Source organism: Colwellia sp. E2M01, assembly GCF_018860585.1.
Taxonomy (GTDB): Bacteria; Pseudomonadota; Gammaproteobacteria; order Enterobacterales; family Alteromonadaceae; genus Colwellia.
Map to the genome: position 1 here is coordinate 1 of NZ_JAHKPR010000055.1, position 41,203 is coordinate 41,203.

A 41,203-nucleotide genomic window follows, 5' to 3' on the forward strand; every position below is an offset into this window, starting at 1 on the left:
AATCAAATTGGTATAAGCTAACAATTAGTTTATACAAAGAATAACCTGAGTTATGCAAAAATGCGAATATATCACTTAATGAGCTATTATTAATAAAGTGTTATTAACGAAGGTTGTTTTTTTCTGCTAATTCAATATTTCGTTCTATAGTCGATATTGCTTTACGACAGCGACCTAATCGTTGATGTAAAGCTAGAACTTCTTGAGATAGTTTATCGTTATTAGCACTTTTTGTTTTGATACGCTGTTGCTCTCGCTCTGCTACCATATCCATCAATCGTCGTTCGAATTCATGATGCTCAGCTAATTGTTGATAAAGCTGATGACTTGAAAGCAATACCGCTTTTGCTAATTTATTGTATTGTTCACTTTTTTGTACTTGTGTGGCTTTTTGCTTAACTTTTTTTCTCGCGTCAAAGCTTATTTGAGCGGCTTGATGCATTGGTTGATTAGCTTGTATAGCATTCATTAACCCCGATATTTGTTGCTCAATTTTAACGAGAGATAATTTCGCAAACTCGACTTTATTCGCATTGTCAGCACTCGTATTATATAACCGAGAAAACTCAATTAACTTAGCTTTAGTCTCGTTAACGTATTCACAGATTTTATCACTTTGTGTTGTAAATAAATGAGGCGAGAATAAATTATTATTTTCAATCAAGCGATGAGATTTTTGTTTACTGTTTCTTTCATCAGTTGCTTGAGCCTCTATAAATAAATGTTCCAGAAGCGTTGAAAGGCGGTTAATTGCTGCTTCGTATCGGAGGTTAGACATAAAAAATAAATGATAAATGAAAATTTATAAGGACTATACAGGAGTATATATTAAAGCAATACTTGAAAATAATATATTAGTACGCTTTGCTCCTTAATAAATTAGTTAACTTAACGCCTTAAAGTTGATGTCGTAGATTTAAGACTCAATTTTGATTAAAGATGGTGAATCATCTCTATAAATGTTTAAACTGTTTATAAATGAGTTGCAACTATTGACGGTTCAAGCTAATCGCGTTTAATATCATATATATATAAAGATCATAGGATTTGATTAAAACACAAAGTGCTTTTGCTTTGGCCTTTATAAAACAATAAAAAACATCCACCGTTCTCTAGGAAATATTATGCATAACGCCAGTAAATTGACCCAAGCTATACACGTAGCATTATTTTTGGGTCTGGGTTCTACTGGGGCTATTTCAGCCCCAACGTTTTCAGCTGAAGTAGCAGAAGAAGGCTTAGAGAAAATTCATATTACTGGTTCACGTATCACACGAACCGATATAGAAACAGCTAGTCCTATCACTATTATTGATGCCTCAGCAATAGCTTCTTCAGGCGCACTTACAGTTGAGAGCTTATTGCAGCAATTAACTGTTTCGGGGGGGGCTATGATTAATCCTGGCATTAATAATGGCTCAGGAGGCAATACTCGGGTTAATTTACGTGGTTTAGGTGCAGATCGTACGCTTATACTTCTAAATGGTAGACGTATGATTGCTTCTGGTACTGGAGCCGCGGCAAGTGTTGATTTAAATACAATTCCAGTGGCTATGATTGCACGTATTGAAGTACTCAAAGATGGTGCTTCTGCTGTATACGGTACTGATGCTGTTGCCGGTGTGGTTAACGTTATTTTGAAACGTGATTTTGAAGGGTTTGAAATCAATGTTCAAAGTGGTATTTCAGGTCAAAGTGATGCGAAAGAATCAAGTATAGATTTCGCTTTAGGCAATAGCTTTGATAAAGGAAACTTTGTCTTTGGCTTACAATACACTAATAGAGATGATGCAAGTCAAAAAAACCGAGATTATTCTAATTGCCCTATAGATGAAAAGGGAGACCCCGGCAGTATAGAATTATATTGTAGTGGTAGCCCATACTCAGTAGGTGGTCATGTTTGGGGGGACCGGAATCATCAAATACCGAAAACAGGCATAGACCCAGATACTGGCGATCCAATATATGCGATCGGTGACTCAGGTTATTATGGGCATTATGTTCAAAGTACAGCTACCGACGCTGTTGCTGGCGATACTATGTTTGAATACCTAGACGAAAATATCAGTGAAGCTGATGTGAGCGGGTTAGGGGGCACATATCATAATTTCGGTGATACTGATCAATATAACTTTGCTGAAACGAGTTATTTATCTACACCAATGGAGCGGATTAACCTCTCTTTTTCTGGTACATATGATCTTGCTGACAATATCGATTTTTTTAGTGAGGCAACGTATACCAAACGTTGGTCTGAGCAGCAAATGGCTCCTCAACCAATTTGGAATGCTCAGTCGTGGATATACATGCCAAAAAGCGCAGGCAGTCTTGAAGACGGCTATTTTATGACGGATGATTTATTACCTTTTGCACAACCGGGTGAAAAACTAGACTATGGTCGCCGAATGTCAGATACCGGTAGTAGATATTTTACTCAAACAGTTGACACTGTACGTATTGTTGCCGGTTTAGAAGGTATACTTGCAAACGATTGGGCTTGGAATATTGCCTATAATAAAGGAAGAAATGACTCTGTTAATACGTTAGCAAATTTACATAATATTGGATCAATTAATAGTGCAGTACTTGCTGGAAGTTTTGACCCTTTTACGCAATCATCTTGGCAAGGTGACTCTATTACACCATATACTTATACGGAAGTGAATGCAGGGGGAAGTGAAATGGATATAATTTCTGCCTCTTTAAATGGTGATATAGTTAGATTACCTGCCGGTGATTTAGGTTTTGCGACAGGCTATGAACACCGTAAGGAATCAGCCTATTTCACGCCAGATTCATTAACAGCTCAGGGCCTAGCAAATGATCCTAGAGTAGAGTCTACAGCAGGTAGTTATACGGTTGATGAAGCTTACCTCGAATTAGCTATACCTTTACTAGCTAATGTTACTATAGCTAAATCACTTGAGTTAAGTACCGCTATTCGCTATTTCGATTATAGTACTTTTGGTAACGATAACACGTGGAAATTAGGACTTACTTGGAAAATCAATGACAATATAATGTTACGAGGAGTAAGATCTACAGCCTATAGAGCACCAACAGTAGAGGAGCTTTATGGGGGGAAATCACCATCGTTTGATCAAATAAGTCATGCCGCAACAACTCAAACCCAAGCTGAAGTTACTGTAGGTGGTAATCCATTATTAACACCAGAAGAAGCCGATACTACAACTGTAGGTGTAGTTTATGAGCCTAGCTTTGTCGACGGCTTATCATTAACAATAGATTATTATGATATAGCTATTTCTAATGCTATTGACACCGTCGATTCAAATTATGTTGCGAACCAGTGCTTAGACAGTATGGGGGCTAAAATTAATACTACAACCGCTTTATGTCAGTCAGCAGACATAGCTATTGACGGTACAGGTCTTATTTCTTTTAATAATGGTTTTCAGAATATTGGTGGGCAATCAACATCGGGTTATGACATTAATATAGCTTATAACTTTGAGGCAGTTGGTTTAAGTTGGAAAGCAACATTAGACACCTCTATTGTAGATAAATTTGAAAAGTCAGATCAAGATGGTGTTGTGACTGATTTTTCTGGTTTAATTACTGGCGGTGAAGGCTCGTATGCAAAACTTAAAACTAACTTTAACCTATCGGTTGTCGCGGAAAGTTGGAAAGCAGGATATGAGCTACGTTATATTGATGAAATGGACTCATTTTCATGTCTAGCTGCTCCTAGCGAATGTTATGCTCCAATAGTTGAGTCGATTATTTATCATGATGTTACTGCATCTTATTACTTAAGTAATACTGTGACATTATCTGGTGGTATTAATAATCTCCTTGATGAAGAGCCACCGTATTATACTGGCTACAATGACTCTAATACTGATCCGTATACTTATGATGTATTAGGTCGTTACTTTTTCATAAAAGCGAGTATTACCTTCTAATTAACAGTAGAAATTATTTGTAGTCGGCACTTTATTTTGTATATCTATGGTCTGTTCATTTCTCGAAATGACTTTTACAGAAATTACTATGATTCAAAGCTCGTGCCGCGATTAACTTCGTTTTAAATTGAATAAATCTTAACCCTGAAAGATCAATATACCTTAGTTTAGTGCGCTATTTTCTTGGTGTTTAAAATGGGAATCAAAATGCTAATTAAAGTAGGATTTCAAGCAAATTAAGTTGACTTAGTACGAAGATATTAGTAAAACATCACTAAGCAAAATTCTTGTCCCTTAAGTCGCGATTATTTTATTCATCAAAACTTAAGTAATTTTCGCTAATATGAAGAGATTAAATTTTATAAATCTAGTTATGTTGTTATTTTTTCGCCTTGTGTTGGTGGAAATACCAACAACAATAGGTTGATAAAAAAACATAAGACAGTCTTTTAAAGTCTCACCTTGACAGCGAAGCTGTCATTTGGGACTATTGATAGGTTGTATTCATAAAAAGTTATATTTAAAAAAGACAGACTTTTATATTTGCGGTAATCAACGGATTATCAAATTTTTTGTAATTCGAATTATCAAAATTAAAATAGCAATGGTTGGGAACTATGTCCAAAGTAAGTAAGAAAAGCCTCATCGCTACAGCGATGGTTGGCGCACTAGCGCTAGTAGGTAGCAATATAGCTGCTGCTGATGCATTAACAGACCTTCAAAATGCTGAAGCTCAAATCTTCAAACAAGCTGCAAAATCACAAGCTAAAGTGAATAGCATTTACGAACAAACGCAAGATATTATTGCTGAATATCGTAATACTGTTGATGAAGCTGAAGTTTTACGTGGTTATAACGATCATGTACAGCGTATGGTTGATGATCAAGAAGCAAACCTTGCATCATTACAAAAACAAATTGATGGCGTTGATAAAGTAAAGCAAGGTGTTGTACCGTTAATGTACGATATGATTGCATCACTTGAAGAGTTCATTAAATTAGACGTACCAATGAACCTTGAGCGTCGTTTAGAACGTGTTGCTAATCTTAATGTAGTAATGAACGACTCAAATGTAACAACATCTGAGCAATTTCGTTTAGTGCTTGAAGCATATGAGATAGAAGCTGGTTACGGTACCATTTTTGACGCTTACCAAGGTGAGATTGATCTTGGCGGTCGTTCATTAACTGCTGATTTTGTTCACATGGGGCGTGTTGCTTTTGTAGCTCAATCACTTGATGCTAAACACTCATGGTTGTGGAATAACGAAACACGTTCATGGGAAGAGTTAGGTGACGATTACCTTAAACCTGTTACTGATGCTATTCGTATGGCGCGTAAACAACTTCCAATGAACTTAACTAAATTACCAGTATTTGCAGCAGGAGCAGAATAATGAAAAAAGTTATTAATTTTGTATTGCTAGCAGCAACGATGTCAGCTGGTTTTGTAGCAACAACTCAAGCAAACTCATTAGACGATTTATTAAAGCAAGTTAAAGCTGATCGTTCAGCAGGTGCTACACTTGATAAAAAACGTGAAGCTGAATTCTTATCAGACAGAGCGGATAAAGCCGCTTTATTAGCTAAAGCAAAAAAAGAATTAGCAGATGAAAACGCTCGTAATGAACGTTTAACTGATGAATATGCTGCTAATGAAATTAAGTTAGCACAAAAAGAACTTGAATTAGATAACGCAACAGGCACCTTAGGTGAAATGTTCGGTGTTTCACGTGCAGCTGCAGCTGATGCATTTGGTCAAATTAGTACTTCAATTGTAAGTGCTGAGTTCCCAGGACGCGGTGAAGTATTAAACCGTATTGCTAACGCTAAAGAAATCCCAAGCATCGAAGATCTTGAACAGTTATGGTTTGCATTACAAACAGAAATGACTGAATCAGGTAAAATTTCAAAGTTTGATGTTGATGTAACTAACTTAGATGGTACTAAGTCTACAGAAAGTATTACTCGTATCGGTACTTTTAACTTAGTTTCTGAAAACGGCTACTTAACTTACAATGATGAAGTAGGTCAAGTTCAACCATTACCTAAGCAACCAGCAGGTTTTATCACTGAAACAGCTGCAGACTTCTTTGGAACTACAAGTGGCTACACAGGTGTTTTCCTTGACCCTTCACGTGGTGGTATCTTATCTTTAGAAACACGTAAGAAGACTGTTGAAGAATTCTTCCATGAAGGTAAAGAAGTTGGTTACGCAATTACAGTATTATTAATTTTAGGTTGTTTAATTGCACTTGAGCGTTTAATCGTTTTAGGTGGCATGAGCTCTAAAATTAAAGCGCAAGAGAAAAACCTTGATAAACCAAATGAAAACAACCCACTAGGTCGTTTACTTAAAGTTTTTTATGATAACCAATCAGCTGATGCTGAGACATTAGAATTAAAACTTGATGAAGCAATTCTTCGTGAAACACCTCAAGTTGACCGTGGCGTAGGCTTAATCAAAATGTTTGCAGCTATTGCTCCTCTAATGGGTCTATTAGGTACAGTTATCGGTATGATCATGACTTTCCAAACTATTACATTGTTTGGTACTGGTGACCCGAAAATTATGGCAGGTAACATCTCACTTGCACTTGTAACAACTGCTTTAGGTCTGATTTGTGCTTTACCACTTATCTTGGTTCACTCTGTTGTGGCTGGTAAGAGTAAGTCGGTATTACAAAAATTAGATGAGCAAAGCGCTGGTTTAATTGCTGCTATCGCAGAGAAGGGGTCTAAATAATGTTATTCCTGATAGAGCTTTGGGAATCTGTCAGGGGTTTTGTTGCGACAGGTGGTAACGTACTTTACGTTGTTGCCTTCGCACTCTTATTAATGTGGATATTAATGATAGAACGTTTTATGTTCTTATCAAAAGTGTACCCAGCCTTGAGAAACGATATTGTTGCTCGTTGGGATGCACGACAAGATACAACATCTTGGTATGCACATAGAATTAGAGAGACTTGGATCTCCGAAGCAGACGAGTTACTTGAAAAGCGTATGATAACCATTAGAACATTAGTGGCAATGTGTCCTCTTATCGGTTTACTGGGAACAGTAACAGGTATGATCGGCGTATTTGAAGTCATGGCCCAACAAGGCACTAGTAATCCGCGTTTAATGGCCGCCGGTATATCGCAAGCAACAATCCCGACTATGGCGGGAATGGTAGCAGCATTATCAGGTGTGTTTTTTAGTACTAGATTAGACGCTAAAGTTAAACTAGCAAAGGCTAAACTGGTTGACAGTTTACCTCATCACTAGAGAGATATTTTCATGGCACGTAAACGTATTCGTGAATCCGAAGAAGCAGTAATTGATATGACACCGATGCTTGATATCGTATTTATCATGCTGATCTTCTTCATCGTAACCACTTCATTTGTAAAAGAAGCTGGTATTGAAGTAAATAAACCTAAAGCGGCTAACCAGACTACACAGAAAAATGCCAATATCTTTGTTGCAATTAAAGATAATGGTGAGATTTGGTTAGACAAAGGTCGAGTAGACATTGAACGTGTTGGTGCAAGGATTGAAAAATTACTTGCTGAACAACCTACCGATGTTGTAATCATTCAAGCTGACAAAGATGCTAAACATGGTGTTGTTGTTAAAGTAATGGATGCAATTAAAGAGGCTGGTATAGACCGAATTTCTATCGCGGCTGCGAAGGGGTAATATATGGTTCGCTTTTTAGTATCAATACTACTAGGCGTTGTAATTACCTTCGGCTTATTTGTTTTTATGGCTTTTCTTGTTTCTAGCGGTGATAGAAACAAAGAAGAGCAGCAAGAAAATATTATAGTAGAAGTTAATACTACGCCGCCTAAGTCTGCAACAGAACAGCGTCGACGTGTACCGCCGCCGCCACCGCCGCCGCCAAAAGCGCCGCCAAAACAGTCTACACCTGAGCCTGAAACCAATAATAATACTAGTGGTTTAAGTTTTAATATGCCAGGTGTTCAAATGGCTGGTGCATCTACTGGTTTATCTGCTCCTGGAGCAGGTATAGGTAGAGATGGTGATGCAACTCCAATTGTGCGTATTGAGCCTAAGTATCCTATGGATGCTGCTCGTGATGGTAAAGAAGGTTATGTTGTACTATCTTTTTCTATCAACGAAATTGGTGGTGTTGAAGATGTAGAGGTTATTGAAGCTCAACCTAAGCGTGTTTTTGATAAAGAAGCAAGACGCGCTCTTAGGAAGTGGAAATACAAACCGAAAGTTGAAGAAGGTAAAGCCCTTCGTCAAACTGGCTTAACCGTTCGACTTGACTTCAAAATGGGAGGTTAATAGTTATGTTTAATAAATTAGTATTTAAAAACTTATCGTTTAAAAGATTATCAACTTCTCTTGTTGTTGTTACTTCGTTACTTGTTGCACAAGCACCTTTTGCTGATTATGTAAATGCTGCTGAACAAGCTCAGAAAGAAAAACGTAAATCATATCTTCCTAGTCCTAGTACTGGTAAAAAAGTTCAAGAAGCTTTTGAACTTTATAGTGCGGATGATATTGATGGTGCTTTAGTCGTATTACTTGATATTGATGCAGATAAAGAATATGACAAAGCCTATGTTTCTCGTTTTATCGCGGTAATGTATGCTACTAAAGGTGATAATGATCAGAAAACGATTAAATACCTAAAAGCAGCAATTGAACCTGATATTCTTAATGAGTCGGATCATAGTGAATCTTTAAAGTTATTGGGTGATATGCAAATGCAAACCAAAGACTATAAAGGTGCATTAGAAAGCTATTACGCGTGGATGGATTTCTCGGGTAAAGAGGATGGTCAAACTTATATTAAAATAGCTAACGCGTATTACTCGCTTGGTCAATTAGATAAAGTTATTGCTCCTGCAGATAAAGCTATTGTAGCCTTTGGTGACAAGCAAAATCAAAACCCTTATATATTGAAAGTACAATCATATTATGAGCGTAAACAATATAAAGAAACTATTAAGGTTTTAGAGACAGTTGTACAGCTTTTCCCTGAAAGTAAGCAGTGGTGGACTCAACTTCCAATGTTTTACTTGTTGGTTGAAGACTATAATAAAGCAACTGAAACTCTTGATTTAGCTTACAAGCTAGGTTATTTGGATAAAGAAAGTCAAATAACTACTTTAGCAAGCTTATACTCTCAATCTGATGCTCCTTATATGGCTGCTAAATTGTTAGAGAAATATATAGCTTCAGGCTTAGTTAAACGCGATGATAAGAATATTTCATCTTTAGCTAATGCTTGGCACTCTGCGCTAGATATTGATAAAGCAGCAACTTATTATGGTGAAGTAGCCAAAATGACAAGTGATGCTGGAATTTATCGTAAGCAAGGTATGTTATATAAGCAAGATGAGCAATTTACTAAAGCTATCACTGCATTAAATAAAGCTATTGAACTTGGTGCTTCTGATGAAGGTCAAATTCATATGAGTATTGCTGAATCTTACTTTTATTTAGAAAAGTATAAAGAAGCTTACGCTGCTATTCAAAAAGCGGTGAAAGACCCGAAGTCACGCAAATATGCTGAAGGTTGGAAACGCTTTATTATAGATACAGCTAAAAGAAAGAAAGTTACTATTTAGTTAATTACTATTAATTAATTACGTAATACAAAAACCAGCTTAATAGCTGGTTTTTTATTTTTTATAATCATGAAACGAAATTTTTAGTGTGCTTTACAGGTCTATGTAATAGCTGCGGAGAAAAATTCATTAGATAATAACGTGAGTTTATCTTGCTAGACCACTAACGAACAACCTCACAATCATCTCGAAAAGGATATAAGTATGAATATAGTTAAAAAAGCATCAATCTCAGTCATTGCAAGTTTAGTTGCATTAAGCTTATTTATGAGTAGCACTGTAACTGCTGAAACAAACCCATTTGTAAGTCATGAAATAACAACTGTTGTTGCTGTCGATAATAATAAATGCGGTGAAGGCAAGTGTGGCGAAGCTAAAATGAAGTCAAGTTCAGAAGCTAAATGTGGTGAAGGCAAGTGTGGCGAAGCTAAAATGAAGTCAAGTTCAGAAGCTAAATGCGGTGAAGGCAAGTGTGGCGAAGCTAAAATGAAATCAAGCTCAGAAGCTAAATGTGGTGAAGGCAAGTGTGGCGAAAGTAAAATGAAATCAAAAAAATGTGGTGAATAGTTCGCTTATTTGATTGATATACAGTGTTTTTTACTTTTATAGCATTCATTAATCAGAGCTGAAGGTAAATAAAAAATATAAAACTATAATTTTACTATCCATTAGTACACTATTGGGTAGTAAAATATTCTTTTATTTAAAAATGATCAGCTTAAAGAATACCTAATTGTCATATTCAATTTATCTTTTCTCTCTCCTTTACAAAGCACTCATATAAACAGGTATAAGCTGATACTCTTAAAGTGTATAATGACGAAACTATGCTTTTGAACTGGACTTAGCCGTGAATAATAATGATGTTTTACGCAGACTGCGTTATACCTTTAATTTTAATGATAAACAAATGGTCGCTATATTCGCCTCAGCAGGTGAAGTAGTTAGTAGAGAACAAATTAGTCAGTGGTTAAAGAAAGACAATGATGATGATTTTGTCGCACTGTTTGATACTAAGTTAGCTATATTTTTAAATGGCTTTATCAACGAAAAACGCGGGAAAAAATCAGGACCTTCACCGCTACCTGAAAAACGCCTAACTAATAATATCATTCTAACAAAACTTAAAATTGCCTTAAATTTACAAGCAGAACAAATTATTGAGTTATTAAAAGGTGTTAATTTTAATATTGGTAAAGCTGAATTAAGTGCATTTTCTCGTAAAATTGATCATAAACATTATCGTGAATGTAAAGACCAAGTATTACGAAACCTTTTACAAGCAATTGATAATAAATATCATGTTGAAAGAACAAGTAAAGTACATAAAGCAGGGCAAGCTATTGGCGCTGATCGTTCAGCTAAAGTAAATAAAAAAACTTTTACTAAGAAAAAAGCAGAGAAAAAAAACTCATCGTCACCTTGGGTTGAAGGCGCTCGACCTAATGCCAGTAGTATTTACATCAATCCAAAAAAAACGGATGAGCCAAAACGACAGCGACTTAAATTATCTAAATAATAAGTGTTAACTATTACATTAAACGATAGTAAGTTGTGCAATAAAATTGTGCAAATTCGAGACGTTTTATTTAACATTAAATAAGCCTATATACTCGAATAATTATAAGGTAAAATCTCTGCAAAATTTGTTATTAGTGTTATAAAAAAGTATGTATGGATATATTAGTTGTTGATGATACAAAATCAGTACAAAGCATGTTGTCAGAGCTGCTTTGTGAAGAAGGTCATACGGTAGAAACGGCAAATAATGGTCTTGATGGCTTAGGTAAAGCCCAAAAAGGTGACTACGAATTATTTGTTATTGATCATTTAATGCCTTTAATGAATGGTACTCAGTTGATCAAAAATTTAAAAAAAATCCCCGAGCTAGCCAATAAAAAAATAATATTTATTACTACTCAAAGCCATAGCACGGTTCAAAAGCTCCCAGAGTACTCTCTTTTTGATAAAGTTATTGAAAAGCCTTTTAATAAAAATACTTTTCTAAATGTGTTGTCTGATCTGACTGACCCAGTCTTTCAGCGTAAACCCATACAGGTAAATGGTTAATATCAATCTTTTTTATAGTGATTACTTGAGCTGATTAAATAAGTTGTACTAGCTTTACTTTACTTCTAATAGTAAAGCTACCATTTGTTTAAATGTTTATTTACTTTGTGCAATAAGTCGACAAGCTTAATGGTAATGTTATAAAGCCTACAGAGATGCTTTTAGTCCTATAAAAATTACCTTAATTGCTTTATTATTTAAATTATCTATTAATCAATTTTATAGAAAACAGATTAAGGCTCTCATACTCTCTCATGAATGAAATACAACAACAGCAATTACTTGACGCTATACACACCATCCCGGACTACCCTGCAAAAGGTATAATGTTTCGTGATGTTACTAGCTTATTAGAAAAACCAGAAGCTTTTGCACTAACCATAGAATTATTTGTTGAAGCATACAAAAATAAAGGGTTTACTAAAGTTGTTGGTACTGAAGCTCGTGGTTTTCTTTTTGGCGCACCATTAGCGTTAGCACTTAACATTGGCTTTGTACCCGTAAGAAAACCAGGAAAGCTCCCTCGTGATACTTATTCTCAAGCTTATATTCTTGAATATGGGGAAGACGTATTAGAAATTCACCGAGATGCATTGACTGAAAGTGATAAAGTCTTGATTATTGATGACCTTTTAGCTACTGGTGGAACTATTGAAGCAACTACAAAATTAATTCGCCGCTTAGGTGCACAAGTAAATGATGCGGGTTTTGTTATTTCATTACCCGATTTAGGCGGTGAAAAGCGTTTAAGCGCATTAAATATTGAGAGTTATTCTTTGGTACAATATCAAGGTGAATAGTTTGCTTAATAACCAATTAAGAAATTTAACATGAGCTATCAAGTTTTAGCAAGAAAATGGCGGCCTAAAAACTTTCAAGAGTTAATGGGTCAAGAGCACGTTGTGAGTGTGTTAGTTAATGCTTTATCACAAAAGCGTTTACACCATGCCTATCTTTTTACGGGGACACGTGGTGTTGGTAAAACTACGATCGCACGAATCTTTGCTAAGAGCCTTAACTGTGAAGTAGGTATTACTAATACGCCATGTGGTAAGTGTGATGCGTGTGTTGATATTGATCAAGGGCGTTTTGTCGATCTATTAGAAATTGATGCAGCTTCTAAAACTAAAGTTGATGATACGCGTGAAATTCTCGATAATGTTCAATATGCACCAAGCAGAGGACGCTTTAAAGTTTATCTTATCGATGAGGTGCACATGTTATCTCGTCATAGTTTTAATGCTTTGCTTAAAACTCTTGAAGAGCCTCCTGAGCACGTTAAGTTTATTCTAGCGACTACTGATCCTCAAAAATTACCAATAACCGTTTTATCACGCTGCTTGCAGTTTCACCTAAAAGCATTAACGGTGCCACAAATTGAAGATAAACTTGCTGAAATATTGTCGCAAGAAAAAGTCAAACATGAGCCCGGTTGTTTAACTCTATTAGCTAAGGCCGCTCGCGGTAGTATGCGTGATTCATTAAGTTTAACCGATCAAGCGATAGCACAAGGACAAGGCAATATCAGCCTAGTTAATATTCAACAAATGTTAGGCGGTATTGATCAAAACTGGGTTTATCAACTGGTTATTGCGTTACTTAAACAAGACAGCCAAGCATTAATGACACTATCGCAAGAGATAGCTTCATACGCGCCAAGTTATAGCCGCTTATTTGCAGACTTAATTCAGTTGTTTCACCAAATAGCTTTAATGCAAATAGTGGATAAATCATTCGATTTACCGAACGACTTATTAAGTTTATTGAAAAAATTTAGTCAAACTATGTCGCCGGAAGATGTTCAGCTTTATTATCAAATAGCACTTAATGGTCGTAAAGATTTACCCTATGCATCTGACGAGCAAGCTGCTTTTGATATGACTTTATTACGATTATTTGCATTTAAACCAATGCAAAAAGCACAGTTAAGTAAAGCTGAAGAAAACAATTACCTTGAGAAAAATACTGAACAGTTTGATGATTTCAGTTATGAAAATGTTAGTGCTAAGCAAGTCAACGTTAATGCAGATAAGCCATTAAGTGAGCAAAACCTTAGACAAGAAAACGCTATCAGAACTGAAGAGCCTGCTATTGAAAATAACAAGGCTCAAGCACAAGGCGAGGTTACAGCGTCTAACCCAATTGATAATGATATATTTGCTTCTGATGATAAGAGTATAAATGATACCGAACATAGCGAGTCAGATCTACATGCACAAATGTATGCGATTGAACAACAAGCTACTGAGCTTATGGCTAAAGGTAATCAACAAGCGGAGCAAGTAGCAAGGCTAAAAAAATCAGCTGTTGACAGTGTTCAAGATGAAAATAACATTCATCAAGTTGAACAAACGACAGAGACAGTAGCTGTAGGTGAAAAAAGCGTTGAATCAGTGCCTCTAGATGCTATACCTCAAGAAGTACCAACAGTTAATATTGATAGCCCTGTTAGCTCAGTTCTTGCTACTCGAAACATGCTTCGCAGTCGCAAAAAGGCAATGGAAGCGCAAACAAAAAAGTCTAATGACGTAACTATGCGTCAAACAAATAGTACCACCAATAGTAACGAGAATACTGTAACTGAAAGCGCAGTTATTCCTAGTGAGCCTTTAGTAATAGCACCTGAGCCTGAAGTGCCTTTTCATCAAGACAATATAGATCCGACTAAAATAACTAAAGCAAATCAAGTTGATAAGTGGGCGCATATGATTGACTCGATGCAACTTACGGCACGTGTAAGACAGTTAGCGATTCACGCAACAATCAGTGAAGACTCTACTGATGATAATTTGATTTTACAATTAGATCAGGCAACAAGGCATTTAAATACAGAATTTGCTCAACAGCAGTTACAAAGTTATATTTGTGAGTTTTTATCTCGTGATGTTACCGTAACACTTGATGTTGTAGAAGAAACCGTAGCAGATCCTTATCAAATTCAAGTGCAGATAAACGACAAACGTCTTGAATATGCTAAAGCACTAATTAGAGAAGATAATACAGTGATTGCTTTACAAGAATCTTTCCAAGCTACGTTAAATGAAGAAAGTATTTCGCCTCGTTGATTTGCAACGCCGGTTTAACTTACGCTGTTGAATAATACTCTTACATAAAATAATTTTACTTTCGCGAAAATGCTGTTGTATTTCAGGTAAAGTAACCCCATTAATAAATTAAGTAGTTAACACAGAATAATTGGAGAAAATTATGATGAAAGGCGGAATGGGCAACTTAATGAAGCAAGCCCAACAAATGCAGGCCAAAATGGCTAAAGCACAAGAAGAATTAGCACAGATGGAAGTTGTTGGTGAAGCTGGTGCAGGTATGGTGAAAGTTACTATGACAGGTAGTCATAGTGTTCGTCGTGTAGAGCTTGATGAAAGCTTAATGAGCGATGATAAAGACATGATTGAAGACTTACTTGCTGCAGCTGTAAATGATGCGGTACGTCGTGTTGAAGAGCAAAATAAAGATAAAATGGGCTCAGTTACTGGCGGTATGCAATTACCACCAGGTATGAAAATGCCGTTTTAAGTGATAAATATATAAAAAAAGCCAGCTTTATCGCTGGCTTTTTTGTCCTAAATTATGAGCAATTTTCATTTCTATGATTAATTTGTTCACCTGTTATCCATTTCCCATAGAGTTTTCTAATCATTCCCCAATCACTATGCTCTGCCTTGCCTACTCTTAATACAAAGAAGTTCAAACAAGTTGCTGTAAAAGTAATCTCGAAAGATCAACAGACCCTAGTCGGCTGACAAATATTTATGCAATACATAATGTAAATCGCTTTGTTGGAAGGGCTTATTAATAAAGTCTTCTATGCCTATTTCAAGCGCTTGTTCTTTATCTTCTTTACCAACACTTGCACTTAAAATAATAATTGGAATATCTTTAAGTTTATTGTTTCTTTTAATCAATTTTGATGCAGTAAAACCATCCATTACAGGCATTTGTAAGTCCATTAATATGAGCTTAGGTTTATTATTCTCAAGGTAGGTTAGCGCTTCTTGACCGTCATTAACTAAATCACAACTCACCCCTAGTGAGGATAATTGTTTTTTTACAATTATTTGGTTAATTTTATTATCTTCGACTACTAAAATATTGATCCCATGGTCATTAAAGTCTTGCAGCGTAGTTAAATTTTTAGGCTCTGGCACTTCAACCGGCTGAGTTGCTTGCGGTAATTCAAGTGTTACTATAAAAGAGCTGCCTTTACCATATTCACTATTGAGTGTGACATCACCACCCATTAAGTTACTTAACTTTTTAACAATAGATAAACCTAAGCCTGTACCTCCATATTTTCTGGTAGTAGATAACTCTGCTTGTGCAAAGGCATTGAAAATATTTTTTTGTTGTTCAGTTTTGATACCTATGCCTGAATCTGTGACTGTTAAGGTTACAATGCGACTATTATTCTTGGTGTTTTTACAATCACCGCTGATAGTTATCGTGCCTGTATCTGTAAATTTAATCGCATTATTGAGTAAGTTGATTAGTATTTGTTTAAACCTAAAGTCATCTCCTGCAACCCACAAATTAAAATTAGTAGTGAAATTTTTAGTGATATTTATAGACTTTTCAACAGCCTTGTCATTCAACATATCAATAACGGATAAAGATTCTTTTGTCGGATTAAATGCTCTATTTTCAAGGTTTAACTCACCCGTTTGCATTTTTGAAATATCTAAAACATCGTTAACAATACTCAGTAACAAGTTGGAGGAGTGGCCGATTTTATTTAAATAGTCGTTGGCTATTTTGTCACGTGTTTCACGCTGAGCAATTTCTGTAAAGCCAATAATTGCATTTAATGGTGTGCGATATTCATGACTGATATTAGCGAGAAATAAGTTTTTGGCTTTATTGGCGACAACGAGTTCATTATTACTTTTTATTAACTCTGCTGTACTTTGCTTTACTTTGCGGGTGAGTGAGTAATTAAAGGTGATAATAAAAAATACAAACATGACACAGATTAAACCAATTAAGCAGCTTGCAAAGGTAATGATTAAGTTGCCCCAATCGATTAACCCTCGTTCAAATCTTTCAGTGCTCGAGAAGGTAAGTAACCCTTTTTTGTCAAAGAGATCTACTTCGACTGTGTAATTAAATAATTTGTTAGCTTCATGGTTTACATGAGAAAAAACATTATCCTTGGCATAGCTTAATTGATACGTGAAGTTAGTGGCGTCAACCTCTTTATATATGGCTGCAAGTAATACGTCTAATTCAAAAACAGCTTCGACTAGCCCTTTTAATGAAGTCTCTTTATTTTCAGTCCCGTTTTTATAAACAGGGTAATAGACAACTACTCCCGTGTATTTGTCTTGTTGTTGTATCAATGAAAGTAATGGTGTTATAACAATTTTCTTAAGTGCAATTGCTTTTTCAACACTCGCTTTCACAAAAGGATGAGTAGATACATCTAAGCCAATAGCAGCCTTATTTGATTCAAGAGGCTCTATAAATGTTATCGGGATATAACTACTTTGTTGCGGCGCTTTTTTAAAGCCTTGAGCAGTTAATTTTTTAATGTAAGAGTTATTAAAGCCGTCGTTCATTAAAGATAATTCAAAGGCTTCTCTTTTATGAGCTGATATTACCGGTAACCAAGCTAAGGCTCTTATTTCAATATTAGATTGTTCAATGGTATGGGTAAAGCTTTTAAATTCTGCACGTGTCACATTGTCACTAGCTTGCAGTAAAGCATCTAACGATATTAAATGATGCTTTATACTTGTTTGAATTATTTGAAAGCTCTCTATGAAGTGACTTGTTGAGTTAATGAACTCTTGCTCTTTTTCACTGTGTTTATGTGAACTAGACAAGTTAAAAATGAAAGCAATAATACAATATACACAAAGGCTAGTTACAATAGCTGGAGTTTGATGTTTAGCTTCTTTAACGTATTTATTCTTGACTATAAATAACAGGGTAGGGGTAATAAATAGAATACTTAAAAAATCACCAAACCACTTAACGGACCAAATATAACATAGTTGTTCGAACGGGATATCTAAGGTTAACCATAAAGACAGCGCAAGTAATGTACTACTGATAAGTGCAGATAATGGCCCTGTTAAAACTAAAAACTTAATTCTTTCATTGGGTAAATAAATTTTAATAGGAAAGGTAAAGCATCGTAGTACAAATTGTTTACTTATTACTAACTGTAAAATACTGATAATAACTAAGATAGCAATTAAATAACTAGGTATTGGATTGTCTAGCTGTTGCTGGTAAGTGGTAAATAATAAGGATAAAAATACACCAATGAGTACTGCCCGACCATATAAAAGATACAAGCCGAGAACGACACCCGTTACAGGCCAAATTAAACTAGCAAAACCAAACGCAATGGTATAATAAGACCCTAATTTCACTAAAGTAAAATGTACAAGAAATGAAATAAAAACTAAGAAAAGTGTTTTCAAAACGTTGTACTCATTTAGTTTTCCTTTTTACAGTATTTTTTCTATTTTATTTAAAAAATAACAATAATGATAAGCTTATTTATGTACGGCTAGGGTTTCTTATTTATATTGAGAGTATGATCATTTTAATTAATAGTTAACATGGCCATACTAAGTTGCACGTTAAGTTTTATTGTAAAATAAATTCAAGGTTTACTTAAGGTGGTTAGTTATAACTTTTCTTTAAACTCAATAGATTATAGCTAAAAAGTAATGTTTCGCTATATCTAAAGCAATATAAACGTATTTAATAATAAAAATGTAAGACATGCTTTATTAATTTAATAAATATAGTAATAAATGGTGAAAGATATTTAATTAGTTTACTACTATTTGTCTATAAAATTGATTAAAATTAGACTTCAATATTTGAGTACTATCCTCAATCTGTATGCTTATTATTTTTGTTCTTTAGTTTACATTCCTCTTTATTAATAAAATGGAAATCTATGAAATTTAGTCCCTTGGTTCAAGAGTTAATTGATTCATTAAAATGCTTACCAGGTGTAGGTGCTAAATCAGCACAACGTATGGCATTTCAGCTACTTGAACGTAACCGACGTGGTGGCAGTAAACTAGCGAGTACTCTAGCAAAAGCCATGACTGATATCGGTCATTGCCAACAATGTCGTAATTTTACCGAAGAGGAATTGTGTGAAATTTGTTTATCGCCAAAACGTAAAGTTGCTAGTACTTTATGTATTGTTGAAACGCCAGGTGATGTGATTGCAATAGAGCAAACAGGGGAGTTTTCGGGGTTATACTTTGTGTTGATGGGACATCTCTCTCCCATTGATGGTATCGGCCCTGAGGATTTAGGCTTAGATATTTTAGCTAAACAATTTGCTAGCGGTCAGTTTACTGAAGTTATTTTAGCGACTAATCCGACGGTAGAAGGAGAGGCCACAGCACATTTTATCGCTGAACTTGCCCAGCAACACCACGTAAACATTTCAAGAATTGCTCATGGTGTGCCAGTTGGTGGTGAATTAGAGTATGTTGATGGTAATACTTTATCGCATGCGTTATCAGGTAGAAAAAGCTACTTTACTTAGCCGGTTAGATACCCAATGATAATTTATTGGTTCAGTTTTATAGTAATATTTCTATATTAGGATCAGATATTTAGAAATGGTTGTTTAATATTACGAGTTACAAGGTGTGACTCGTTTTTAAAAGTCGTGTAGGTGACTACCCTCCCGTAAACTTAACTTTAAAACCTGCTTTTTCTAATACTTGTTGAATAATATCGCGTTTATCTCCTTGTACCTCTATGGTTTCATCAACAACCGAGCCACCGGTACCACAGGTCTTTTTAAGCTTTGTTGCTAATTCTTTTAGAGCTTTGGAGTCTAGACCTAGGCCACTGATGACGATTACGCCTTTACCTTTTCGCCCTTTAGTCTCTCGTCTAACTCTGGCAAAGCCATCACTGGGGGTAATGTTTTTAGTTTTCTTCTGATCGATACGACCATTGTCTGTAGAGTAAACAAGCGAGTCATCGTTCACTTGAGATGTTTTATCAAGCTCAACAGGGGCCTTACCAAAGGCACTGGCTAAATCACTTAAACTAGATAAACTATTTTTCATAAAACACCTTTCACAATTAATCAATTAAACGTATAAAAAACACCTTAAGCAATATGCTTAAGGTGTTTTATTATAACAAGCTTAAGTTAAGCATTACAGCTTGAACTATAGCTCTGTTTTTTGTTCTGTTTTTATGATGTTTATAATTTACTTTCTAGCTCAGGTATTACATCAAATAAGTCAGCAATAATACCGTAGTCGGCTACTTGGAAAATAGGCGCATCAGGATCTTTATTGATAGCAACAATAACTTTTGAGTCTTTCATGCCGGCAAGGTGTTGAATAGCGCCACTGATCCCTACGGCAATATATAAATCAGGAGCAACAATTTTACCAGTCTGTCCAACTTGCATATCATTAGACACAAAGCCGGCATCCACTGCTGCACGTGATGCACCGATAGCTGCACCTAATTTATCAGCAATACCATCAAGTAATTTGAAGTTCTCAGCACTTTGCATACCTCGGCCACCTGAAATAACCACATTTGCAGCCCCTAGATCAGGACGTTCAGATTCAGTAAATTCATCTTTCAAATGGCTTGAAGTCTCAGTACTAAAGAGGGAGTTTATTTTGATTATGTCTGCATTACCGTCGCTAGCAACCACCTCAAATGTTGTTGCACGCACGGTAATTACTTTTTTTATATCTAGGCTTTGTACTGTAGCAATTGCATTACCCGCATAAATAGGTCGAATAAAGGTATCGCTACTTTCGACACCAATAATGTCAGATATTTGAGTAACATCCAATAAGGCTGCAACTCTTGGCATTATATTTTTCCCCGTTGTTGATGCAGTCGCTAATATATGTTCATAATCAGTCGCTAACTCTGCAATTAATAAACTAATATTCTCAGCTAATTGATGTTCATAAACGAGGTTGTCACAAACTAATACTTTGTTTACGCCATTAATTTTTGCCGCCGGCTCTACAACGTTTTGGCAATTAAAACCGACCACAAGTAGTGTTATGTCAGTACCAATTTTTTGAGCCGCGGCAACAGTTTTAAGGGTTTCTGTTTTTAATGTGCTGTTATCGTGCTCAGCTAAAATTAATATACTCATGAGATCACCTTCGCTTCATTTTTTAACTTATCAATTAATTCATCAATGCTCGCTACGATGATGCCGGCTTGGCGTTGGGGAGGGGATATTACTTTTATTTGTTTGGTGCGCGGCGTTAAATCAACAGCAAACTCAGAAGCGTCTCTTACAACTAAGGGTTTGCGTTTAGCTTTCATAATATTAGGTAAGGAAGCATAACGAGGGGTATTTAAGCGTAAGTCTGTTGTAATTATTGCTGGTAGGCTAAGCGTTAGGGTTTGTAAGCCACCATCAACTTCACGGGTAACATTCACTTTATCATCGTTAACTTCTATTGCTGAAGCAAATGTTCCTTGTGGCATACCTGTTAATGCCGCAAGCATTTGGCCTGTTTGATTGTTATCACTATCAATAGCTTGTTTACCTAAAATAACTAATTGAGGTTGTTCTTCTTCGACTATTTTTTGTAATAATTTAGCGATGTTTATCGAGTCTATATTGCCTGTTAGTGACTCTTCTATTTCTATGTGAATAGCTCTATCTGCTCCTAAGGCTAAAGCACTACGTAATTGCTCCTGACAAGCTTTATCACCGATAGAAACAGCAATAACTTCTGTTGCCTGCCCAACTTCTTTCAGTCGAATGGCTTCTTCAACGGCTATTTCGCAAAAAGGGTTTATTGCCATTTTCGCATTGGTAAGGTCGACATTGCTATTATCGTTTTTTACTCGAACTTTGACGTTATAGTCAATAACACGTTTTATCGGAACTAGTACTTTCATTGTGAAACCTCTGTAGTAGTTAGTTGTTCAGGTGTTATTTGTTAAAAATTTACCTGAATAATAATTCCCTAGTAATAAAGTATTATTTTTAAAAGGTATTTATTTCGCTTTTCTTTTATTTTTTTAGCTGATGTTGTCTATTATTAACTAATATTAAATGTAATTTACTTAAACTTTGATACCTTTTTTATGCTTAATATATTGATTTATATAGATTATCTATTAATCCTCATTTAAAAGGCAGCGGTAATAATTTCGACTATCAAACATGCGTTTTAATATAGACTTAATCTAAAGATAGACCAATATTTGTAGATAATAAATATAAAATACTGGAGGCTTTATGGAACGAGAATCAATGGATTTTGACGTGGTCATTGTTGGCGCTGGTCCTGCCGGTTTATCAACAGCTTGCCGGTTAATGCAACTAGCAAAGCAGAAACAACAAGAGTTAATGGTTTGTGTTGTTGAAAAAGGCTCTGAAGTTGGTGCACATATTCTCTCAGGTGCTGTTTTTGAAACACGCGCACTTGATGAATTATTTCCTGATTGGCAAGCACGTCAAGCACCTTTAAATACTCCTGTTACAAGGGACGATATTTACCTATTAGACAGTGAACGTTCTGCTATGAAATTACCTCATTCTTTTGTGCCTAAAACAATGCACAATGCAGGTAATTATATTGTCAGTATGGGTAATGTATGCCGTTGGTTAGCTGAGCAAGCAGAGGAGCTAGGTGTGGAAATCTTTCCAGGTTTCGCCGCGCAAAGCGTTATTTATAATGATGATGCTAGTGTGGGTGGTGTTATTACCGGTGATATGGGACTTGACGCTCAGGGTAATGAAAAAGGTTCTTTTATGCCAGGTATGGCGTTACGTGCTAAGTATACCGTTTTTGCTGAAGGCTGTCGGGGTCACTTAGGTAAAGAATTAATAACTAAATTTAACCTTGATGCTCATAAATCCCCACAACATTACGGTTTGGGTTTTAAAGAAATTTGGGATATACCTCCAGAAAACCACCAACCTGGATTGGTTGTTCATACCGCGGGTTGGCCATTAGATAAAAACACTAGCGGTGGTGGTTATCTATATCACGCTGAAAACAATCAAGTGTTTGTCGGTTTAATTGTAGATTTAAATTATAGTAATCCACACTTGAGCCCTTTTGATGAGTTTCAACGTTTTAAACATCACCCTAAAATCAGCCAATACCTAACTGATGGAAAACGGCTTTCGTACGGAGCTCGTGCCATGACAAAAGGCGGTTTTCATTCTCTACCTAAAATGACTATGCCAGGGGCATTATTAGTTGGATGTGATGCGGGTACCATTAATTTCGCTAAAATAAAGGGTAATCATACCGCTATGAAGTCCGGTATGTTAGCGGCAGAAACAATAGTAAATGCTTTGTTAGACAATACAGGAACTGCACAGCAGGGTAAGCAAGATTTAACGCAGTATACTCAATTATTTAAAGACTCTTGGTTGTATGCAGAGTTATATAATACTCGTAACTTTGGTCCCGCTATCCATAAATTTGGTACTATGTGGGGCGGTGTTTATAATATGTTAGATCAAAACTTTTTTGCGGGTAAGTTACCCTTTACTATTAAAGACAATACGGAAGACTATACTCAATTAAAGCTTGCTACAGATATGCCTGTTATTAACTATGCTAAACCAGATAATCAATTGAGTTTTGACAAACTTTCATCCGTGTTTTTATCAAACACTAATCATGAAGAAGATCAGCCTTGTCATTTATTACTTAAGGATAAGAGTATACCTATTAGCAAAAATTTAATGCAATATAATGAGCCGGCGCAACGTTACTGTCCTGCAGGTGTTTATGAAGTTGAAAAAACGGAAGCAGGAGATAAGTTTGTTATTAATGCACAAAACTGTATTCATTGTAAAACCTGCGATATTAAAGATCCTAGTCAGAATATTACTTGGGTTACGCCAGAAGGCACAGGTGGACCTAATTATCCTAATATGTAAATAAGCTATAGGTGCTATAAGTAAAAAGCCGAAGCTAGGGTTACCTAGTTTCGGCTTAGCAGTTTAACTTAACTTCATTTGGCTTAACTTGAGTTAAATTATGACTTTGATTTTTAACTATTTACTATTGCGTCGATATGAATTTTTCGTTCTTTGTAAAACATTCTACTCGGACCATATTCTCGTCGAGATCTATCTTTAAATTCACAGACGATAAGTTCTACCCCATGGTAGAGTTTTTCAGTGGCTTCAATAAAAACACCACTTTTATATACTTGAAGTTTATTTTCTACGAGTTCTTTTGCGGTTAATATTTGCCCCATTTGTTTAGCATGATGTTGGTAGCTTGGTACTAACTTCGCTAATAATTCAGGGTTAGCACTTTCTTTAGGTAATTTTTTCAACTTATTTATTGCCGCTAACAGTTCGTCAGTTTTGGTGAACTCTTTTTGATATTTTTCATCTAAGTCGGCAATTTTTTGTTTAAGTAATAGCACTCTGTGTTCAAAGTTAATTAATGTATTACTACCTGCGGTAGCGCCAATGATACCAGCATGAACTGAGGTGCCAACTTTTGTATAGCCGCCAATAAGCTTGCCGTTAGCAAGTTCAGCTTTGCCAACCCATACTCGTCCGCGAACATCTAATATACTATGCATTAATTGGTTTTCGATACGTATATCTTTACCACATTGTATTTGTGCGTATTGGCAGTGTTTTGCATAAATACTGCCTTTGGCGGTAATATTTACACTCATTGTAATATCGGTAATTTTTGTTGTTTCAGTATCGTGTTTACGGCCGATAATGCCACCCGATATTGTAATGTCGCCACCTGCCTTGAGTGTTGCTGACTCAACAAAACCGCCGACAGTAATATCACCAGTGGCGTTTACTGTCATGCCTTCATTTACGTCACCATCAATGAGCACACTACCGGTAAAGTTGATGTTACCTGTGGCAACGCTGACATCTTTAATCTTATATACCTCATCAACTTCCATGCCGTTATTAATTAATTTTGGTAAGCCAACTTTTTCCGAAATTAATACATTGGTGTTTTTGGGGCTTATATTGGTGCCTTCACCTGCGACGAGTTCAATATCATTGCCTGGCGCTGGTGGTAAGGGAGTTGCGGTAACGGTGTAACCTTCTTTACCTTGAGTTAAGGGGATTTTTTTTGCGAGAGGGTCGCCAATATTTACGCAGATAATGTCACCTAAATCGCGCATGTCGACGCTGCCGTCTTCTCTCTTTTTTGGCTTTAAAATTCGAGATTGAGCGCTTTCAACTAAAGGCTTTATTTGTGCATCATCACCATTTACCGCTATTTTTCCTGTAGCTATTTGTAATGTTACAGTGCTATTAGGCGCTTCTTTAGCGGCAAGCTGAGCAAGCTCAATTAAATGTTCTTTACTAAAGCCTTTTTTGACGCCAGCTTCTTGTGCTGCTGTTAAAATTGCTTTTGCGGTGAGGTGTTTGCCTCCTTGTGCTGTTGTGATCTCTGCAGAGGCACCCATTTCATCACTTTCAATGATGATATTTATTGTTGCATCAACACGCTCAAGGATTTGATAGGTTATTTTTCTACCTGTATTATTATCTTGTAGTGGTTTTAAAACATCTTCAAGTTCGGCAACAGCATTTTTAATATTACCGTTATTAATACGAAGCTTTTTAAATTCTGAATGTAGAATTAATTCATGTATACTGGCAGCTGAAATGGTATCGCCACCTTTGATAGGCTCTAAGACTAGATCTATATTGTTTTTATTGTTGCAGATTAGGCTAGCTTTAGTCATTAAGTTTACTCCGCCTAACCGTGAAATACATAATAGATATGTTGCGGCTAAGTGCTTTACTTTCTATATAATACTTGGCTTAAGTATTATAACTTCTTGAGCATATGTAACTTAAAATTGGTTACATATAATGGTTTTGGTGTATTTTAATAAAGCTATCCGTGCCTTCTTTTGAATAATCAATTTTATACTCTACGCCATCAAGGGCTTGAATAAACAATAATGTTTTCTCTTCACCAAATAATTCGGTAGCGGTAATGTCAACAATATCTTGATAAGCTTTTTTTGCACTCGAGCGTTTCTCAGGTATGGTGCCTTTATAAAGGCCTATGCCGCGGTGGCTAACAATTACAACCGATTTTTCGCCATTAAGAATGAGTAAATCAAACTTTTTCACTTTATGAATAACAGTGTTACGGCCACTTGTTATGAAGTTTTTTTCTATCAAAATAGTCTCCTGAAATAATCTATCGTAGCTATTTACAATTAATCCAATATATTAATTTTTATTACATTAAGCAATCATTAACATCTTTAGCTGTGTTAAAATATTTAGTCTAGTTCATAATATTGTTAATGTTTTTTAATATTTACTCACTTTAGTTTAGCTTATTTACCATTAAAAGTAGCTATTACTTTGTTGGAAAGCTTCTTTCAATAATGTAGTTAGGAATTGAAGTTAAATTTTGTTGATAACGGCGCAATAAATCTAAGCCGACAGCTGCAACAAACTGCTGAAATTGCTGCCTTTTGTAGGGTAATAACAAACATACTGTTTGTATGTTATCAATGCTTCCCCAAGCCAACCACACTGTGCCTACAGGTTTTTCTTCGCTTCCCCCATTAGGACCCGCAACACCTGACACGGCAATGGCAAGATCAGCGTTTGACTTTAGCAGAGCGCCTTTGGCCATAGCAACAACAACTGCTTCACTTACTGCGCCATGTTGTGCTAATAAGCTCTGGGGAACATCAAGCATTTTCGTTTTCATTTCATTGCTGTAAGTGACAAACCCTGCTTCAAAATTCATTGACGAACCACTAATTTCGGTTAACTTACTGGCGATTAAGCCGCCGGTGCATGACTCTGCCGTTGTTACTTTTATTTTTTGTTGTTGTAATTGTTCAAGTAAATGTTCGGCAAGAGATTTAGGCTTACCATGAATCTCAGCAACTACATGATCGCCAAGTACTTTAACGAGTTTTTTCTGCCATGGTGCTTTAAGAGTTAAACCTTTTTGGCTATTGGTTGTTAATTTAACCTCAAGTAGTGGCAAACCAGCACGAAAACCTAAGTCTATTTCGCTAGGCCAATCAGGTAATTGTTCATCAATCATTTTTTGTAAGCTTGATTCACCTATACCAAAAACCTGTAACCGAGTTATATCAGAGCTTAAATTCGCTGGTAGATTTTTAGTGATTTGTGGAATGATTTCTTCGCTAAGCATGGTTTTTAATTCATGAGGAACACCTGGTGTGCAGTAAATATCGCAATGCTTATAACGAACAAAAAAGCCAACAGCACTACCATTTTTGTTCGCAATTATGTGGCAGTCACTAGGTAATATAGTTTGCTTTAAATTCGGAGTATTTAATTCAGCACCGCGTCTTTCAGCCCATTGAGTTAGGTGAGTAAGGGCTTGAGGATGTTGTTTTAATTCAACACCTGTTGCAAGCGCTAATGCTTGAGCGGTTAAATCATCAACGGTAGGGCCTAAACCTCCATTAATAATTAAAATATCGCTTGTGCTTGCCATATAAGTTATTTCGCTCACAAGTAGTGCTAACTCATCGGCAACAGTCACTTTACGGGTTACCCCTAAGCCAATATCTTTCAATAAATCGGCTATCATGGCTGAATTACTGTCAACAATATCACCTGTCATTAGTTCATTGCCTGTTAATAAGAGTTGAACCGTTGGAGCTTTGATTGATTTTATTGTATGTGTTGGCATTGCCATTTTCCTAAGCGACTGTATAGGTGCACAAAGTTAAACCTTTTTTGATAAATTTACATCTACTTTATTATCTTAATTTTAGCACTATCAAAGTAATAGGAGGGCTTCTAGATAACTTAAAAGTAAATAAATTTTCCTATTTCTGCTCTTTCGCATTATTATAATCGTTATTTTAGATGTTGTTATCAACTTAGATTTACGTTGATTATTTAGGATGAAATTGTGAATAAGACTAGTTACCCCCGAGATTTACTATTTGGGCGTTGGTATCGAAATGAACAAGACGAGCAAGGCAATGAGACTGTTGAATATGCGCAATTGAGCGCAGATGGTAGTTTTGAATTTACTTTCACCACAAAAAACTCGCAAGGTGAAATTGTTGACGAAATTACTGAATTAGGTGATTGGGGCTTGGTTGGTGATATTCATTTTACTATCACTAAAGATGAATTAATTGCTGAAGAGCTCTTTGCCGCTGACTTAAATAATGCAGATAATTACCACGCCTATAAAGTTTTAACTTTAAACCATCATATTTTTCATTATCAACATAGATTAACTAATGAAGAATATATCATGAGACGGGTTGTTGATAACCTCGGTCATTGTTAGAATACGGGCAAAATTTTATTTACCTTAATTTACGTGCGATATTTAAGCACTATGAAGTATTAGAGACAGTTAATGAAGCGATTAAAAGAAGCAAGTTTAATTACCGCAGTAAAAACTCCTTACACAGATCAAGGAGAGGTTTGTTTAAAAACTTATGATTTCTTAATAGAGCAACAAATTGCTGCTGGTGTAGACGGCATCATTGTTGGTGGTACTACTGGCGAAGGGCACTTGCTTAGCTGGGAAGAACATTTAATGCTGATTGCTCATTGTGTTAACAACTTCTCTGATAAGTTAGTTATTATCGGTAATACAGGCAGCAATAATACTCGAGAGGCAATTAAAGCGACTGAAAATGGTTTTGCTATTGGTATGGATGCTGCTCTGCAAATTAATCCGTATTATGGTCGTACTTCAGATAAAGGTGTTAGCGAGCACTTTAAACGCGTACTTGATATTGGACCTGCTTATATTTACAACGTACCAAGTCGTACAGGTCAAGACATCACCCCAGACATTATTGAGCCTTTAGCTAGCCATGAAAACTTTATTGGCGTAAAGGAATGCGCAGGTAATGATCGTATTGCTTATTATGAAGCAAAAGGTATTGCTTGTTGGTCAGGTAATGATGATGAAAGTTACGTTGCTCGCCACACACATGGATCGCATGGTGTTATTTCTGTAACTTCAAATATTATTCCTGGGTTAATGCGTCAATTAATGGACAAAGAGCCAAAAGGCAGTACCTTAGCTGAAACAGCTAAATTAAATGAAGATTTACAAAACCTGATGAGTTGGCTATTTTGTGAGCCTAACCCTATTGCAATTAACACTGCGCTAATGATGACTAATGCAGTGCCAAAGATATTTCGTTTACCTTATCAAGCGCTCACTTTAGCGCAACGTCAAGAAGGCTTTGAATATTTAAACGCTATTTCACTTAATGATTTAGTGGGTGATAGTGTTGCTGTACTTGATGATAGTGACTTTAACTACTGCATTTAATGTTTAATCATTAAGTAAGCATTAACGATTAAAGCCTCAATTATTGTAATTGAGGCTTTAATGTTTCTGGTAGCTCAAAAAACTTATCTTGCTCACTGTCTATTTCATTTCCTGTTGTTAAAGGGCACTTAAAGCGTAAACTTACCGCGCAGAGTTGCAGGTCTAACAACTCTTCCTCATTAGCTATACCGTGTAATCTATCGCCTACAACGGGCATACCAATACTGGCCGCATGTATGCGTATTTGATGTTTTCTACCACTGTCTATTTTTACTTGTACTAATGAGCGATTCGCTTTTTCATCATAAGCTAAACAAGTAAATGTACTGCGAGCAGGTTTATTGTGTACAACTTGTTCAATAATGTCAGGCTGAGGACGTAAACGGTGATCGCCATGAATAATAATATGATAAATTTTTTCAAGTTGATGTTGCTCAAACATCTTTGATAATGCTTGTGTCGCTTTTTTAGTATGAGCAACAAGTATTAAGCCTGTGGCGGCTCGGTCTAGCCGATGCACGATAAAAGCAGGGCGATCGTTTGGTAAATTTAATTGGGCAAAGCGAGCGATAGTGCAATGATCACTCCATTTAGAGCCTTGTGACAACATACCATAAGGTTTATACCAGACGCTGTAATCAGTTAAATCTGCAATAAGTTGTGCTTGTGGTACTTCTAAATTAAGTACTTCACTATTGTAGTAAAAATGCAGTTCATCCCCGACATTAAGCAGTTTTTTTACCCTACGTAGTCGCTGCGTCTGCTTTTTATTTTTAGCTGGCGTTAACCATAATGCACCTTTGCTGATTGCTTTTTTTAACTCAGCGGTTGAAATAAGCGTAAAAGATTGTTGGGCATAAGCTTGTAGGGCTGAAATCGCCGTTGTTGCTTCAGTGATGGTTATATGCCATTCAAACCTTTGTTTTTTTAGGTGTAAGGATTGATCTTGTGGTGTTGAACTGTTTAAATCTACGGGCATATTAATTAGCGGCTAACGAGAACTTTGTCCTTATTTTACTAGGTTTATTGACTTAGCAAAGCTAAAATATACTTATTTATTGATGTAAGTTTAATTCGTATAAATTTATATCAATAAATAACTACATTTTAATAATCAACTGTAATAACCAAATGAGAGTAACTATGTCACGTGATTTAACACTTTTTCCAGAAGATGAAATTGGTAACACCCTTTGGCAAATGCAAGAAACAGGTGAAGATCTCGCCATTGAACGTGAAATTGAATTTTCTATGCTCTTTTCTAGCAAAGAGTTAGCGATTGAATTTGGTCAGATATTACTGGAAAACAATCAAAAATTATCTTTTACTCCGTATGAAGGTGATGAAGTTTTAACATGGGAAATCACAGCTTATCCATTTATGCTAGCAAGCCATGAAAATATTACGAGTTATCAAGAGTTATTGATTGCCAGTGGCGAGCCGCTACAAGGACAATTCAATGGCGTATTTTTTGTTGGATAGCATTATCTTTGAGCAGAGTTAAACAGAAGGTAACTCTGCTCAAAATTATTTAATTTTATTCGCCTCGGAATATTATGAGCATAGATCTAAAACAATTCGCCGCTTTGCAAAAGGCGAGTAAAGCTTCTTTTTTTGACCAGCAAAAACTAATGAAGCAAGTTATGGCAGGGAAAACGGTTTTATGTAAAACCTGCAATCAACCATTAAAGCTATATACCCCAGCACAAGACCAATTAACGGGTATTCGTTGTGCGAAAAAGTGCACTGATATAGCATTAGATTTTGCTTAAATTAAGTTATTATCAGACAATAATTTAGCTTTAATAACTACTAGTTAACTTTAAAGTCTTATTGGTTACTTAACCTTGCCTCAAAAATTACTTAAGTCACCCTCCCATTATTGGATAATTTAATATTATTTTAATATCCTTCTTTTGAATACTAAAAATTAGATAATAAAAAACCGACTCCTTTCAAATGAAAGTGTCGGTTTTTGTATTTATTGGTTAGTCAAAATAACTAATTAATAACTAAACTATAATCTAACAATATTATTGAGTGTTACCTTGAAGCTGATTGCGTCACGTTCACGAAGAAAGCGCGGAGTTGACGTTAGTCAATGAGCACTTTCGACAAAGAACGTGGCACTATCAGCAATAAGGTTAGCCGATAAAAGCTCGCGCGTTACGGAACATGCGTACCCACGGCGAATCTTCACCCCAGCTATCAGGGTGCCATGAGTTAGCAACCGTTCTAAACACACGTTCAGGATGCGGCATCATAATCGTTACACGACCATCAGTTGTTGTAAGAGACGTAATACCATCTACTGAGCCATTCGGGTTAGCAGGGTAAGTTTCAGTTACTTCACCGTAGTTATTTACATAACGCATCGAAACTGTGCCTGAGTTATTTGCGGCATCGATAGCTTCATCAGACTTAAATTCTGCATGACCTTCACCGTGAGAAACAGCAATTGGCATACGAGAGCCAGCCATACCTTTAAACAGCACAGATGGACTTTCTTGAATTTCAACTAATGAGAAACGTGCTTCAAAACGCTCTGATTTGTTTTGTACAAAGTGAGGCCAATGCTGTGCGCCTGGAATAATTTCTTTTAAGTTAGATAACATCTGACAACCGTTACACACACCTAATGAGAAAGTATCTTCACGTTCAAAGAAAGCTTTAAACATGGCGCGAGCGTTAGCGTTGAATAATATTGATTTTGCCCAACCTTCACCAGCACCTAATACATCACCGTATGAGAAGCCACCACAAGCCACTAAACCGTTAAAGTCAGCTAAATCTGTACGACCTGATAATATATCAGACATATGTACGTCGATTGCGATAAAACCTGCACGGTCAAATGACGCTGCCATTTCTACGTGCGAGTTAACACCTTGCTCACGTAAAATTGCGATGCGCGGGTTTGTGCCATTTGCTGCATCTTTAACAATTAAATCGGCAACAATATCTTCGTTGATATCAAAAGTCAGCTCAGTGTTTAAACCTGGATCTTCAGTATCGAATTTAACATCATGCTCTTGTTGTGCGCATTCTGGGTTATCACGAAGCGACTGCATTCTGAATGTTGTTTGTGCCCAAGTAGTACGGTAATAAGTACGAGAGTTCTCTAATACCACTTCACCGTCGCGGCTAAAGCGAATAGTGTCTTCATTATTTAAGGTACCAATTACTGTAGCTAATTCGGCAATACCGAATTCAGTGAACACTGCGTTTACTGCGTCAAGGTCACTGTTAAGTACTTGAATTACGCCACCTAGTTCTTCATTGAATAAGGTTGCTAAATCATCAGCTGCGCCGTTTGCTTCATTTACACTAACGAGTTTACTGATATCAATATCAACACCGGTGTGACCAGCAAACGCCATTTCAGCAACGGTTGTGAATAAACCACCGTCTGAAATATCGTGATAAGCAACTACTTTTTCAGAGCGTACTAAGGTTTGCATTGCGTTGAAGAAGCCTTTTAACACTTCTGGACTCTCAACATCTGGCGTTTCATTACCTAATTTTTTATAAACTTGTGCGATACATGAACCACCTAAACGTTTCTTACCGTTTGATAAATCAATAGCGATTAAAGACGTTTCGCCTTTATCACTGCGAAGCTCAGGCGTAACCGTTTTACGAATATCTTCAACAACACCAAAGGCGGTGATAACTAATGAAAGCGGCGAGGTTACAGATTTCTCTACACCGTTGTCTTCCCATTGTGTGCGCATCGACATTGAGTCTTTACCAACAGGGATTGTTAAGCCTAATGCAGGACATAATTCTTCACCAATGGCTTTAACAGCTTCATATAAACCAGCATCTTCACCGGGGTGACCTGCTGGTGACATCCAGTTTGCAGATAGTTTAATACGGTTCAAATCACCAATATCTGTACCTGCAATGTTAGTTAACGATTCAGCCACTGCTAAACGAGCAGAAGCGCCAAAGTTAAGTAGTGCTACTGGCGTACGCTCACCTAATGACATCGCTTCACCGTGGTAAGAATCAAGTGCTGATGCGGTAACACCACAATCGGCAACAGGTACTTGCCAAGGGCCAACCATTTGGTCACGGTTAACCATACCGGTAACGCTTCGATCACCAATGGTGATTAAGAAGGTTTTTTCAGCAACGGTTGGTAAGCTTAAAATTCTGTTAGCCGCATCTTCTAAAGCAATAGCGCTAAAATCTAAAATATCACCAACAGCTTTAGCTGATTGTACGTCTTTGATGATTTTAGGGGTTTTACCTAAAAGTACATCAAGTGGTAAATCAATCGGCGTGTTTAATGCTGAATCATCTTTGAAATGTTCATCTGTTACGGTTAGGTGCTCTTCTTCAGTCGCACGACCAACAACGGCATACGGCGCACGTTCACGGGCACAAATTTGTTCAAACCTTGCTAAGTTTTTGTCTGATACTGCAATAACATAACGTTCTTGAGATTCGTTACACCAAATTTCATGAGGCGCCATGCTACGCTCGTCATTTGGTACTTTACGCAGTTCAAATACACCGCCACGGCCGCCATCAGAAACTAATTCTGGGAATGCGTTAGATAAACCACCTGCGCCAACATCATGAATGAAAGCGATAGGGTTTTCTTCACCTAACTGCCAACACTTGTCGATAACTTCCTGACAACGACGTTCCATTTCAGGGTTTTCACGTTGTACTGAAGCAAAGTCTAAGTTTTCAGCTGATTGACCTGAAGCCATTGATGATGCCGCGCCGCCACCTAAACCAATGTTCATCGCCGGACCACCTAAAGCAATTAGGTTAGCGCCAACCACGATTTCACGTTTTTGTACGTGTTCATCGCGAATGTTACCTAAACCACCGGCAAGCATAATTGGTTTGTGGTAACCACGAACTTCAACCCCGTTAAATGAGTTAACTTCTTCTTCATACGTACGGAAGTAACCTAAAATAGCAGGGCGACCAAATTCGTTGTTAAATGCCGCGCCACCTAATGGACCTTCCATCATAATGTCGAATGCTGTAACGATACGACTTGGCTTACCAAAATCAGTTTCCCACGGTTGTACAAATTCAGGGATACGTAAGTTAGATACTGAAAAACCAACTAACCCCGCTTTTGGTTTTGAGCCAATACCCGTTGCGCCTTCATCACGAATCTCACCACCAGAGCCTGTTGCTGCACCTGGGTATGGAGAAATAGCCGTAGGGTGGTTATGGGTTTCAACTTTCATTAATACCTGAATATCTTCATGGTTATAACCATAAACGTTAGTTTCAGGGTTAGGGAAGAAACGACCACCTTTATTACCCACCATTACTGCAGCGTTATCTTTATAAGCACTTAGGACAAAGTCAGGGTTAACTTCGTGGGTGTTACGGATCATTTTAAATAATGATTTTTCTTGCTTAACGCCATCAATAGTCCAGTCAGCGTTAAAAATCTTATGACGACAATGCTCAGAGTTTGCTTGTGCGAACATGTAAAGTTCAATGTCGTGTGGGTTACGACCCAATTTTGTAAAATTTTCAAATAAGTAGTTAACTTCATCTTCAGCAAGGGCTAAGCCTAGTTCAACGTTAGCGTTAACTAACGCTGCTTTACCGCCGCTTTCAATATCAATCGCTGTTAATTTACCCGGCTCGCTGCTAGCAAATAATTGGCTTGCTTGCTCGAAGTCATTGAAGATACTTTCCATCATGCGATCGTGCAATAAGGCGTTTAATTGTACTTCTTGCTCAGTTGTTAATGCTGCGCCATCTTGAATTGAGATGTAGTATGCGATACCACGCTCTAAACGTACTACTTTGTTTAAACCACAGTTATGTGCAATATCTGTTGATTTAGAAGACCAAGGAGAAATAGTACCAGGACGAGGGGTAACTAATAGAAACAAACCTACTGGTTGATGCTCTTCAATCGTTGGGCCGTAAGTTAATAATTTTGATAAAACATCCGCTTCGCTGTCACTTAATTCTGCATTAAGTTGCGCAAAATGAGCAAATTCAGCATAAATATCATTTACTGGGAGTTGTAATTCTTCACATTGAGCTAATAATTTTTGAACTCTAAAATCAGAAAGTGCTGGAGCGCCACGAAGGTTTTTAATTAACGTCGTACTAGGCATCGTCATAGGGTAATCACCAAGGTTGTGTAAGGTTTGGATTGACTTTTTTGACTAATTTTAGAACTAATTTTAGTGCTAAGTTTAGACAGTTTAAGCTAACCGAAAATTTCGCGCGTATTATAATTGAAAATGTGACTTTTGTTAATGGATAAATTTAGCGAAATAAGTTAAAAGTCCGCTAAAAAGTTTCCTTAATTAAAAATAAAAAAATTAACTTAGGGGAATCCTAAAAAGTACTTGGCTAAAACACTAATTCACGACACAATTAACGTTATGAATAAATACTTTTCTTTTATCAATAAATCGCTGTTCTCCAAGAAATCATTAGCTAAAGTGGTTATGATTTCATTGGTTATTTCTATTTCTTCACTGTTAAGTGCTTGTAATAAAGAGAATGAGCCAGCAAGTTTATCTCGCATTTTAGAGCGTGGTTATATCAATGTAGGTACTATTTTTGGACCAACAAATTATCATAGTACTGCTGATGGTTTTGAAGGTTTCGAATATGAACTCGCCAAAAAATATGCAGAGTCACTGAACGTAGAATTGCGTATTATCCCTAGCTACAGCCTTGAAGAATTGTTTATTAAGTTAAATACCGGCGAGGTAGACTTTTTAGCGGCGGGATTGTCAGTGACTAAAAAGCGTCAACAGCGTTTTCGCTTTGCACCGAGTTATCAATCTATCACCCAAAAACTTGTTTTTAAACAAGGTAAAGTAAGACCACGTGAAGTAAAAGACTTAACAGGTAAGTTAATGGTGATGACAGGGTCTAGTTATGTTGAAAACCTTGAACAGCTGAAAACCACCAATAATACGCTAGCTTGGCAAGAAACAACCGAATTTGATAGTGAAGAACTATTAACAAAAGTACTTGCTGATGAAATTGATTATACCATTATTGACAGTCATAGCTTGGCGGTCAATCGTCGATATTATCCAGAAATTAGTATTGGTTTTAGTATTAAAGAGCCTGAAAATTTAGCTTGGATGTTAAGTCAAAATAGTCAGGATGATATTTTAGCGAGCTTAGTAGAATTTTTTGGTAAAGTTCATCACGATGGCACTTTATTAGCTTTAGATGATAAATATTATGGACACATTGAACAATTTAATTATGTTGAAACAAGAACATTTATTAAAGAAGTTAGTGATACTTTACCTAAATACCAGTCGCTTTTTGAAAAATACTCAGAAGATATTGATTGGCGTTTATTAGCGGCAATTAGTTATCAAGAGTCACATTGGAACCCTAAAGCTCGTTCTTATACTGGTGTTCGCGGGATGATGATGTTGACTTTAAATACCGCTAAACAAATGGGTATAAAAAGTCGTTTAGATACCGAACAAAGTATTCAAGGTGGCGCTAAATACTTTAAGCGCATGATCGCTAAGATGCCCGATAGAATTCCTAGTCCCGATAGAATTTGGTTTGCGTTAGCCTCATATAATATTGGCTTTGGCCATTTAAATGACGCCAGAATTATTACCCAACAACAAGGTGGCGACCCTGATCGCTGGGTAGAAGTCAAAACACGTTTACCGCTATTACAACAAAAGAAATATTATAAAAATACCAAATACGGTTATGCACGTGGTGAGGAGCCTGTGCATTATGTTGATAATATTCGTCGCTATTACGATACCTTAACTTGGTTAGATGATAAAGCTCAAGAAGAAGCTATCGCGATAGCTTTAGAAGCTAAACAGCTTGAAGGTGAGTTAGCAGAAGTCGATTTATTGACTATTGATTCAGATGAAGAGTTAATGCAGATTAAAGAGGGGGTTGTTGATAAAGAGGTTTTAACTAACTCTAAATTTGAAGTAGAAGCTAAGTTAAGCGAGTAACATTAAACTCATTAAATGTTATCTTTATTATCCGACTTAAGGCGTTTGTATTTAATTATCTCCCCTAAGCTTTAATTTAAAGCCTCTGTTTAACAACTTCTATTTTGACAGAGGGTGATCGTTACTATTTCAAAATGGACTACATAAAAGTCGGCTATATAAAGGTCAACTGCTTGAATACTTTCGAAGTTACAATATTACGTAAAAATGACCACGAAAAATGCTTTATAAATTATTTATATGTCATAAAAATGTCATTTTAGGTGGTTATAGTAAATAAGATCTTACTATTAATTTTGGAGAAGATGACAATGAAAAGACCTTTAAAAACTAATCAACGTAAAAAATTATTAAACCGTCAACATAATAAAATGAGTTCACGTAGACTTTCTCATTTTAACCAATCTATGTCAGCTGAGAGTGATGTACAGCAGGCGGTTAGTGAGCGTTAATCGCCACATTAACTTTTCTATTAGCCGATAATAATTGCTGTTTCATCAAGTGTAGTTGCTTCTTTATCAATGTATTGAAATTGACTAAAACCAATACGAATAATATCTTCATGATCTAATTGCTGACGCGCTATTTCTCGTCCATTTAACTCTGTTCCGTTAGTACTCTTTAAATCTTCTATGTAAGTAATCAACTGACCTTCAATAAAAGGGTTTGGCCCTGTTATTACACGCGCATGTTGAGAGCTAACAGCACTGTCTTTAATTTGTATGTCGTTTTCTGCAGCACGACCTATAGATAATGTTCCTTCAGATAGTTCCCATTTATTAATGATCACATCTTCAACACTTAAGGCTAGATAAGCCATAAAAACTCCTGAATTATTATTTTTATTAATTTATGTATTAGCTAATTAATTACTATTAGTAAATGATTACTTAACTATATAACCTAACTATATGACTTAACTATATTGATTAAACCTACTGTCAGGTTATCTCTGCTTTTATTTGAAATAGCTTTATTTATCATGTCATTACAAATATTTTCATTCGTAAAAGACTGCGATAAATAACAGCTAATTTCCTGCTCTGTTAAATGATCGTGTAATCCGTCAGTAGATAACATAATCGTATCACTATTATTTATTGTTATTGTTGTAGTATCAACGGATATTTTCTCGCTAACACCAATTGCTTGTGATAATAAGTTTTTAGTATTCGCATTTTTAGCTGTTTCTGCGCTAATAGCTCCTTTATTTACAAGCTCTTGCAGCATAGTATGGTCAACCGTTTGCTGTACTAGTTCGTGCTCTTTTAATAAGTATAAGCGTGAGTCACCGACCCAACCAATATAGCCTCGATTGTTCTCAATAATAACTAATACCCCGGTAGTGCCCATACCTTGTTGAGCAGGGTTTTCTTGTGAGGCTTGAAAAATAGCGATGTTTGCCAGGTTTAATTGCTCAATAATCCAGTTTTGCCAATTACTCGGTTTTACAAAGGTTGACGGCTCAACTGCTTTACTTATTTGGTTTACTAGCATAGCACTAGCAACTTCCCCTGCATTATGACCGCCCATACCATCGGCTATTATCATCCAGGTGAAACCAAGAGCCTCATTAACGCCATACTTGATCGCATCTTCATTGTTACTTCGAATTACGCCTTGATGGCATAAGGCTTTTATGTGATTTGTCATAAGTGTTGCCTGTTAAAGTTGCCTCGGTTAGTTAACCGTGATCTTAAAATCACGTTTTAAAGCATTGACTAAAGCCAGCTTAAATTCACTCATTGATTGATAACGTTTTTCCATGTCTTTATGCATAGATTTATTGATTATACGCTGCGCACTTGGCGGTAACTCTGGATTGTGTTGATTAACGGCAATGGGTTTAGCTTTAGTTATTTGGTAAGCAACAGTGGCAATTGACTCGCCTTCAAAAGGGAGGTGACCTGTGAGTAACTGATAAAAAGTAACACCTAAACTGAAAATATCACTACGGCCATCAACTTTTAACCCTAAAATTTGCTCTGGTGACATGTAATATGGGCTACCCATAATAACGCCAGTACGGGTTTTACTATGATCACTTACATAAGCAATGCCAAAGTCAGTAACGGTGACTTTTAATAAGTCGTCATCATAAATAATATTGCCAGGTTTAATGTCTCTATGTACAACATTTTGATTATGAGCGTAATCTAAGGCGTCAGTTATTTGTATTAATAACTTATAAATTAATGGTACAGGTAAGGTTTGTCCTACTTGGGTAAAAACCGACAGTGGTGCACCAGTAAGCAAATCCATAGCGATATAGCCTAAATTATTTTCTTCACCCACATCGTAAATAGTAACGATATTTGCATGACTTAAACCACCAGCGGTTTGCGCCTCTCTAAAGAATCGCTCTTTGGCTTCGGTAGATTCGTTAGCATCTAAGTCATTTTCTAATTGCAGTGTTTTAATCGCTACATGACGGTTTATTTTAGGATCAACACCTTGATAAACAATACCCATAGCGCCTTTACCTAAAATACCTTCTATTTGATAACGACCAAAGCTCTCAACGTCTAAATCTTGATTAACTGTTTGTTTATTTTTCTTTTCAGAGGCGGTAATAACTAAGGTTTTAGCTAAATCAGCTTGCTCATTGCTGTTTGGCTTTTTGGGGGGATTGTTCGCTTTATTGCTAGCTTTATTGTTGGGCGTCATTTCTTTAACTAAATGCCCCCAACCTGTTACTTCTGGTGCTAATGTGGCAGCAGGAGAGAAGTTTTGTGGGGACTTGTAAAGCTGCTGATTTTTGCTGATAACGGCTTGTTCATTCGTCTTAGTCGTTGTTGCTTTTACCTCATCACTAACTTTACTTGAGGTCTTATTTTTAGCTGGGTTCGTTGTTTTATCTATCGTCGTTAACTGTGCCGATTTTTGTTTATGGGGGGGGATAAAACCATATTCAACAAGCTGAACTTCTTTCTCATAAGCTTTTAATAAGGCCCAAGTGCCAATTATGGCAATAATGACAGGTATTACTTCAAGCCATTGTTGTTGATTAAACATTAGTACTTGTAAGATTAGCAGCGTAATAATATAGATAACAATAGCAATTTTTTGTTGTTTAATCGCTAACGCTTTAATTAACCAAATTAAGACAAAACCAACAACCAATAAAAACCAAAAAACTAGTAGGGTAATAAAACTTTGAGACAAATAATTATTGTCAGCTAGCTTGATAAGCAAAGGCGTTAGGTGGTCATCTACTTTATGCTGATTATTAGTGATGATGATCACTTTGTAATTTTCTTTAAATGATAGCGTCGAAGTAGTGTAAGCTTTTTGCTTACTAATAAACTGCTTGATTGAAGGAATATTATTTTCTTTGGTATGAGTATTATTTACCTCAGCAATTTGCTCATCATTTACTAATAGGTTGTGCTGTGCATATTTATTTAACATCATATTTTGCACATTGTAGGCGTTGCCCGATGTAAATACGTCACCTAAAAAACCGAGTGGAAATGCCAGTGATTTTGAATTACTTATTAAGCTTAATTGCCAGCGTTGTTTAAGTGTTAATTCATTTTTTAGGGTGAGTTGTCGTAATAATTCACTTGGTAAACTGAGATAGGTTTCATTTTCATGTTGCCAAACCAAAGGGTAACTTTGTCGCGTATTAAGTAGGAATGGCGTATAAATAAAGTATTTTGAAACGTGAACTACTGTATTTGGGCTTTGTTCAAATCGAAACCAGTTAAGCACACTCGATAAAAACATTGCAGATGATACTGTTAAGGGCTGTGCAGATAAAAGGTGAGCTGACTCAATAATTATTTTATTTTTGCTTGGTTTTTTAATTAAATATTGACGAAGTTTATTAATAAAGGCTTTGGATTGAACGCCTTGTAAAACAATTTGACTATTAGGATGATAGGCTAATAGTTTAATAAGATCTGTTACCTCATCTTCATCAAAAGAGGCATGTAAGGTTAATATATCTGTTGCTACTAACGAACTAGCTTTATTGACAAATGCACTGTTATTCTTTGAATCATCAGTCGTTATTTTTTCGAGTAAGTTGATATTTAGTTGATTAATACCATTTAACCCACCAACAGAAACGCTGTAATAAAGAACGCCCCAAAAAAGTAATATAAGATAAAACCAACCCGTTTTATAAATGGGCAGAATTCGTTTAATCATGCGTAGTGCTGACCTATAGCTATGTAAGCTGAATAGTGAGCTTTGCTCATATTATATTCAGTGTGTTTATTGTTATTATATTGCTAGAAGCTTATTAAACCTGAATGCTCTTAGTTTATCAAATTTAAGCAAGAAATAAGTGTCTAAGCAAAGCCTTAACCGTTTTGCTTAACTTACACATAACACTTATACCAAGTTGATTAAGTTCTTTCCCA

General features: G+C 36.2%; 34 protein-coding genes. 21 read left to right on the forward strand and 13 right to left on the reverse strand.

The window, feature by feature from the left end; translation table 11 throughout:
• Window positions 1-103 precede the first annotated feature (103 nt).
• Window positions 104-778, reverse strand: coding sequence for a primosomal replication protein PriC (gene priC / locus KO502_RS11550; protein WP_216022724.1), 675 nt, complete (start codon window positions 776-778; stop codon window positions 104-106).
• A 346-nt stretch (window positions 779-1,124) separates the two neighbouring features.
• On the opposite strand from priC, the gene KO502_RS11555 reads away from it, so the two are divergent.
• From KO502_RS11555 to KO502_RS11615, 13 genes are all read left to right on the forward strand, one after another.
• Window positions 1,125-3,926, forward strand: a complete 2,802-nt coding sequence (locus KO502_RS11555; protein WP_216022725.1) for a TonB-dependent receptor — start codon at window positions 1,125-1,127, stop codon at window positions 3,924-3,926.
• A 617-nt stretch (window positions 3,927-4,543) separates the two neighbouring features.
• A complete protein-coding gene (locus KO502_RS11560) occupies window positions 4,544-5,323 on the forward strand; it encodes a DUF3450 domain-containing protein (RefSeq protein WP_216022726.1) in 780 nt (259 codons plus the stop codon).
• Window positions 5,323-6,672, forward strand: a complete 1,350-nt coding sequence (locus tag KO502_RS11565) for a MotA/TolQ/ExbB proton channel family protein (protein ID WP_216022727.1) — start codon at window positions 5,323-5,325, stop codon at window positions 6,670-6,672. Before KO502_RS11560 ends, KO502_RS11565 begins: the two co-directional genes overlap by 1 nt.
• The gene (locus KO502_RS11570) at window positions 6,672-7,196 is read left to right on the forward strand and encodes a MotA/TolQ/ExbB proton channel family protein (protein WP_216022728.1); all 525 of its coding nucleotides are present in this window, start codon (window positions 6,672-6,674) and stop codon (window positions 7,194-7,196) included. The genes KO502_RS11565 and KO502_RS11570 overlap by 1 nt, the downstream gene beginning before the upstream one ends.
• Window positions 7,197-7,208: 12 nt before the next feature.
• Complete coding sequence (locus KO502_RS11575; RefSeq protein WP_216022729.1) at window positions 7,209-7,610, forward strand: biopolymer transporter ExbD; 402 nt, start codon at window positions 7,209-7,211, stop codon at window positions 7,608-7,610.
• A 3-nt stretch (window positions 7,611-7,613) separates the two neighbouring features.
• Window positions 7,614-8,225, forward strand: a complete 612-nt coding sequence (locus tag KO502_RS11580; RefSeq protein WP_216022730.1) for an energy transducer TonB — start codon at window positions 7,614-7,616, stop codon at window positions 8,223-8,225.
• A gap of 5 nt (window positions 8,226-8,230) precedes the next feature.
• Entirely contained in the window at window positions 8,231-9,517 is a 1,287-nt protein-coding gene (locus tag KO502_RS11585) for a tetratricopeptide repeat protein (protein ID WP_216022731.1), read from the forward strand.
• Window positions 9,518-9,721: 204 nt separating this feature from the next.
• The gene (locus tag KO502_RS11590; protein WP_216022732.1) at window positions 9,722-10,084 is read left to right on the forward strand and encodes a hypothetical protein; all 363 of its coding nucleotides are present in this window, start codon (window positions 9,722-9,724) and stop codon (window positions 10,082-10,084) included.
• Between the two features lie 283 nt (window positions 10,085-10,367).
• On the forward strand, window positions 10,368-11,036 hold the full coding sequence (locus KO502_RS17335) for a DUF1456 family protein (protein WP_216022733.1): 669 nt from the start codon (window positions 10,368-10,370) through the stop codon (window positions 11,034-11,036).
• 155 nt (window positions 11,037-11,191) lie between these two features.
• Window positions 11,192-11,587 (forward strand): response regulator, encoded by a 396-nt coding sequence (locus KO502_RS11600; RefSeq protein ID WP_216022734.1) that lies wholly within the window; start codon window positions 11,192-11,194, stop codon window positions 11,585-11,587.
• Window positions 11,588-11,841: 254 nt separating this feature from the next.
• The gene (gene apt / locus KO502_RS11605; RefSeq protein ID WP_216022735.1) at window positions 11,842-12,387 is read left to right on the forward strand and encodes an adenine phosphoribosyltransferase; all 546 of its coding nucleotides are present in this window, start codon (window positions 11,842-11,844) and stop codon (window positions 12,385-12,387) included.
• Window positions 12,388-12,417: 30 nt separating this feature from the next.
• Window positions 12,418-14,652: a DNA polymerase III subunit gamma/tau gene (gene dnaX, locus KO502_RS11610; protein WP_216022736.1), complete on the forward strand. Its 2,235-nt coding sequence runs from the start codon at window positions 12,418-12,420 to the stop codon at window positions 14,650-14,652.
• 139 nt (window positions 14,653-14,791) lie between these two features.
• On the forward strand, window positions 14,792-15,121 hold the full coding sequence (locus tag KO502_RS11615) for a YbaB/EbfC family nucleoid-associated protein (protein WP_216022754.1): 330 nt from the start codon (window positions 14,792-14,794) through the stop codon (window positions 15,119-15,121).
• Window positions 15,122-15,336: 215 nt separating this feature from the next.
• Here the strand turns inward: KO502_RS11615 and KO502_RS11620 are convergent, their stop codons facing one another.
• Window positions 15,337-18,033: a CHASE domain-containing protein gene (locus tag KO502_RS11620; protein WP_216022737.1), complete on the reverse strand. Its 2,697-nt coding sequence runs from the start codon at window positions 18,031-18,033 to the stop codon at window positions 15,337-15,339.
• A gap of 488 nt (window positions 18,034-18,521) precedes the next feature.
• Here KO502_RS11620 and recR point away from each other — a divergent pair, with 488 nt between their 5' ends.
• The gene (recR, locus tag KO502_RS11625; protein ID WP_216022738.1) at window positions 18,522-19,127 is read left to right on the forward strand and encodes a recombination mediator RecR; all 606 of its coding nucleotides are present in this window, start codon (window positions 18,522-18,524) and stop codon (window positions 19,125-19,127) included.
• Window positions 19,128-19,263: 136 nt separating this feature from the next.
• Here the strand turns inward: recR and KO502_RS11630 are convergent, their stop codons facing one another.
• From KO502_RS11630 to KO502_RS11640, 3 genes are all read right to left on the reverse strand, one after another.
• Window positions 19,264-19,581, reverse strand: coding sequence for a stress response translation initiation inhibitor YciH (locus KO502_RS11630; protein ID WP_354668326.1), 318 nt, complete (start codon window positions 19,579-19,581; stop codon window positions 19,264-19,266).
• A gap of 221 nt (window positions 19,582-19,802) precedes the next feature.
• On the reverse strand, window positions 19,803-20,729 hold the full coding sequence (locus tag KO502_RS11635) for an FAD-binding protein (RefSeq protein WP_216022740.1): 927 nt from the start codon (window positions 20,727-20,729) through the stop codon (window positions 19,803-19,805).
• A complete protein-coding gene (locus tag KO502_RS11640; RefSeq protein ID WP_216022741.1) occupies window positions 20,726-21,490 on the reverse strand; it encodes an electron transfer flavoprotein subunit beta/FixA family protein in 765 nt (254 codons plus the stop codon). Before KO502_RS11640 ends, KO502_RS11635 begins: the two co-directional genes overlap by 4 nt.
• Window positions 21,491-21,833: 343 nt before the next feature.
• On the opposite strand from KO502_RS11640, the gene KO502_RS11645 reads away from it, so the two are divergent.
• Window positions 21,834-23,495, forward strand: coding sequence for an electron transfer flavoprotein-ubiquinone oxidoreductase (locus KO502_RS11645; protein ID WP_216022742.1), 1,662 nt, complete (start codon window positions 21,834-21,836; stop codon window positions 23,493-23,495).
• A gap of 113 nt (window positions 23,496-23,608) precedes the next feature.
• Here the strand turns inward: KO502_RS11645 and KO502_RS11650 are convergent, their stop codons facing one another.
• The 3 genes from KO502_RS11650 to KO502_RS11660 all read right to left on the reverse strand — a co-directional run bounded on the left by KO502_RS11650 (window position 23,609) and on the right by KO502_RS11660 (window position 27,252).
• Window positions 23,609-25,297, reverse strand: a complete 1,689-nt coding sequence (locus KO502_RS11650; RefSeq protein WP_216022743.1) for a FapA family protein — start codon at window positions 25,295-25,297, stop codon at window positions 23,609-23,611.
• Between the two features lie 121 nt (window positions 25,298-25,418).
• On the reverse strand, window positions 25,419-25,745 hold the full coding sequence (locus KO502_RS11655) for a hypothetical protein (RefSeq protein WP_216022744.1): 327 nt from the start codon (window positions 25,743-25,745) through the stop codon (window positions 25,419-25,421).
• Between the two features lie 184 nt (window positions 25,746-25,929).
• Window positions 25,930-27,252, reverse strand: a complete 1,323-nt coding sequence (locus KO502_RS11660; protein ID WP_252730741.1) for a CinA family nicotinamide mononucleotide deamidase-related protein — start codon at window positions 27,250-27,252, stop codon at window positions 25,930-25,932.
• 225 nt (window positions 27,253-27,477) lie between these two features.
• On the opposite strand from KO502_RS11660, the gene KO502_RS11665 reads away from it, so the two are divergent.
• Both KO502_RS11665 and dapA read left to right on the forward strand, forming a co-directional pair.
• The gene (locus tag KO502_RS11665) at window positions 27,478-27,867 is read left to right on the forward strand and encodes a hypothetical protein (protein WP_252730742.1); all 390 of its coding nucleotides are present in this window, start codon (window positions 27,478-27,480) and stop codon (window positions 27,865-27,867) included.
• A 72-nt stretch (window positions 27,868-27,939) separates the two neighbouring features.
• Window positions 27,940-28,872, forward strand: coding sequence for a 4-hydroxy-tetrahydrodipicolinate synthase (dapA, locus tag KO502_RS11670; RefSeq protein WP_216022745.1), 933 nt, complete (start codon window positions 27,940-27,942; stop codon window positions 28,870-28,872).
• A 40-nt stretch (window positions 28,873-28,912) separates the two neighbouring features.
• Here dapA and KO502_RS11675 read toward each other — a convergent pair whose 3' ends face one another.
• Entirely contained in the window at window positions 28,913-29,851 is a 939-nt protein-coding gene (locus KO502_RS11675; protein WP_216022746.1) for an RNA pseudouridine synthase, read from the reverse strand.
• Window positions 29,852-30,015: 164 nt separating this feature from the next.
• On the opposite strand from KO502_RS11675, the gene KO502_RS11680 reads away from it, so the two are divergent.
• The gene (locus tag KO502_RS11680) at window positions 30,016-30,354 is read left to right on the forward strand and encodes a ribonuclease E inhibitor RraB (protein ID WP_216022747.1); all 339 of its coding nucleotides are present in this window, start codon (window positions 30,016-30,018) and stop codon (window positions 30,352-30,354) included.
• Window positions 30,355-30,428: 74 nt separating this feature from the next.
• Window positions 30,429-30,644, forward strand: coding sequence for a hypothetical protein (locus KO502_RS11685; RefSeq protein ID WP_216022748.1), 216 nt, complete (start codon window positions 30,429-30,431; stop codon window positions 30,642-30,644).
• A 372-nt stretch (window positions 30,645-31,016) separates the two neighbouring features.
• Here KO502_RS11685 and purL read toward each other — a convergent pair whose 3' ends face one another.
• Window positions 31,017-34,967, reverse strand: a complete 3,951-nt coding sequence (gene purL, locus KO502_RS11690; protein WP_216022757.1) for a phosphoribosylformylglycinamidine synthase — start codon at window positions 34,965-34,967, stop codon at window positions 31,017-31,019.
• Between the two features lie 255 nt (window positions 34,968-35,222).
• Here purL and mltF point away from each other — a divergent pair, with 255 nt between their 5' ends.
• Both mltF and KO502_RS11700 read left to right on the forward strand, forming a co-directional pair.
• Complete coding sequence (gene mltF, locus KO502_RS11695; RefSeq protein WP_252730743.1) at window positions 35,223-36,833, forward strand: membrane-bound lytic murein transglycosylase MltF; 1,611 nt, start codon at window positions 35,223-35,225, stop codon at window positions 36,831-36,833.
• 311 nt (window positions 36,834-37,144) lie between these two features.
• A complete protein-coding gene (locus KO502_RS11700) occupies window positions 37,145-37,285 on the forward strand; it encodes a hypothetical protein (RefSeq protein ID WP_216022749.1) in 141 nt (46 codons plus the stop codon).
• A 20-nt stretch (window positions 37,286-37,305) separates the two neighbouring features.
• Here the strand turns inward: KO502_RS11700 and KO502_RS11705 are convergent, their stop codons facing one another.
• From KO502_RS11705 to KO502_RS11715, 3 genes are all read right to left on the reverse strand, one after another.
• A complete protein-coding gene (locus KO502_RS11705; protein ID WP_216022750.1) occupies window positions 37,306-37,653 on the reverse strand; it encodes an FHA domain-containing protein in 348 nt (115 codons plus the stop codon).
• 83 nt (window positions 37,654-37,736) lie between these two features.
• Window positions 37,737-38,486, reverse strand: coding sequence for a Stp1/IreP family PP2C-type Ser/Thr phosphatase (locus tag KO502_RS11710; RefSeq protein ID WP_216022751.1), 750 nt, complete (start codon window positions 38,484-38,486; stop codon window positions 37,737-37,739).
• Window positions 38,487-38,513: 27 nt separating this feature from the next.
• Window positions 38,514-40,988 (reverse strand): serine/threonine-protein kinase, encoded by a 2,475-nt coding sequence (locus tag KO502_RS11715; RefSeq protein ID WP_216022752.1) that lies wholly within the window; start codon window positions 40,986-40,988, stop codon window positions 38,514-38,516.
• Window positions 40,989-41,203 lie beyond the last annotated feature (215 nt).

Coding starts and splice junctions, on each gene's coding strand:
- KO502_RS11650 (WP_216022743.1), bottom strand. CDS start 25,297: ATGACTAAAGCTAGCCTAATCTGCAACAATAAAAACAATATAGATCTA.
- dapA (WP_216022745.1), top strand. CDS start 27,940: ATGAAGCGATTAAAAGAAGCAAGTTTAATTACCGCAGTAAAAACTCCT.
- KO502_RS11600 (WP_216022734.1), top strand. CDS start 11,192: ATGGATATATTAGTTGTTGATGATACAAAATCAGTACAAAGCATGTTG.
- KO502_RS11565 (WP_216022727.1), top strand. CDS start 5,323: ATGAAAAAAGTTATTAATTTTGTATTGCTAGCAGCAACGATGTCAGCT.
- KO502_RS11555 (WP_216022725.1), top strand. CDS start 1,125: ATGCATAACGCCAGTAAATTGACCCAAGCTATACACGTAGCATTATTT.
- KO502_RS11700 (WP_216022749.1), top strand. CDS start 37,145: ATGAAAAGACCTTTAAAAACTAATCAACGTAAAAAATTATTAAACCGT.
- recR (WP_216022738.1), top strand. CDS start 18,522: ATGAAATTTAGTCCCTTGGTTCAAGAGTTAATTGATTCATTAAAATGC.
- KO502_RS11580 (WP_216022730.1), top strand. CDS start 7,614: ATGGTTCGCTTTTTAGTATCAATACTACTAGGCGTTGTAATTACCTTC.
- dnaX (WP_216022736.1), top strand. CDS start 12,418: ATGAGCTATCAAGTTTTAGCAAGAAAATGGCGGCCTAAAAACTTTCAA.
- KO502_RS11575 (WP_216022729.1), top strand. CDS start 7,209: ATGGCACGTAAACGTATTCGTGAATCCGAAGAAGCAGTAATTGATATG.
- KO502_RS11585 (WP_216022731.1), top strand. CDS start 8,231: ATGTTTAATAAATTAGTATTTAAAAACTTATCGTTTAAAAGATTATCA.
- KO502_RS11715 (WP_216022752.1), bottom strand. CDS start 40,988: ATGATTAAACGAATTCTGCCCATTTATAAAACGGGTTGGTTTTATCTT.
- KO502_RS11570 (WP_216022728.1), top strand. CDS start 6,672: ATGTTATTCCTGATAGAGCTTTGGGAATCTGTCAGGGGTTTTGTTGCG.
- KO502_RS11640 (WP_216022741.1), bottom strand. CDS start 21,490: ATGAAAGTACTAGTTCCGATAAAACGTGTTATTGACTATAACGTCAAA.
- KO502_RS11680 (WP_216022747.1), top strand. CDS start 30,016: ATGTCACGTGATTTAACACTTTTTCCAGAAGATGAAATTGGTAACACC.
- KO502_RS11705 (WP_216022750.1), bottom strand. CDS start 37,653: ATGGCTTATCTAGCCTTAAGTGTTGAAGATGTGATCATTAATAAATGG.
- KO502_RS11675 (WP_216022746.1), bottom strand. CDS start 29,851: ATGCCCGTAGATTTAAACAGTTCAACACCACAAGATCAATCCTTACAC.
- KO502_RS11560 (WP_216022726.1), top strand. CDS start 4,544: ATGTCCAAAGTAAGTAAGAAAAGCCTCATCGCTACAGCGATGGTTGGC.
- KO502_RS11645 (WP_216022742.1), top strand. CDS start 21,834: ATGGAACGAGAATCAATGGATTTTGACGTGGTCATTGTTGGCGCTGGT.
- KO502_RS11635 (WP_216022740.1), bottom strand. CDS start 20,729: ATGAGTATATTAATTTTAGCTGAGCACGATAACAGCACATTAAAAACA.
- priC (WP_216022724.1), bottom strand. CDS start 778: ATGTCTAACCTCCGATACGAAGCAGCAATTAACCGCCTTTCAACGCTT.
- KO502_RS11685 (WP_216022748.1), top strand. CDS start 30,429: ATGAGCATAGATCTAAAACAATTCGCCGCTTTGCAAAAGGCGAGTAAA.
- apt (WP_216022735.1), top strand. CDS start 11,842: ATGAATGAAATACAACAACAGCAATTACTTGACGCTATACACACCATC.
- KO502_RS11590 (WP_216022732.1), top strand. CDS start 9,722: ATGAATATAGTTAAAAAAGCATCAATCTCAGTCATTGCAAGTTTAGTT.
- KO502_RS11710 (WP_216022751.1), bottom strand. CDS start 38,486: ATGACAAATCACATAAAAGCCTTATGCCATCAAGGCGTAATTCGAAGT.
- KO502_RS11660 (WP_252730741.1), bottom strand. CDS start 27,252: ATGCCAACACATACAATAAAATCAATCAAAGCTCCAACGGTTCAACTC.